This window comes from Peptoniphilus olsenii, from assembly GCF_040545475.1.
In the GTDB taxonomy this organism is placed as follows: domain Bacteria; phylum Bacillota; class Clostridia; order Tissierellales; family Peptoniphilaceae; genus Peptoniphilus_A; species Peptoniphilus_A olsenii.
This window is the reverse complement of record NZ_JBEPMA010000011.1, coordinates 1-48,726: the sequence shown is the minus strand read 5'-3', so window position 1 is coordinate 48,726 and position 48,726 is coordinate 1. Positions and strand designations below refer to the sequence as shown.

Below are 48,726 nucleotides of genomic sequence, written 5' to 3'. Positions count from 1 at the left end.
TTCCTCCTGGTTGTTTTATTTTTTGCTTAAAAACATTGTACCAGTTTTGGTTTCAAATGACCTATTCTTTTTACACAATTATATGGACTTTATCTGGGTATTGATTCTATTAATTTTAACTAACTTTTATCTAAATGGTTATCTTAGAGATTATTCTATATACAAATATGATTTTTTATACAAAACAAACTTAATAATATTTCCATGTTTGATTTTATTATATGAATATCTAAAGAAAGATTTACAGAAATTAAAAATTGTATTATATGTATTTCTGATTTTTTTGTTGGTATTTAATTTTTATCTAAATACTAAAGTAAATAAAAGCATTTCGGAATACAAAATTGGAAGTGTTAATTCAACTAATTTAATTAACATAGATAAAAATTATGTTGGTAAAATATATTTTTATAGAGATGATTGCCCAGCTTGTGAACAACTAACAGAAAAAATAAAAGATTATAATAAAAAGCGAGAAAGAAAGATATTAATGTACAATACTAATGTTAGTTCGTCAATTAAGAAAATAGTTATTGAAAAATATAATGTTAGTTATGTACCAATGGTAATTGAAATTGATGACAAAGGAAATACAAAGGATATTACTGCTGAATTTATAAAAAATAATAATCTTTGACTCGTATTCATTTTGTCAAAGGTTACATTATCTCAAATGGCTCTACAAAAAAAGGTAGAGCCGTTTCTATTTATATAATAAGAGAGACTCGAATTAAAGAGCCTACCCAATATTTGACATAGAGACTTTTATTTTATATTCCTTAAATTCCCTTAACGTTTCTAGATAGCAGGATAGATGAATCAATTTCTTGAGATTTATTATTTCATAAATATAGACAAAATATTATTATTATTTTGTATAAATAACTTATTGTGTCAAAATCTATTTACCTATAAAATTTACTGTGCTACCATAACATCGTAAAATACATTATTAGATTTTACAAAATAAATCTATTTGTAAATATTTTAAAAGGAGAAATGTTATGTTAGGCAAAACAAAGTATATCGATTTAAAAACTATGTCCGAGTACATAAAAAAAATAGGTGTTGAAAATCTTATGGAAAAGTTAATTCCATATATGGAAGAAGATTATAGCAATTGGGACTCTTTTGCTAAAATTCCCCGTCCAACTCATCACTCACCTGTTGGAGTAAATGAACTAATGCCTGTTGGAAATGATAAATTATTTACATGCAAATATGTAAATGGACACCCTGATAACCCAAAAGACAATCTATTAACTGTGGTTGCAATAGGTCTTTTGGCAGATGTTCAAAGTGGATATCCAATGATGCTTACAGAAATGACGCTTTTAACTGCAATAAGAACTGCTGCTAATTCTGTGATGGCAGCTAGATATTTAGCTAGAAAAAATTCCAAAAAAATGGCTCTCATCGGAAATGGATGTCAAAGTGAATTTCAAGCTATAGCATTCCATAAAATGTTAGGCATTGATGAAATTAATTGCTATGATGTTGACGAAAAAGCTACAGAGAAATTAATTGACAATTTAAGCTATTTAAATGATTTAAAAGTGAACAAATGCTCTAGTACAAAAGAAGCATGCAAGGGTGTAGATATTATAACAACTGTAACTGCTGACAAAAAATTTGCCGTAATACTTACTAAGGACATGATTGAAAAAGGCGTTCACATCAACTGTGTTGGTGGCGATTGTCCGGGCAAAACTGAACTTGAAAGCGACATATTATTTATGGGCGATGTATATGTAGAATTTGAACCTCAAAGTAGAATTGAAGGGGAAATTCAACACATGAGCGAAGATTTTAAAGTTACAGAAATTGCAGAAGTTATAAAAACTAAAAAACGAATTGAAAGAAAAGATGACGACATAACGATATTTGATTCAGTAGGTTTTGCATTAGAAGACTTTTCAATATTAAGACTTATTTATGATTTAGTTGAAGATGAAGAAATAGGTACAGAAGAAGTGCTTGTTCCTACTCTTGAAGATCCTAAAAATTTGTACAGTCTTTTAAAATAATTTAATAAACTTAAAATTAGACTTAGTTTTGGACATTTAAAGTTTGACTTTATCTGTTCAAAATTAAGTCTTTTTATTTGACGTATAAATTAATTTAATATATTATATTATTAATAATAACGCTTACATATAGAAGCCAATCTAAGTATGAGAATTGCTTATATACAAAGATTTAGGAGTTTTATTATGAAAAAAATTATAACTATATTTTTAGTAATAATTTTTGTAGTTGCATTGGTTAGATTTCTAACAAAAATTGACAGATAGGCAATAAAAGTTTTATTAAAATAATAACAATTTTAATAAAATTTGTAGTAAATGAATTGTTATTGTAGTTAGGAGATTATGAATTATGCTAAAAAATATTCATCCAGCAACTATTGGGGTTATTCTTTGGATTGTAGCGTATATAATAGATGGTTATAAAAATCCAAAAAAGATGATTAGGATTTCATTTTAGGAACTTTGGTCACTTTTCTGATTTTCTGCTTGATTATGGGCCTGATTTTAAAATTGATGTCACCTAATCAATTTAGTGTTAATGATGTTTTTAATATTCGAATGTTTTTTGAGTCTATGGGAATATTTTGTGCTTTATATCTTGTACGAAAAGTTTCCATAAGTCAAAAAAATAAAAAATAATATTAATAAAAGCACAGTCGCTGAAGTGATACGTTCAGCAACTGTGCTTTTTATTAATATTATCAAATTATTTTCTCAAACTTTTTAAGAATTTTATTTCTTTTCCATAACCATCAAGTTCATTTGGTGTTTCTAAATAGAAAGGAAGATGTCTAAGTTTTTCGTGATTTATTATTTTTTTCAATTGTGTCTAAACCAAGAGTTCCTTCACCAATTTTCTCGTGTCTGTCTTTTGTTGCACCTATTTTATTTTTGCTGTCGTTTAAAGGCCCCTATAATATCTGTTAGGGAGTAAATCTCTAACAGATATTATAGAGTCGTTGTTTTATTACAGTGTTTTTATTTTTTAAATTTTATTATAAGTAATAAACATCTTAAAATTGTAAGTATACCTACCAAATTATTAAGAAAATTACGAAAAGTTAACATAGGATTGATGAGTTTATTACATTTTGTTGTTAAAATTATGTTGACTTATTACAGTATTAAGTATTTAAAGGAAATGATTTTTTGAAAAGGGTTATTAGATGTTTAAATTTATTTTTAGCACTTATAATCTCATTCGTATCAATAGGAAATCCAATTGTATATGCAAATGAGATTAATTTGCAAAAACCTTCTGGGAAAAGAGAAAATTTAAAAATGATTGAAGAATCTTCATTGGAAGATAAGTATAAGGCTATTTATGAATATACTGAGGGAGATATTCAGTATAAAAGAATAGACGAAGCTGATGGCGAATTCAAAGAAACAAAAAGTCAGTTATTTAAATTAGTAAACGGTAAATATGTCAAAATTGAAACTCAGTATACTAACATTGATGATGAAGGCATAATGAATGTATGCATCGATTCAGAAAAAGGAAAAGATAAAAATTGGGATGTTAATTTAAAAGATAATCTAAAAATTGACAATAATAAAGTTGTACCCTATGTAAATAATTATGATTGGATTACAGAGGAATCCGATGGATACAAATATATAGGCAATTTAGGGAGAACGGCTTTAATATCAGCAATAGGCGCTATAGCTGGAGCAATAATAGGCGGGCCTTTAGGTGCTGGTGTTGGGGCGTCAGCAGCAGCTATAGCAGATGCTTTATTTAATGGTGGAAATAATTATGTATATTATCATAAAATATATAATTGGAAACATTGTGAAAGGGATTGGAGGATTATAGAAGAAACGGAATATACTAGATTTTATGAAGATTCATATCATAGATTTTTTATTGATTATACTTATGTAGAATGGAGATGCTAATAGAAGGAATTGTATGTATAATTTTTGAGATTATATATGCTAAAAAATTAAAAAAAGAAGAAATAGAAAATAGAAAATATTATTATTATTTAAGTTTTTTTATTATAATAATAGCTTTGTATAAATATAAATATGGGAATTCTAGTTTTTGGACTATCCAGTTGATAATTTTTTTAATAGCTATAAATGTGGGATATTTATTTGAAAAATTTACAAGTAAGTAATATAAAAATTTTTACTGACATTTGACAATATTTGTAATGTTTAATGCAAAAAACACAGTTGAGTTATATAAGATTTCCTCAACTGTGTTTTTATTAATATTATCAAATTATTTTCTCAAACTTTTTAATAATTTTATTTCTTTTCCATAACCATCAAGCTCATTTGGTGTTTCTAAATAGAAAGGAAGATGTCTAAGTTTTTCGTGATTTATTATTTTTTCAATTGTGTCTAAACCAAGAGTTCCTTCACCAATTTTCTCGTGTCTGTCTTTTGCTGCACCTATTTTATTTTTGCTGTCGTTTAAATGAATGGCATATAGATAATTAAGTCCGATTATGTTGTCAAATTCTTCTAACACTTTGTCTAAATTATTTATGATATCGTAACCGGCTTCGTGTACATGACAAGTATCCATACACACACCGATTTTATCTTTGTAATTTGTCTTTTCTATTATGGTTGCAATTTCTTCAAAAGTGCTGCCTACTTCAGTTCCTTTGCCGGACATTGTTTCCAATAGAACCATTGTATTTTGGTTTTTATCTATTACATCATTTAATTTTGCTGCTATTATATCTATAGCTTTTTCTTTGCCAAGGCCTGTGTGTGAACCAGGATGAAAGTTATAGTATGTTTTGGGAAATAACTCTAATCTTTTCAAATCTTCATTTAATACTATATTTGCAAACTCACGCACATTTTCTTTTGCTGAACATGGATTTAGAGTGTAAGGGGCATGGGCAAGTATAGGTCCAAAGTTATTTTCTTCTATAATTTCTATCATACTTTCTAAATCTTTGGTGTCTAGTTTTTTCATTTTTGAACCTCTAGGATTTCTAGAGAAAAATTGAAAAGTATTTGCAGAAATTGAGAGGGCATCTTCTGCCATTTTTTTGTATCCTTTTGACGTGCTTAGATGACTTCCTATATAAAACATATTGCTCCTTTACAATTAGTGATTTTTGTTTTCAGCCGGATCATGAAATTTTACAACTTTTGCTGGCACTCCTACTGCGGTAGAATTTGAAGGGATATCTGTAAGTACAAGGGCGCCGGCACCTATCCTTGCACCGTCGCCTATTTTTACTGGGCCAAGCACTGTTGCTCCTGTGCCTATTATAACATTATTACCCACCGTAGGATGTCTTTTGACCTCTTTTTCAAAACCTGTTCCACCAAGTGTTATATTGTGATACATATGGCAGTTGTCGCCAATCTCTGCTGTTTCGCCAATTACTACGGCCATGCCATGGTCAATAAATAAATTTTTACCAATTTTTGCACCTGGATGGATTTCTATACCTGTTTTTTTGCGAGCTTTTTGCGAAATCCATCTTGCAAGTGTTGTATGATTTTTGTTGTAAAAATAGTGTGCTATTCTGTGTCTAATCATACATTTGACTATGGGATACATAAAGATAGCCTCAAAAATGCTCTTACAGGCAGGGTCTTTTTTTAATATAAATTTGGCATAGGAGTTTAGCTCCTTAAAAAATCTCATTTGAACAATTCTGTGGACATATATCTTTCGGCTGTATCCGGTGCTACAGTTACAATATTTCCACCAACTTCTTCTAGCATTTTTAGTGCGCCAACAACATTTGCCCCTGCAGATATACCTACTGAAAGGCCTTCTTCACGTGAGAGTCTTTTTGCCATCTCAAGTGCTTCATCAGATTTTACTGTTATTACTTTATCTAAAACATTTTGGTCCAATACTTTTGGTACGAAGTTTGCACCAATTCCTTGAATTTTGTGTCCTCCAGCTTTTCCTTTTGTGAGCATTGGAGACTCTTCTGGTTCAAGTGCCCATATTTTAACATCATCAATTTTAGATTTTAGATATCTACCTACACCTGTTACTGTTCCACCAGTACCAAAGCCAGCAACAAAACCAGAAATATCGTTTAAATCTTCATATATTTCGGGACCAGTTGTTTCTTCATGAGCTAGTGCATTATATTTGTTTTCAAATTGGTTAGGCATAAAATATTCATCTGATTTTGCCATTTCAATTGCTTTGTCTACAGCTGTTTGCATGCCGCCTTCTCCAGTTAAAATAAGTTTTGCTCCATAGCTTTGCATTAAATTTCTTCTTTCAATAGACATAGATTTTGGCATTACAAGTTCGACTTCGAACCCAAGATTCTTCCCGATAAGTGCTAGAGCAATTCCAGTATTGCCACTCGTAGGCTCTACAATTTTCATTCCTTTTTTAAGTTTTCCATCTTTGATAGCGCCCTTTATCATATAAAGAGCAGCTCTATCTTTAACAGATCCGCCAGGATTTGATTTTTCTATTTTGACAAAGATTTTGCCATTTCCAATTCTTTCTAATTGTACAAGTTGTGAGTTACCTATTGTTTCTAATAATTTTGTCATCTTTAATACTCCTTTTTTAATATAAAAAAAGGACATATGATTAATCACATGTCCTTAAATAACAAACTTTTGATTAAACATTCAAACAAGTCCTATAAAATTATTTATAGAACAACAGCAGAAAGTTTGTGCAATATTTAATTTTTTAATTTCTGCGTTTAACATTTGAATCTCTCCTCAATTTATTTTTAAGTATAATATTGTTTATAAAATTTGTCAAGTTTATAATGCAATAAATATAAAATTTTAGAATATTGAATATATAAAATTTTTGATATTTTTGTGTAAAGCTTTTAATAGAAGTTTTCTCATTAATTATATCTTTTCTTAATTCAATAAATAGGTGTTTTCTGATGTTAATTTTGAGAATATTGATTATAGTATATCTACTTATTCCACAACTAAATGAATTATTAATATTATTTTTAATCTTTAAAATTATATAATTATTCAAATTATAAAATTATTTGCTTTTCATCTTGAACATATCAGCCTTTCTTCGTTATAATAGAAGAAGCAAATTAATGAAGAGGTGTTGTATGAAAGTTTCGATTATCCTGGCAGCAGGAGAGGGAACTAGAATGAAGTCCAAAGTTCCAAAAGTTCTACACGAAATTCTTGGAAGACCTATGCTTTTTTATGTTTTAAATTCTTGTAAAAAGGCAGATATTTCTAAGAACTTAGTTGTTGTAGGACATAATAAGGAAAAAGTAAAGGACAAATTCAATGATGAAGCGAATGTAGATTTTATTGAGCAACCTATTGGTGATGAGTATCCATATGGTACAGGTTTTGCAGTTTCAACTGCTATTGACTCTATAGATGATGATGATACAGTAATTATTTTAAATGGTGATACTCCACTTATTTCAGACTCTACAATAGATTGTTTTTTAAAATTTCATGAATGTAGACAAAATGCTATGACAGTGCTCACAGCGGATATGCCAAATCCTACTAATTACGGTAGAATTGTCCGTGATGAAGATGCTAATATAAAAGCTATTGTGGAAGAAAAAGATGCAAATGAAAAAGAAAAATTAATCAGAGAAATTAATTCAGGTATTTTTGCTTTTAAAGGTAGTGCGTTAAAATATGCTATCAATAATTTAGATACCGATAACGCAGCTCATGAAATGTATCTGACAGATGCACTTGAAATATTGGTTGGAGCAAGTGAAAAAGTTGGTTCATTTAAGATAAAAGATCCTAATGAAATTTGGGGCGTAAATTCTAGATATGAATTATCTAATGCGGCTAAAATTTTGAGAAGAGAAATTAATAAAAAGTACATGGTTGAAGGTGTAACTTTAATTGATCCATATTCCACTTATATTGAATTTGGTGCTAAAATTGAATCTGATGTTACAATTTTTCCGGGTACTTATATAGATAAAAATTCTGAAATTAAAAGTGGTTCTGTTATATATGATTCAAAAATTTATGACTCTATAATAGAAGAAGATGTAGAGATAAAATCATCTGAAATTGAAAGTTCAGTAGTCGGTTTTGGTACTAAAATTGGACCTTATGCTCATCTACGTCCTAATTCAAATGTGGGCAAAAATTGTAAGGTCGGTAATTTTGTTGAGATTAAAAATTCAAATATAGGTGATGGTTCTAAAATGAGTCATTTAGCTTATGTTGGAGATGCTGATATTGGAAAGAATGTAAATATTGGTTGTGGTGTTGTATTTGTAAATTATAATGGTCGTGATAAATTTAGATCGACAATTGGTGATAATGCATTTATTGGTTCAAATTCTAATATTGTTGCACCACTTGAAGTTGAAGATAATGCTTATATTGCTGCAGGTTCTACAATTACTAAAAAAGTTTTTAAAGGTCAACTTTCACTTGAAAGAGCTGATCAAAAAAATATAGATGGTTGGGTGCTTCGCAAAGGATTTATGAAATAGGGGGATATTATGAGTACTGTTAATGGAGATATTGTTGTTTTTACTGGTAATTCGAATCACAGTTTAGTTGACAAAATAACAGAAAATTTGGGTATTGAAAAAGGAGCTTGCAAAGTTTCTACTTTTTCAGATGGTGAAATTTCTATTGACATTGGGATTTCTGTAAGAGGCAAGGATGCTTTTATTATTCAATCGACTTCAGCACCTGTTAATGATAATTTAATGGAACTTTTAATTTTGATTGATGCACTTAAAAGAGCTTCTGCAGGAAGAATTAATGCTGTTATACCATATTATGGTTATGCAAGACAAGATAGAAAGACTAAAGCGAGAGAGCCTATTACTTCAAAACTTGTTGCAGATTTATTGACAAGAGCAGGAGCAGATAGAGTTGTTGCTATGGATTTACATGCTGGTCAAATACAAGGTTATTTTGATATTCCAGTAGACCATTTGACTGCAGTTCCTTATTTAGCAAGATACTTTAAAGATATAGTAAAAGAAGATGATTTTGTTGTAGTTTCTCCTGATTTAGGAGGGGTTACTAGAACTAGAAAATTTGCCAATGAACTAAATCTTCCAATAGCAATTATTGAAAAACGCCGTCCAAAGGCAAATGTAAGTGAAGTTATGAATATTATAGGCGATGTTGATGGTAAATCTGCTATACTTGTAGATGATATTGCAGATACAGCAGGAACTATAACTCAAGCTGCTGATGCTCTTAGAAAGCGTGGAGCAAAATATGTATATGGTGCAGCTACTCATGGAGTGCTTTCTGGTCCTGCAATTGAAAGAATTAAAAAGTCTTCTCTTGAAAAATTTGTGATTACAGATACTATTGAACTATCAGAAGAAAAGAAAATTGATAAAATTGACATTGTATCTGTAGCACCAATATTTGCTTCAGCAATTAAGAGAATTAACACTTCAACATCAGTTAGTGAAATGTTTGATTAAGGTGATTTTTTGTATATAATAGTTGGGCTGGGTAATCCTGGCAAGAAATATGAAGGCACAAGACATAATGTCGGATTTCAAACTATTGATACACTTGCAGATAAATTAAATATAAAAGTGAATAAAATTAAATTTAAGGGGCTTGTAGGAGAAGGTAGAATTGCCGATGAAAAGGTGACTCTCCTAAAGCCTCAAACTTTTATGAATAATTCTGGTGAATCAATAGTAGAAATTCTTAATTTTTATAAATTAGAGCCCAAAGATTTGTTAGTAGTAGCAGATGATATTGATATTGAATTTGCACAATTAAAAATCAAAAAAAATGGCTCGGCGGGCACTCATAATGGGCTTAAATCTATTGTAAATTTAACAGGTTCAAAAGAGTTTGCTAGGTTTAAAATTGGGGTTGGAAAAAAACACCCAAACGAAGACCTGGCTTCTTTTGTGCTGTCTAATTTTCCATCTAAAGATAGGAAACATATTGAAAATGCTATAGAAGCTTGTGCAGATGCAGTGATGTTGTGTATACGAGATGGCATAGAAAAAGCCATGAATAATTACAACAACAATATTTATTGAAGGTGATATTTTGAGTTTTTTATCTAAAACTGTAGACAATTTAATATCTTATAAAAATTTAAAATTGTCATTACAAAATCACGACAATGTTGCAGTTTTTGGAGCAGAGGCTCCAGTTATACCGCTATATTCTATGGCAATGGCAAATGAAACAAATATCTGTATTGTTGCACAGAATAGGATAGCTGCTAGAAAATTTTATGAGGATATACAAAATATTTCTAGTTTAAAGGGAGTTTTATATTCAGAGAAAGATTTATTTCTCTATGACAGAGATTCTAAATCTAAAGAAAATATACAAAAAAGACTCGAAGCAATAGCAACAGTTGGATTAAATAGGGCAAATATTGTTATTACTACATTAGATGCACTTACTGCGAAGATTTCTAATAGAGAAATATTTTTAAAAAGAAAAATTGATCTTGATGCTAATTCTACAATTGATTTAGAAGAATTATCTAAAAATCTAGTAGAAATGGGTTATGAGAGATACCCTTATGTAGAAGGTATTGGGCAGTTTTCTATAAAGGGCTCTATAATTGACATTGCAACAGGTGATGAAAATTATAGAATAGAGCTTTTTGATGATGAAATAGACTCAATGAGAACTTTTGAGTTGGAAACGCAAAGGTCAATAGATATTGTTGATAGTATTGAAATTTTTCCTATTATAGATTTAATACTTGACAGTGACGAAAAATTAGAAATAGCAGAAAAAATAAAGAAAGACATATCTAAGACTAAGCTTTCAGGTAAAGAAAAAGATAGATTAAATGATAAATTTTCTAAATATATTGATAAACTATCTATTGGTGAGAACGTAAACAATACTGATTTAATAATACCTTATGTTGATGAAAATAAGGTTTCTTCTATAATAGATTATATGGAAGATTTTGTATTTTTCATAGATGAACCCAATAGGTCAATCGAGAGACAAGCTGAAATAGCACTCCAAAATAGTGAAAAGATTTCAAATCTAATAACTCATGGTGAAGTTACTAAGGCTCATGAAAATGTAGTCTATAATTATAATGATATTATTGCGAATTTAAATAATAAAAAATTGGTGACTTTTAATACAATTGTAAAACCACCAAAAGAATTCAGACCGCAGGATATAATTAATTTAAAATTGAAGACGGTAACTTCGTATGGTTCAAGGATTAAATTATTTAAAGAAGATTTAGATTATTATTTAAAAAATAATTTTAATATTATACTTCTGGGCTCTACTGAAAAGAGGACAAAGAGGTTATTTGAACATCTAATAGAAATAGGTTATTCGCCATACTTTGCTAAAAAAATTGATGATAACAAAAAAAATACTAATTTAATAGTGACTGAAGGCTCTTTAAATAGTGGCGTTGAGTTTTCTGATTCTAAAACAGTTTTTATCAATTATTCCGAAATTTATGGGACTTATGCTAAGAAGAAAAAGAAAAAGTCTAAAAAAGGGAAAAAATTAAATTTTGAAGATTTGAAAGTTGGCGACTATGTAGTTCACGAAGATCACGGTATTGGAAAGTATGTGGGTACTTCTAGGCTAACTGTTCAAAATATTCAAAGAGATTATATTGTAATCAAGTACTCTGGAGATGACAAACTCTTTTTACCAATAGAAAGTTTAGACTCTATCTATAAATATATACATGATGGAGCTACTCAACCGAAAGTCAATAAATTAAATTCAATCGAGTGGAAAAAGAAAAAGTCAAAAGCTAAGAAATCTATTGATGAAATGGCTGACGAACTTATTGAACTTTATGCAAAAAGAGAAAGTACACCTGGATATTCTTTTAGTGGTGACAACGAGTATCAAAGAGAGTTTGAAGATGCGTTTATTTATGAAGAAACGGAAGGTCAATTAGAAAGTTCTGAAGAAATTAAAGAGGATATGCAAAAACATAGACCAATGGATAGACTCCTTTGTGCTGATGTGGGGTATGGAAAAACAGAAGTGGCACTTAGAGCTGCATTTAAAGCAATACTTGACGGTAAACAAGTAGCATTTTTAGTTCCCACTACTATACTTGCACAGCAACATTATAATACTATGATTGACAGATTTAAAAATTTTCCTGTGGGAGTAGGTTTACTCAGTAGATTTAGATCAAAAAAAGAGCAAAAGCAAGATATCGAAGGTTTAAAGAATGGAAATATTGATATAATAGTCGGCACTCATAGATTGTTGTCAAAAGATGTAAAATTTAAAGATTTGGGGCTTCTAATTATAGATGAAGAACAGCGATTTGGGGTTCGTCACAAGGAAAAGCTCAAAATGTTAAAAGAAAATGTAGATACACTAACTTTAACTGCGACACCAATTCCTCGTACATTGCAAATGTCTATGATTGGAATAAGAGATATGTCTGTTATTGAAGATCCTCCAGAAGAGAGATTTCCTGTGGAAACTTATGTAATGGAATACAATGAACTTTTAGTTAGAGAAGCAATACTTAGAGAAGTTGACAGAGGTGGACAAGTATATTTTGTATACAATAAAGTTTCAAATATGGAAAGTAAAATTGGAGAACTAAGAAAATTAGTGCCAGAGGTGAGTTTTGCCATGGCAAATGGGCAAATGAGTGAAAAATTATTAGAAGATACTATGATTGATTTTATCAATGGAGAAACTGATGTATTAGTATGTTCAACAATTATTGAAACGGGAATGGATGTGTCAAATGCCAATACAATGATAATAACAGATGCCAATAAACTTGGTTTATCTCAACTTTATCAACTTCGTGGTAGAATTGGACGCTCTTCTCGAATTGCCTATGCTTATTTCACTTACGAAAAAGGTTCTGCAATATCAGAAGTAGCCGAGAAAAGACTTACTGCAATTAAAGAATTTACCGAATTTGGTTCAGGTCATAAAATAGCTCTTCGTGATTTGGAAATAAGAGGTTCGGGTTCAATATTAGGTTCAAGGCAATCTGGTCATATTGATCAAATTGGTTACGACTTATATATGAAGTATTTAAAAGATGCAATTTCGAAACTTAAAGGAATTGAACCAGAAGAAGAGTTTAATACAACGATCGATTTAAAAATCGATTCATTTATACCAAAGTCTTATATTGAAGATGATGCACAAAGACTTGAAATATATAAAAAGATTTCAGTTCTAAATTCTGAAGAGGCGTATTCTGATTTAATAGATGAGTTGATAGATAGATTTTCGGATTTGCCAGAAGAAGTAACTAATTTGATGGATATAGCACTTCTAAAATCTAAAGCAGAAGAGGCTAAAATTGATTCCATTATTCAAAAAAATGATAGTTATGAAATAAAAATAACAAGGGAAATATCTCTTGAAGTAGTTATGGAATTAAATAATGAATTTGAAAATATTGAATATTCACTTGGAGAAACAAATATCATAACAATTAGCAAATTGAAATATCCAATAGAATCTCTTAAAAAATTAATAGCAATAGTAAATTTACACAAAAAGGACACAAAAGCATCCTAAATATAGTGTATAATGAATAAATATAATGAGAAAATAGGAAGTAAAGGAGAGAATTATGTTTTTAAAAAAATTATCGGCTGTTTCTTTGGCAGCTGTTTTAGCATTATCACTTGCTGCGTGTGGCAAGAAAGAAGGAGTTGCAGCTGAAGTTGGTGGGGTCGAAATACCAATGGAAGATTATTATAAATCTTATGCTGCAAGAACAAACCAATTGAAATCTCAATATGGAGAAGATATATTAAATCAAGAAGATCCAGAGAGTAAAAAATCCACTGATGAGCTTCTTAGAGAACAAACAATGCAGGACTTAACTGAAACTGAAATGATTAGGCAAGATGCCGAAAAATTAGGAATTAAAGTTACTGAAGAAGATGCCAATAAAGAAATTGAAAATGTGAAGGCTCAAATTGGTGGCGAAGAAGCATATCAAGCATTTTTGAAACAAAATAATATGCCAGAAGATTTCTTAAAAGAAAATCTAATGAAACAAAAAATGGCTAGTCAATACACAGAAAAAAAATTAGCAGAGCTAAAACCAACTGATGAAGAAATGAAAAAATATTATGAAGATAATAAAAATTCATTTTACAAAGCAAAAGCATCTCATATTTTAGTTTCTGATTTAAAAGAGGCAAATGTAATTAGAAAAGAAATACTTAAAGGTGGAGATTTTGCTAAAATAGCAAAAGAAAAATCACTTGACACTGCTAGTGGGAAAAATGGCGGAGAATTAGGAGAATTCACAAATGGACAAATGGTTCCACAATTTGATGATGCAATTGCTAAAATGAAAGTTGGCGATATATCTGAACCTATTCAATCTAATTATGGTTACCATGTTATAAAACTTGAGGAAAAAAAGGGTATAGATTTTGATAAAGCAAAACCTCAAATTGAAACTACAATGCAACAAAATAAATTCAAAGATTATTTAGAAAAACTTAGAAAAGATTCAAAAATTAAACTTTATGTAAATACAAAAGAGGAAGTAAACTTACCTGAAGAATATAAAAATTATGGTGTAATTGAAGCTCCAAAATCTTCACAAGAGACAAAAGAAACTAATGCAAAGAATAATTCTGCAAATAATTCTAAAAAAGTAGAAAATGCGAAGAATAATTCTAATAAAGAGCAAACTAATACAAAAGAAAAATAAATAATTATAAAAAGTCTGGTAAAAGTTTTCCAGGCTTTTTATATTCTAAATTTTTCATAATTTGATATGAAGACCACAATGAGAAATAATAATTAAAAATACATTATTTTTCTATAAAGAATTGATAAAATTTAGTGAAAAGATTTAAAAATCTGTTATAATAGATATGATTGTTTTCGTAACTAATTATCTTTAAATTAATATTAAGAAAATTAGTTGCAGGAATTTTGGGGTGATTTTAATGAGCTTTTCTTCTCAAGTAAAAGACGAAGTTGCCAAAATAAAAGTTGAAAGCTTTAATTTAATACTAGCTGAACTTTCTGGACTAACGCCAATGTGTGCTACGCTTTATTATGGCAAAGAAGGCATAAAGGTTGAATATGTCACAGAAAATGCACCAACTGCCAGACGAGTCTTCACTTTTTTGAGGAGAACTTTTGGATTTGATGTCGAAGTTAAAAATGTAAGAGCTACACAATTAAATAAAAATTTATACATTATTAATCTTGATGACAATGAGTCTTGCAGAGTGCTCTTAGATGAGTTAAAATATACAAGAGGTGAAAACGTATTTATTAAAAATTATTCGCCACATGAACTTGTGCGAACTTCTGTAGAAAAAAAGGCCTACATAAGAGGAGCATTTTTGGGTTCGGGTTCTGTTACTAACCCAGAGAAAAACTATCACCTTGAGTTTGTATCTGAAAATGAAGAGAATGCAATATTTTTGCAGCAGATGATAAATTATTTTAATCTTCATTCAAAAGTTACCACTAGAAAGGGAAAATATATAGTATATCTCAAAGAGGCAGAACAAATTAGTGATCTTCTTTCGATAGTAGGGGCATATAAGTCAATGCTCGATTTTGAAAATATTCGAGTATTAAAAGATATGAGGAATAATGTCAATCGGATAGTAAATTGCGAAACTGCCAACCTATCTAAGACTGTCAAATCTTCCTATGATCAGATAGAAGACATTAGAGTGATAGAAGAAAAATTGGGGCTAGATAAATTAGATGAAAATTTGAAAGAATTAGCGGAAATCAGGCTTGCTGATAGATATCTTAGCTTAAAGGATATAGCGAATTCTCTCAATCCACAAGTATCAAAGTCCACAGTAAATTATAGATTTAAAAAGTTAAAGAAAATTGCAGACAATTTAAGAGGTGTTGATAATGAAAAGTAAGACGGTAGTACTAAGTAATGAAGATGGGCTTCACGCAAGAGCAGCAGCTTTATTTGTACGAGAAGCAAACAAATTTGCAAGTGATATCAATTTAGAAGCACATGGTGAAAAAGTAAATGGTAAATCAATAATTGGAATAATGAGTTTGGGAGCATTTATCGGTGAAGAAATCACGATATATGCTGAAGGTGTAGATGAAGAACAAGCTGTAGAAAAGCTTGGAGAAATCGTAGAAAAAGAATTTTTAAATATTTAAATTTAGAGAGTTTTGACTTTTGTTGAAACTCTTTTTATTTTACTTTATTTAATAATATTTTGTTCTAGCATCTATTTAAAAATAGATTTATCATAACTCAATTTCAAACGGGTTTTAGTATTAGTTTTTATTGTTAATTATAAGATTTATATTGCTCGTTTAAAAAAATGTATGCTCTATTTTGTGCGGAATTATTTCTATAAATATTTTTTTATAATGCATACAATAGACTAATACAAAAATGTATTTTCTAGATTTTAATATAATTTACAATTTATTTACTTTTCATTAATTTGAAATCAATAGTCTTTTTGTATATTAACTGACGAGAAAAATTGTATTTTATAGGGGATATATGAGAAATTATGCAAACCAAATATTGAAATCTGTAATTGCAACGATTTTAATATTTGTATTATTTATTGGTTTAATGCCAATGAAATTAATAGCTGCTGAAGTGAGTAAAGATGATGTAGCAGCACAATGGAAATTTAGTAGAGAAAACGCAAGTGGAGAAATTCCAGATGGAACTCTTCAAATTAAAGATGTTTCTAATAATGGAAATGATTTAGTGATGCAAACTTATCAAAATGGACATTTGACTGAAAATAAAAGTGCCGAAAAATGGGACAATTATCTAAATTTCTCCAATGAAAGCATTATGGGTAATGGAAGTATAGAGTTTTCAGGTATTGCTAAAGATAAAGGAGCAGATTTTATAACAAATAATAATGCTCCTATAAACAAAGAAACTTTTGAAAATGGTTATACTATTGAAGTTATTTATTTCTTGCCAAACGATTGGACAAATAATGACAAGTGGATGGGGCTATTAGCTAGACAACTTTCTGATGTCAGCAGCATAAAATCTATGGATGAACCTGAGCTTGGTTCGACTTCTCTTGCTGTATCTAATTGTAAAGAATTTCAATATTTAACTGCAAATATGGAAGATAGCTATGAGATGAAATCAGCAGCTTGGTCTATAGCTATGGACAAGGGAGGTCAATGGTATCATCTAGCGATAACTTGTGATGAAGAAGGAAATATTAAATCATATTTAAATGGAGCAGAAAGTTTTAGAAATTTTGAATCTACTTCTGATTCTAAAATGATTGGCATGTATGCCGACCCTAATGATGGAAGATTTAGAATTGGTTCATCTTGGTGGAAAGAAGGCAATCAAACTTTAGATAAATTTTTAAATGGAAATATTGAAGAGATTAGAATTTCAAAAAGAGCATTGCCAAAGAGTGAATGGCTAATTGAAAATCCAGAAAGTTTAGCCAAAGATTTTGGTAGAAATGATTCTTTTAGTTTGAATAATAGAGATAACTACAATTTTGTATTCATACCTGATACTCAAAATACAGTTAAATTCAAAAGAGATGTTATGGATATAGGAATTGATGAATTAATTGGCTTAAAAGATATTGGCAACATAAAAGCTGTAGCACATTTAGGAGATGTAGTTGAAAATTTTGACGATGAAGTGCAATTTATGACTTCAAGAGATGTATTTTATAAATTACCTAAAAATAATATAAAAACATTAGTTGTTCCTGGAAATCATGACTATGAACCTGAAGAAAGTGGATATAATGATGAAAAATTTTACATGAATCCGAATAATAATCCAGGAGATTTATATTATTCCAATTATTTTGGCAAAGATTCTGAATTTCATAATATGCAACAAGAGTTAATAAATGATTCTCCTTCTGGCAGATCTTCTTATATGAAAATTAAAGCAGGCTCCTATAAGTATTTGATGATAGGATTGTCTTGGTATGATTTTGGGAGAGACAGTGAATGGTTCGAAGATATTTTAAAATCTAATCCAGATAATCCTACAATTATTGTAGCACATAATATTGCTGATTGTTCTGACACTGAACCTAGTTCTGTGCAAATTTCTGAAGTGGGGGAAAAAGTCTGGAATGTTATAAAAGATTATAATCAAGTATTTATGACTTTTTCTGGGCATTTCCATGGGGCTGGTAATAAAAAGTATGAAAATAGTTATGGTAATTCTGTTCATGTAATACTTGCCGATTATCAATTTTCATATAATGGAGGAAATTCATTTTTCAAATTTGCAGAATTTGATGAAGATGATAATAGAATTTATTTAAAAACTTTTTCGCCTTATGCTGCAAGTCTAGGATTAAATGAAAAAACATTTTTTGATGTTAATTATATGAATGGTGCTGGAAATGATGATGTCTTAAATTTAGATTTCAACAAAAGATTTGATTTTGCTAAAAAAATAGAAAATAATAACAGTCAAGATAATATTATAAACGATAGTCACGATAGGGCAGATAGAAAAAATAGCCATGACAGTTTAAACAGAGATAATAGAATAAAATTATTGCCAACTAATGAAGAAGCTAAAGAAAATAAAAAAATTAGTAAAATTCCTAATGATATAAAAGGGCATTGGGCTTACAATTATATCAACCAAGTAGTTGAAAGAGGACTTATGGATGTATATGACAATAACTTTTATCCTAACAAAAACTCTACAAGACTTGATATTGTAAAGGCAATGGCTAAACTTGAAAATATAAATATTGAGAAATATAAAGGTCAGAGTTTTAAAGATATAGATAAAAATTCAGAAGAGTCAGCTTATATTAATTGGGCTAGAGAAAATAATATTATAGCAGGGTATGAAGACAATACTTTTAAAAAAGACAAAAGTATATCGAGGGAAGAAATAGCTGCTATTTTAAACAGATATGTGGATAATTTAGACAAAAAATTTGATACTGTTTCTGATAAAAATTATATTGATAATTCAGAGATTTCGGATTGGGCAAAAGATGATGTAAATAAAGCCACTCAAAGGAATTTGTTAGAAGGAAGAGACAATAACAAATTCGATCCAAAAAGCAATATCTCTCGTGGTGAGGTGGCTGTTGCTATAACTAAGTTATTTGATAAATAATATTTAAATTTCATCAGAAAAATAAGTGTATGAAAATCGGATTTAGAATCTAATTTAAATAGAACTCTAAATTCGATTTTTTAATTAAATAGTATTAATTTTAAAATATAAATATAAAAATATTTTAACGTAATTAAATAATCAGTAAAATACAGTGCTTTAGCAGTTTTAATAAATTAGAGTAGAACTAATATTATTTATTTGAAAATATTACGGGTAATAAATTTAAAGTAAAAACTATAACTTAAATTCAAATATTTGCTTTAATAGCAAAATATAATTATATTTTATTGAACACTTAGGAAGGAGAAAAAATGGCTGATAATAAAAAGAAAAATGATAAATTAAGTCAATTGGAAAACTTCTATGTAGATGAAAAAGGTAAATTTATGTCTACTAACGAAGGTGTGAGAGTAAGTAATGATACTGAAACATTAAAAGCAGGCCAAAGAGGTCCTTCTCTATTGCAAGATTTTCATCACCAAGAAAAAATGCAACATTTCGATAGAGAAAGAATTCCTGAAAGAGTTGTTCATGCTCGTGGAGTAGGGGCTCATGGTACTTTTACTGTTACAAATGATATGAGCAAGTATACCTCAGCTGATTTTCTGAGGGGTAAAGGAAAAGAAACTCCAGTATTTTTAAGATTTTCTACAGTTCAAGGATCCAAAGGTTCTGCTGATACTGTGCGTGATCCTCATGGATTTGCTGTTAAATTTTATACTCAAGAAGGAAATTTTGATATTCCTGGATTAACTCATGCTGTGTTCTTTATACAGGATGCAATAAAATTCCCTGATTTAATCCATTCTGTTAAGCCTGAACCAAAAACTGAAGTGCCACAAGGTCAATCTGCTCATACAAATTTTTGGGATTTTGTAGCGAATAACCCTGAAACTATACACAATGTATTTTGGCAAATGAGCGACCGTGCAATTCCCCGTTCTATGAGAATGGTTGAAGGTTTTGGAATACACACTTATCGTTTAGTAAATGAAGATGGAGTAGCATATTTTGTGAGATTCCATTTCAAACCTGAACTTGGAGCACATTCATTAATTTGGGATGAAGCTCAAAAATTACAAGGTAGAGATCCAGACTTTCATAGAAAAGATTTAACTGAAGCAATAGATAAAGGCGATTACCCACGATGGACTTTTGGTGCACAAATTATTGAAGAAGATGAAGAATTTATGTTTGATTTTGATATCTTAGATCCAACTAAGTTGTGGCCGGAAGAAATTGTGCCAGTAACCGAATTTGGAACTTTAGAGTTAAATAGAAATGTAGAAAACTTTTTTGCAGAAACAGAACAAGCTGCGTTTCACCCAGGTAATTTTGTACCAGGCATTGAACCAAGTAATGATCCATTATTACAAGGCAGAATATTTTCATACACTGATACACAAATGCACAGATTAGGTGGGCCTAATTTTCAGCATTTACCAATAAATAGACCTTTAGTTGATGTTCGTAATAATCAAAGAGATGGACAACATCAAACAAAAATTCACACTTCACAGACAAACTATTCTCATAATTCATTGTCTGATAATGATCCAAAAGTTGCAGCTACTTCTGATGGTGGATATGAAGTGTTGCGTCAAACAGTGGGTGGATTTAAAACTAGGTCCAAGCCTAAAAAATTCTTGGATTTTTATACTCAAGCCAAGCTCTATTTTGATTCTCTAACTGATTGGGAAAAAGAACACACTTTGGCAGGATTTAAATTTGAACTTACGAAAGTTACAAAACCAGAAGTACGCCAACAAGTTATCAATTTGTTGATGCGTGTAGATGAAGATGCAGCAAAAGAAGTGGGAGAATATTTAGGTTTAACACCAGAAAAACAAAAGAATCCGTATGAAGATGATACAACAGGTTCAGACGATGGCGAAGATATAAAATATGGTGGTAAATCTGTAGATAAATCACCGGCATTGTCTTTAGCTAAACAACCTAAAAAACCAAACACTTTAAAAGTGGGAGTGTTGATTAGAGATACTTTTGATAAAACACTAGTTGAGCCAGCAATAGAAGCAATGGAAAAATCTGGAATGTATGTAGATATTATTTCTGATAAGTTGGGATATATGAATATTGGCGGTAAAAAACATGAAATAAAAGAAACATTCATCTCCACTGATACTGTACTGTATGATGCGATTTATGTTGCTGGATTAGAAGGTTTAGAACCAAAATATAAAGGAGAAATTAATCAATTTGTAGAAGATGCTTATAAATATTTCATACCTTTAATTGTTGCAAAAGATTCTGTCGAATATTTAACAGAAGATAGAAGAGAAGAACCAGGAATCTTAGTTCTAGATAAAGAAAATAGCGATAAAGTAGTAGAACTAGTAACAGAGATGAGATATTGGGAACGTGATTTGACCAAGTAATCTCAAAAAATAATATAATAACTTGATATAAAAACCTCCAAAGAAAAATTTGGAGGTTTTTTTGGTTGATATATTTTTTATAAACAAAGTTTACATTGAAATTTATTAATGCAAAAATACTTGCACTTTCCAAGTCATGCTAAACGAAAGAAATCTTCTCAGATTCAGAAGTCGAAAGATCTGCATGTGATGCAGAGATTTGGTTAGGTAAAAAAGAAGTGTAATGGAAAAGATAAGAAAAAGATTTTTATTAATAATTACAGAACTACCCCTAAAGAGGCAGATTCCTCGATTCCAGAAAATGCTTACGAATTTTCTTTCACTCGGAATGACAGTTGCAGGGGTTGTAATCGTCTATAGTCTTCAATTCTTGCGAATTTTCTTTTGCGTACTCTAATGACAATAGTAAATCTTAAATGAAATCCTCTTTTAGTGTCATCTCGACTAAGTGAGCAAAGCGAACGCATGGAGAGATCTACATGTGATGGAGAGTATCTGCATAGTTTTAAATAGAAAAGTATTCAAGCACCCAAACAACGACCAATTATAGAAAAAAGTCGAAAAAGATTTTTAACTGTTCGAGTGTAAGCGAGTTTTAAAAATCCGACTTTTTGCGAGGGAAATGAAAAACTAAAGAGGTAAAAACTTTGTCTAAAAAAAGGCGTGGGGGTTTGGTTGCTCGAAGGAAAGGAAAAGGGGCTTCGCAGCGAAAGCGGAATGCCCACTTTCCTTCCTTCGAAAGAAGAATAGAAGTGTTAGTATAGAAAATATTTTAAAAAAGACTTTTTATTTATCCATACAGAACTACTCCAGTACAGGCAGATTCCTCGATTCCAGAAAATGCTTACGAATTCACTTCCGCTCGGAATGACAGTTGCAAAGGTTGTAGTAGTCTTTTCCAAATGTCATCTCGACTAAGTGAGCAGAGCGAACGCATTAAGAGTCTTGCATGTGATGGAGAGTATCTGCATAGTTTTAAATAAAAAAGTATTCAAGCACTCAAACAACGACCAATTATAGCAAAAAGCCGAAAATGATTTTTAACTGTTCGAGTACACGGCGCCCCACTCTGCTTTTTAGGAATGACAATTATATAGCTTTTACTCGTATTATATTTTACTTTTCTTAATAATTTTTCTTAATATTTTCATATAAAAAACACTGTAATCTTAAAACAAAAATATAAATATAAATTGAGAATTGTTTTCAAAAACATAAAATTGTGGTATAATATTAATAGTTGATAATAAATATCAAACAAAATATTTTACAAATTTCAGGAGGTATTATGTCACAAATAGGAAAACACATTCCAGAATTTAAGACAAATGGTTATAATCCAAAGAAAGAAGAATTTATTGAAGTAACAAATAAAGATTTTGAAGGAAAGTGGACTGTTTTAATGTTCTATCCTGCAGATTTTACTTTTGTATGTCCAACTGAATTGGAAGATATGCAAGAACAATATGAAAAACTTCAAAGTTTAGGTGCTGAAGTATATTCTATGTCTACGGATTCACATTTTGTGCACAAGGCTTGGCACGACAATTCTGAAGCTATTAAAAAGCTAGAATTTACAATGCTTGCTGATACACATAAATCTATCACTCGTGATTTTGATGTGCTAGATGAAGAAGGAGGAGTAGCTCAAAGAGCAACTTTCATTATTGACCCTGATGGAATAATCCAAACTGTTGAAATCAATGCTGATGGTATTGGTAGAGATGCAAGTCAAGTTTATGACAAGATTAGAGCAGCTCAATATGTACGTGAAAATCCTGGTCAAGTATGCCCAGCTAAATGGAAAGAATCAGGAGAAGTGCTAACACCAGGTCTTGACCTAGTTGGTAAAATCTAATGCTTGACAAAAATTTAATAAATCAAGTTAAAGAGTATTTACAACTTCTTGAAAGGGAAGTTGTAATTTCTCTATGTAAGGGAAATGACGAGAACTCAAAAAAATTAGCTGAATTTGTAGAGGAAGTCTCAAGTCTATCAGATAAAATAATAGTGAGAGAAGAAAAACTAAAATATACACCTAGTTTTAAACTTTCGTCTAAAGATGCTGATGGAATAACTTTTGCAGGTATTCCTCTAGGTCATGAATTTGAATCTTTTATTTTGGCGCTTCTACAAGTGGGTGGAAGAATTCCAAAAATTGATGAAGAGCAAATTGATAGAATTAAAAATATTGATAGAGAATATAATTTTGAAACAATTGTTAGCCTTAGTTGCCACAATTGTCCAGAAGTGGTTCAATCTCTAAATATATTGTCAGTTTTAAATCCTAAAATTTCCCATACAATGATAGATGGAAGCTTTTTTACTGATTATGTAGAAAAATTAGGTGTGATGGCAGTTCCTACAAGTTTTATAAATGGAGAAATTTTCTATAATGGTAAAATTGGCTTAAATGAAATTTTAGATAAATTAACTGGTGAAAAGACAGATTACAAGTTTGATGAATTAGAAACACTAGATATGCTTGTTGTCGGTGGAGGAGTTGCAGGAGCAACTGCTGCAATTTATGCTGCTAGAAAGGGTTTGAGCACCGCGATTTTAGCAAAAGATTATGGAGGACAAGTAAAAGATACTCTAGGGATAGAAAATATTACTGGAACTGTATACACTGAAGGCCCAAAATATATGGATGAGGTCAAAAAACATTTAAGCGAATATGAAGTTAAAGTCTATGATGGAGTTGAAGCAGAAGATATAGTTGAAGACTTTCCATTAAAACTTAAGACGAGTCATGGGGAAATTAAAGCCAAAACTATAGTTATTGCTACAGGTGCAAGATGGAGACTTATTGGTATACCAGGTGAGGTAGAATTCAAAAATAATGGCGTGGCATATTGTACTCATTGTGATGGACCACTATTTAAAAATAAAAAAGTAGCAGTGATTGGCGGTGGCAACTCTGGTGTTGAGTCTGCCATTGATTTATCTAGCATTGCAAGTGAGGTGTTATTGCTTGAATTCTTACCAGAATTAAAAGCGGATAATGTACTGCAAGACAAGCTCAAAGATATTAAAAATATTAGAGTTGTAACAAATGCTGAAACCAAAGCCTTAAAAGGCGATAATAAATTAAAGAGCATAGAGTATAAAAATCTTGAGACTGGTGAAAAAATCGTTGAGGATATAGAAGGTTGTTTCATTCAGGTGGGTCTTGTGCCAACTACAGAATGGATAGAAAATATAGATAAAAATGAACGTGGCGAGATTTTAGTTGACAATAATGGTGCAACTAATTTAAATGGAGTTTTTGCAGCTGGAGACTGCACAAATTCTGCGTTTAAACAAATAGTAATCGCCGAGGGAAGTGGTGCAACAGCCGCACTTTCTGCTTACAATTATTTAATTAGATTGTGATTAAAAGGAGGAGCTTTTCAGCTCTTCCTTTTTTGTATTTTTACAAAAAATCACTAATCGTACCCAATATTAATTTAAAAGAACTAATAGAATTAATTAATTAAAATATTCACACGATAAGTAAAAGCATACTTGAATTTTATTAATTTTGATTTTATAATAAAAATAGACTAGTCGAAATAATATTTTATAAAATAGCGGTGTTTTTCATTTCAAAAAAAGCTAGATGAATTTTAAAACAAAGCTACGCAGCAAAAGGAAATGGATGGAAGTAAATGTGGAAATGAATTATGAAACAAATAAAAAATTGCGAATCTAATAGTATAAAATTTTCTTTATTTTATATATTAAATTATTCTTTGCCAATATTTGTTATAAATCTTTTGTTTTACAAATCTAAAGGCTTAAATTTTAAAGAGATAATGTTTTTGGAAGCTATAACTTCTTTTGTAACTATTTTTTGTGAGATACCATCAGGAATGTTAGTTGATACATATGGTAGGAAAAATATTTTGAATACTGCAGCTCCTCTCTAAGTGAGAGGAGTTTTTTACAGGGTCAATTCACAGAAAATGAGACTTTTAATAAATTGTCTTATTGTTAATATCATTATAAATTTTAATTAAATCTAGCCTTTGATATAATATATCTAGATAGTAATTTTTGTTTTTATATAGAGGATGGTTATATGGGAGAATTTGTTCATCTCCATTTGCATAGTGAATATTCACTATTAGATGGGTCAACTAGAGTTAATGAACTTGCTACTAGAGTAAAAGAACTGGGTATGGATGCTGTTGCACTTACTGATCATGGAAATATGTATGGTGCAATTGCTTTTTATAAAGAATGCCAAAAAGTTGGCGTGAAGCCCATAATGGGTTGCGAAATTTATGTTTCTGAAAAAAGTATGACTTTGAAAGACAAGTCAAATAGAAGATATCATTTAATTTTATTGGCTGAGAATAATATTGGTTATAAAAATATAATGAAAATTGTGTCAGAAGGCTTCGTAAATGGATATTATTATAAACCGAGAGTTGATAAAGATATACTTAAAAAGTATGCTGAGGGTATAATTGCAACTTCTGCTTGTTTAGGTGGAGAGGTGCAAAGACTTCTCATTGATAGAAATTATGAAGGTGCAGAAAAAGCGGCTGCAGAATATTTAGAAATATTTGGCAAAAATAATTTCTTTTTGGAATTGCAAGATCATGGAATACCAGAGCAGCAAAGAGTTAATAGAGCACTCATAGATTTATCTAATAATTTAGGGATAGATCTTGTGGCTACAAATGATGTGCATTATTTAAATAGAGAAGATGCTAAAAGTCACGATGTGCTTCTTTGTATTCAAACTGGTAAAACTGTAAATGATGAACACAGAATGAAATTTCCGACAAATGAATTTTATTTGAAATCACCAGATGAGATGAAGGCTTTATTCCCAGAAAATTTAGATGCTATTAATAATACTGTGAAAATTGCTAATAGATGTAATGTAGATATTACATTTCATGACTTACATTTGCCTGAATTTATAGTGCCAGAGGGTTTTACTCATGCAGATTATCTACAAAAACTTGCCATGGATGGAATTAAAGAAAAATATGATAAAATTGACGATGAAATTCTAGATAGGTTTAATTATGAGTTTGAAACTATAAAAAACATGGGTTATGTGGATTATTTTTTAATTGTGTGGGATTTTATAAATTATGCCAAAAAACATAATATTGAAGTGGGGCCTGGTCGTGGTTCTGCTGCTGGTTCAATTGTATCTTATGGCCTGGGAATAATAGATGTTGACCCATTGAAGTTTGATTTGCTTTTTGAAAGATTTTTAAATCCTGAGAGAGTTTCTATGCCTGATATTGACATTGACTTTTGTTATGAAAGGCGAGAAGAGGTAATTGACTATGTTACCGAAAAATACGGGGCAAGTCATGTTGCACAGATTGCGACTTTTGGTACTATGGCAGCTAGAAATGCAATTAGAGATGTGGGCAGAGCTTTGGATATAAGCTATGCCAAGGTAGATTATATTGCAAAACAGGTACCTCAAGCTTTAAATATTACTATTGATAAGGCACTTGAGATATCAGATTCTTTTAAAACAATTTACAATGAAGAAGATGAGAGTAAACTCCTGATAGATATGGCAAGAAAAGTAGAAGGACTGCCTCGTCATACTTCTACCCACGCTGCAGGTGTTGTAATCTCCAAAGATGAGCTAACTGAATATGTACCTTTAACTAGAAATGATAATATAATAGCAACACAATTTAATATGATTGAGCTTGAAGAGCTGGGTCTATTGAAGATGGACTTTTTGGGACTACGTACGCTGACTGTAATTAGAGATACGATTCGCCTCATTAAAGAAAACTACGGCAAGGTCATCAATTTTGATGATTTTGATTATAATGACAAAGATGTGCTTGCTATGTTTGCCAGAGCCGAGACTCTGGGAGTTTTCCAATTTGAATCAGGTGGCATGAGACTATTTTTAAAAGAATTAAAACCTGATGAATTTTCCGATTTATATGCTGCAAATGCACTTTTTAGGCCTGGTCCTATGAAGCAGATTCCTAAATTTGTTGAGTCAAAGCATGATCCTAGCAAAATTTCATATTTACATCCTAAGCTTGAACCAATACTTAAAACAACTTATGGATGTATTGTTTATCAAGAACAAGTCATGCAAATTGTGCAACAAATTGGCGGTTATTCTCTTGGAAGAGCAGATATAGTTAGACGTGCTATATCCAAAAAGAAAATGAAAATAATGGAAGAGGAAAGGCGAAACTTTATTTATGGCAACACAGAAGAGGGAGTTTGTGGTGCCATTCAAAATGGTGTCGATGAAAAAATTGCCAATGCGATTTATGATTTAATTATAGATTTTGCAGATTATGCCTTTAATAAATCTCATTCTGTTGCTTATTCTGTGGTTGCATATAGAACGGCTTGGCTAAAGTATTATTATCCAAAAGAATTTATGGCGGCACAAATTTCTACTTATACTCAAGATATTAAACAGGTGAGTCTGTATATAGAAGAAATAAAAAGACTTGGAATCGAACTATTGCCGCCAAATATAAATTACTCTTATAAAAAGTTCACTGTAGAAGATGGAAAGATACGCTTTGGTATGAAAGCTGTTAAAAATGTAGGAAATAATTTAATAGATACTTTAGTAAAAGTAAGAGAGCGTGATGGAGCATTTAAATCTCTAACTGATTTTGTCACGAGAATTAATAAAGAAGATTCTTCTGTTTTAAATAAAAGGGCTGTAGAAAGTTTAATACGCTGTGGAGCTATGGATGATTTTGAAGGGAACAGGGCACAGTATTTGGCAATTTATGAAAAAACTCTTGCTTCTTCATCAAATAGGGTAAAAAATAATGTAGCAGGACAATTTTCTATCTTTGAGTCTGCTGAGATAAAAGAAGATTTGCCGCGTTTAAAAGATTTTTCTCAAAAAGATAAGCTCGATATGGAAAGAGAGGTAATTGGTATTTATGTATCAGGACATCCTCTAGATCCATATCGTGAAATGATAGAGAAGTCTACAACAATGAACACGAACGAAATTTTTGAAAAATATAGAGAAAACTTACTAGGTACACGTAAAGTAAAAATTGGCGGTATAATCAAGTCAAAAAGAACAATGATTACTAAAAATAAGAAACTTATGGCCTTTGCTGTCCTTGAAGATTTATTCGGAGTCATTGAGTTAGTAATATTTCCAAATGTTTTTTCAAAATATAAAGAAATAATAGAAGATGGTAATGTAGTATTTGTGGATGGCCATTTTTCAGCTTCTGAAGTTGAAGAACCAAAGATACTTGTAGATTCCATTTCTAATATAAAAATGCCTAGTGAAAGAAAATTATACATCAGTGTTTCATCTATTAATAGTAATAATATAAATAATATAAGGAGAACATTAGGTGATTTTAGTGGTAATACTCCTGTAGTATTTTATGCCGAAGATGAGAAAAAAGCTTTTGGAACAGAGAGCGAATTTTGGATAAACGAAAACTCTTATAAAGATTTGAAACAAGTCTTACTAGAATATATCGACGATTCGCAGAAAATTATTTTGAAATAGGTGATGAAATGAGAATTGCAATACTCACAAGTGGAGGAGATGCTCCAGGCATGAATGCCTGTATAAGAGCGGTAGTTAGAACTGCTATATATAAAAATATAGAAGTATATGGAATTTATGAGGGTTACGAAGGCTTAATTGATGCCAAATTTGAGAAGATGATTGAGTCTTCTGTAGCAGATATAATACACAGAGGAGGAACTTTTTTAAGAACTTCTCGCAGTGAAAGATTTATGACAGATGAAGGATTTGAAAAAGCTATCAACTCACTTAAAATTTTTGAGATTGATGCATTGATTGTCTGTGGAGGAGATGGGACACTTAAAGGTGCAAAAAAATTGAAAGATGCAGGAATTAATGTAATTGGAATTCCGTGTTCTATAGATAATGACCTTCCTTACACTGATTATACTATAGGATTTATGACTGCTGTTGAAACTGTTACAGAGGCAGTATCAAATATCCGTGATACAACCGAATCTCATGGCAGGGCAAATGTAGTAGAAGTTATGGGTAGAAGTTGTGGAGATATCGCATTATTTTCTGGAGTTTCTTCGGGTGCTGAGTCTATAATTATTCCTGAAATGGAGATGAATATAAACGAGATTGCAGAAAAAGCTCTCATGGGTAAAAATAGAGGTAAAAGGCATCATATCATAATCATGGCAGAAGGTCGTGGTTCAGCATTTGATTTTGCTCGTGATTTTGAAAAATTAACAGGAATTGACACAAAGGTGACAGTCTTAGGTTATTTGCAAAGAGGTGGGGCTCCAAGTATATTTGACAGAATACTCGCATCTGAAATGGGGTTTAAAGCAGTAGAGGAAGCTGAAAACATGAATTCGTGTGCTATTGGTACAACTGACGGACATATTAGGGCACGCTCCTTTGATGATATTTTTGATGTAAAAAAAGAATTCCGTAAAGATTTATTAGAAATATTGAAAGTAATTTCAATATAGGAGGTAATATGAAAAGAACAAAAATTGTCGCAACAATTGGACCTGCAAGTGAAGATGAACAAATACTTAGAGAATTAATTCTATCGGGAGTAAATGTTTGTAGACTTAATTTTTCTCATGGGAATCATGAAGAACATAAAAAGCGAATAGATATTATTAAAAAATTAAGACGTGAATTAAATATTCCAGTTGCAATAATGCTTGATACAAAAGGGCCAGAGATAAGACTTGGTGATTTCAAAAAAGAAGTTGACTTAAAATTGGGTGACACATATACTTTGACTCCAGATGAATACCTTGGTGACGAAAAAAAGGCGGAAATTTCTTACAAAGAACTGTATAAAGATGTAGCTGTTGGCGACAGGATTTTAATAGACGATGGTCTGGTCGAACTTTGCATTACAGAAATTAAAGATAGAGATATAATAACAGAAGTTAGAAATTATGGAACAATATCTGCCCATAAAGGCATAAATGTCCCTAGTGCTAATTTAAATTTACCCATTTTGACGGATAGAGATGTTTCTGATTTACTATTTGGAGTAAAAGAAGATATAGATTTTGTGGCAGTATCTTTTGTCAGAAGTGCAGAAGATGTACTTGCAATTAGAAAAGTGTTAGAAGATGCAGGTGATTTTTCTACAAAAATCATATCTAAAATTGAATCAAAAAAAGCAGTGGAACTTATAGATGAGATAATAGAAGTCTCTGATGGTATTATGGTAGCTAGAGGAGATTTGGGAGTTGAAATTGAAACCGAAAAAGTGCCAATGGTTCAAAAAAATATTATCAAAAAATGTAATGATAATGGTAAAGCAGTAATAACTGCAACTCAAATGCTCGATTCTATGATAAGAAATCCACGCCCTACTAGAGCAGAAACAAATGATGTAGCTAATGCAGTCTTAGATGGTTCAAGTGCGGTTATGTTATCAGGGGAAACAGCCAGTGGAAAATATCCAGTGGACGCTGTAAAAACTATGAATAAAATTTTGGAATACACAGAAATTAGTTTAAATCATGATGACTTTTTTAAATTTAGAGTGCAAAATATGGATAAAACAATGACAAATTCCATTGGTAAATCAGCATGCGAAATAGCTGAAGAACTTGATGCCAAGGCAATAATTGCTGCTACAACTTCAGGCAACACATCAAGAGCAATATCAAAATTTAGACCTAAGGTTGCGATTATTGCATCTACACCTTTTGAAAAAATTAAAAACCAACTTAGTCTTGAATGGGGTGTGACTCCAATTAAAATTGGAAATCACAAAAATACAGATACTATTCTTGAAGCTTCTATAGAAGCAGCATTATCACAAAAATTAGTTAATACTGGAGATACTGTAATACTTACAGCAGGCATACCAGTGGGGATAGCAGGCTCTACTAACCTTTTAAAAGTAGAAGCAGTATCAGAAATAATAGGAAGAGGAACTGCAATAGGCAAAGAAAAAATAACAGCTAGAGCAGTTGTCATAAACAGTGAATCTGATTACGAAAACTTTAGAGATGGAGATATAATCATTGCAAATTCAACAGATAAAGAAATGATTACTATGATGAAAAACTCCCAAGGATTTGTCACAGAAGAGGCAGGATTTACATCACATGGAGCAATAACTGCAATTTCATTAGAAAAAACTGCGATAGTGGGACTAGAAAATGCAACTATTAAAATAGAAACGGGAGATATAATTACGATAGATCCAGCAGATGGAACTGTAAGAAGATGAGAGTATAATTAAATATATAATTGGTAAGTTTTGGTTTTAATTAGAAAATGTCGAAAGAAAACTTTTATATAGTTAGTAATGGAGGAACAGAAAAAATTCTACACTCTGTCATGCGGAGTGAAAAACCCGAAGGGTTTGAAGTCGCCGTGTACTCGAAGAGTGAGGAATCTGCCTGTATAGGGGTCGCTCTGTAGAAATAAATATAAGTCTTTTTCTTATTATTCGACTACATTTTCTATTTAATCTACAAATTCTCCTCATTACAGACAGATCTCTCCATGCGTTTGCTGTCGCTTACTTAGTCGAGATGACATTGGAAAGGGCAACGACAACTCCTACAACTGTCATTCCGAGCGGAAAACCCAAAGGGTTTGAAGTCGAGGAATCTGCCTGTATAGGGGTCGCTCTGTAGAAATAAATATAAGTCTTTTTCTTATTATTCGACTACATTTTCTATTTAATCTACAAATTCTCCTCATTACAGACAGATCTCTCCACGCGTTCGCTGACGCTCACTTGGTCGAGATGACATTGGAAAGGGCAACGACAACTCCTACAACTGTCATTCCGAGCGGAAAACCCAAAGGGTTTGGAGTCGAGGAATCTGCCTGTACGGGGGTAGTTCTGTATGAATAAATATAAGTCTTTTTTAAAATACTTTCTATACTAACATCTTCTAGTCTTCTTTCGAAGGAAGGAAAGGGGGGCATTCCGCTTTCGCTGCGAGGCCCCCTTTCCTTTCCCTCGAGCAACCAACCAAACCCCCACGCCTTTTTTAGACAAAGTTTTAACCACTCTAGTTTTTATTTTTACTCGCAAAAAGTCGGATTTTTAAAACTCGCTTACGCTCAAACAGTTAAAAATCATTTTCGACTTTTGCTATAATTTTTCGTGGTTTAGGTGCTTGAATACTTTTTTATTTAAAACTCTACAGATTCTCTCCGCCGCATGCAGATCCTTCGACTACAGAAATCTTGACAGATTTCTTTCGCTCAGGATGACATGGGAGGGGAAATATTCTCTCCACTACATGCAAGACTCTTTATGCGTTCGCGGACGCTTTTTAGTCGAGATGACATTGGAAAGGACAACAACCTCTACAACTGTCATTCCGAGCGGAAAATCCAAAGGGTTTGGAGTCGCCGTGTACTCGAAGAGTGAGGAATCTACCTGTATAGGAGCCGCTCTATTTTACAAAATAAAGAATCTCTTCAACATTTATATATAATTGTCGAAGAGATTTTTTATTTTCAAAATTTTTTTATTTTTATATTTTTTAATTTTTTTCTCTTTATATTTCAAATTATCATTTAATTCTTCTAGTTTTTCTTTTACGATTCCTGATTCTTTTAAATATTCTAATTTAGCAAGTTTATCAGATTTATTAAGTGAAATAAAATAGTCATCATTTCTCTCTACTAAAAATGTATAAATTTCTTCTAGCATATCTGAAGAACCTTTAAGATGATTAATTGTAAGCAATAAATCAAATAAAAGAATAAATGTAAATACTGATGCTATGCTTCTTAATACTGTTTCTGTTGCTAGAGATAAAAATATCAAGAAAGCTGGAGTTAAATATTTTACAATTGCTATATTAGCACTTCCAAAAATTATAAGTCCATATAAACACACTCTGCCATTTATGTGGAATGGATAGTTTTCATAATTCCACCATTTTTGATTGAAGAACTTTTCTAAACCAAAACCAATAATATATTCTATTGTACAAGAAGTAATAGCTGATATTAAAAAGATATGAAAAAGAGAGTTCATATTGCCTAGCATTAGATATGATACACTGGCTCCAATGCCATATATAGGACAATAAGGACCAAGAAGAAAACCTCTATTAAAAATTTTGTTAAGTTCTACAGAAGAACATAAGAAGCTTTCCCATAACCAACCTATAAACGAATAAATAAAAAACACCAAAATAAGTTCTATACCTTTCATAGATCAACACCTACCCTTAATTGTTTTTTTGAATTTCGACTAAAAGTTTCAGTTACTGCCACAATTTTATCTGCCAGAGTTACCACCCAAGCTTCTTTATATCTTGGAGGAAAAACAGTTAGAGGGAACATATGCTTTAGAATAATATCTTCTTCAATTTTAGTCAGTTTGAGTTCTTTCTTTGCATTTTCTAAAGCAATTCTGGGATGAAAAAACCCATGTAAATAATGTCTAGCATCATGATTATGCCAATCGTATAAAAAATAATCGTGTAGGAGTGCACCTCTGATTAAAGAGTCATAATCGACATCGAGTTTTAGTATTTGTGCGATTTCAATAGACTTTAAACAGACTCCAATTACATGTTCATAAATGGAAGTTTGACCATGCTGTATAAAGTTTTTGTTCTCAAGAAATCTTGTGTTTGTATTTAAGTCATTGATGATAAATTCTAATTTTTCTAAAACATTATTTCTATTATTCATAACTCACCACTTTCTATTGATATTTTACATCAATTGAGTAAAAAAAGTGTTAAGAAATAATTAAAATTTATTAAATTTTTCATTAAATTTTATGTATAAAAAAAGCCACAGATTGGTATTATCTGTGACTTTAATGTCGTTTAAAATTTATTTATAAAGTGAAAAGCAATATCATCATTGGAAATTTTATCTGTAAATGACAAGATTTTTCCATTTTCTTTATCGATTTCAAAAAGTGAATTTATTTTATCAAAATTTTGATTTGCTAAATTATATCTTTCTAGAATAGCATGAATATCATGTTCTTCTTCTGAGAAGAATTGGTATACTTTTTTATATTTTTTATTTAATACTGTTGGTATTGAGCTAGTATTTTTGAAAAATTGTATTATATTTTCTGATGAAAGTTCAATTTTATCCAATTGCACGGGTAAATCTTGTATTTCTTTTTCTGGAAATACTTTGTAAACTTTGTGATTTTTTACATCTTCATATTTTACAATACTATTAATTTGAGAAAAGTCGTATACTCCATTTTTCAGTGGTTTTATTAGAAAATCATAATCTGAATTTATAATTTTTTGTAAATCATCTAGTGCAATAGATGCAGGTTCACCTTTTTCTTGAGCGTTTTTAAGAGCATCTTGTTTTGCTTTTTTATCAGCTTCTAAATTTTTTTGTTTTTCGGTATCCAAAGTTTTTATTTCAGCTTCTGTAATTTTTTGGTTTTCTAATTCTTGTTCATTTTTTATTCTTTCGGCCTTGTTTTTCTCGGCTTTCAAACGCTCTTCTGCTGGACTTTTTGTAGATGTATTTTTAGGCTTATTTTTGTTTTTTATTATTCTTTCTACAGAATTTTGTCTGGCTTCGCTTTTAGCTATTTCTTTTGCATCCCTTTCGTCGCTATTAATATAAGAAATATCACTTTCTTTATTGGTCTTCTTATCATCCTCTGTTTTTTTGAATTTCTTTTTCGAATGGCGACTGTTCTTCTCATTATGTTTATTTTTTGTCATAATAAGAAGGATTATAATCAACAAAATTAAAATATATTGCATTACGCACCTCCTAAGTATATATATCTTATACCAAAAAAATATATTTTAAAATACTTTAATTTAATAATTGTTTAAAAAGATAAGTTATTATATACATATTTTATATTTTCGAATTTTATTGGTTTAAATATAATCAAATTATGTAAATATACATTCAAATTTATCATCTTTTATTGATAATATGTCACCTTGGGTTTAATTTATTATAGTTTTAGTAGTATATAATATATACAAAAAAGCATAAATTCTATTACAGAATCTATGCTTTTGATGCTTTTTTAAGTTCTATTTTTCTTTTCATAATTCCAACAACATCTCTTATTTCTCGAACACCTAAGTAGTATAGACAAATTACATAAATGACAGCTGCTATTGCTACAACTATCATAAGTGCTATTAATTTTAACAATGTAGCCAATCCACCACTTGCAAATGTGAGTATAAGCTTTTCGTATGGGAAGTAGGAAAGTGCTACAATACCCATGGCAATTGAGGCCATTGCTGTTTTAATTAGAGCTTTCACGAAAGATTTTGTACCCAGATTTCCTATTTTCTTTCTCAATAATATAAAAGATATTATGACTGCAACAGTAGTTGCGATTGAAACAGAGGCTGCAAGTCCATTTGTGCCATAATGTTTAGCTACGGCGAGATTTAGCCCAACATTTAAAAGTACATTTACAACACCTATATAAAAAGGTGTTTTGGTGTCTTCAATTGAATAAAATATACGGTTTAGCACATTTGAAAGAGATATAGATATAAGCGACAACGAATAAAATCTAAGTGTTGATGTCGCTGCTATTCCATCTGCCTGTGTAAATGAACCACGCACAAATGCAATTTCAATTATAGGTCTTGCTAAAATAATCATTCCTATAGTGGCTGGAACTGTCAAAAATAATACAGATTTTATAGAGGCATTCATAACTTTTTTACCTCTATCCATGTCACCGCTTCCAAGTGTCCTTGTAAGTATTGGAAATACTATAGCTGTTATTGCAGTGATAAACACGCCAATAATCATGGTATTCATTTTATTGGCAAAGTATAAAATTGAGGCAGCACCTTGTCCCATTCCTGATGCTAAGTTTCTATTTACAATTGTGTTTACGTCATTTACTGAGACTGATATAAATACTGGAAGGGCCAGTACAATCGCATCTCTTACATATTTATCATGAAAATCCAAAATAAATTGTGGCCTATAACCTATTTTAAAAGCACTAGGAAGTAAGAATATAAATTGAACTAAAATACCTAGTACCGATGCTATTGTAAGTCCTATTATTCCAATATGATGCGAGAATAAGGCTAGATATACTATATATGTTAGGTTTAATGGTATAGCAATTGCCCCTGCTGCTGCAAATTTTCCACCATGCTGCAAATATCCTGTAAGCACTCCCACCCAAGATGAGAATAACACGACAGGCATTCCAACTTGAATAAGTTTTGCAACAATTGCATAAGTTTTGGGATCAGCTTGTGATGCGGATAAAAGTGCTATTTGCTCTGGAAAAAGTATCCCTAAGCCAATAATTATAAAGGAAACTAAAGATGAAATCATAAGCAAATTATTAGTGAAATAATTTTTTCGCTCATGACCAAGTTCAGTTTCTGCTTTTTGCACTGATGGGATATATGTCGTTGCTATTGCTTGAGTTACAAAGCCTGCAATCATTGCAGTTGCAGCTTGTGCAAGCGAAAAAGCATCCATTTCTATAGATGTACCAAAAACATATGCAGTCAAGGATTCTCTGGCAAAACCAAATATTTTTCCTATAAGAGAAAATACTACTATTGCCAGTGTAGATTTTGCAATTTTACTACCGGTTGTACTTTTATTTTCCAATGTTTAAATCTCCTTTTATTTCTTAATAGATTATAAATTGTATAAAAATTTATGTCAAGAATTAGCGACAAGAGTATACCAACTGACTGTAATTTATTTGGAGTTTATGTTATTATTGATAGACTATATCATATACAAGGAGGAAAAATGAACAATATAAAATTAATAAAAAAGATAATACCATATTTTCATAAATATAGGTTTACTTTATTTTTAGATTTACTATGTGCAGCACTAACAACTGCAAGTGAAATGATACTTCCGTTAATACTTCGTAAATTGACAAGCGTTGGAATGGAGGATATAACTGAGATTACAATTGAATTTGTATCAAAACTTGCATTAATTTATTTAGCTATAAAAATTATTGAAGTTATTGCTCAATATTTTATGACAAATATTGGTCATATTATGGGTGCAAAAATTGAAACTGATATGAGACGTGATTTGTACTCACATCTTCAATCTCTATCTTATTCTTTCTACAACGAAACAAAAGTTGGAGTTATTATGTCGAGAATAACCAACGACCTTTTTGACATAACAGAATTTGCTCATCACTGTCCAGAGGAATATTTTATCGGTGCAATAAAAATTTTAGTCTCAATGTTTATACTCTTATCTATTAATGTAAAGATGACAATTTTTATCTATCTAATGATACCCCTTATGATTTATTTTGCAGGTCACTTTAGAGAAAAAATGAGAGAGGCACAAAAAGCACAAAAAGTTCACGTTGGAAATTTAAACTCAGCAATAGAAGATTCACTTTTGGGAATTCGTGTAGTTAAATCTTTTGCTAATGAAGATATTGAAAATGAAAAATTCATGTATGAAAACAACAAATTTTTGGGAATTAAGAAATCTTTCTACAAATCTATGGCAGGTTTTAATACAGTTACTAGAATATTTGACGGATTAATGTATTTAATTCTCATAATAACAGGCGGATATTTCATGATGAATAAAGAAATTAAACCACAGGATTTAATAGTATATGTAATGTATGTGCAGTCTCTTCTTGTAACAGTAAAAAGAATTGTAGAATTTACAGAGCAGTTCCAAAAAGGAATGACTGGTATAGAAAGATTTACTGAAATTATGGGGATAAAATCAGATATAGTTGATAAAGTATATGCTATATCATATGAGGATGCTAAAGGAAATATTGAGTTTAAAAATGTTACATTTGCTTATGAACGTGGTGACAGAAATGTATTAGAAAATTTTAATTGTACTATTAAAGCTGGACAAAAGCTTGCAATTGTTGGACCAAGTGGTGCTGGTAAAACGACCATCTGCAATCTAATACCTCGTTTTTATGATGTAAATGAAGGAAGTATATTAGTAGATGGACATGATGTACGAGATATAAAATTAAAATCATTGAGAGAAAATATTGGCATAGTACAACAAGATGTATATTTATTTTCTGGAACTGTAAAAGATAATATTGCCTATGGAAAACCAGGTGCAACAGATGAAGAAGTATATAAAGCGGCCAAACTTGCTGGAGCTTATGATTTTATAATGCATTTGCCAATGGGTTTTGATACTTATGTTGGGGAACGTGGTGTCAAATTGTCAGGCGGACAAAAACAAAGAATATCTATAGCTAGAGTATTTTTAAAAAATCCACCAATTCTAATACTTGATGAAGCTACATCTGCTCTTGATAACAAAAGTGAAATGATTGTCCAAGATTCTATAGAAAAGCTATCAAAAGGCAGAACGACAATTACAATAGCTCATAGACTAACTACAGTCCAAAACGCAGATTTAATTTTAGTGATGACAAAAGATGGAATTATTGAAAGAGGAACTCATGAACAGCTGATGGACAAAAAAGACTACTACTATAATCTATATACTAAAGGCGGTCGTCTTGAATAGAGTTTTTAAATAAAGGGTATATTCTTAAAAGCAGGTAAGTAGAAATCTAATTTTAAGAGGTGAATTATGCAAGAATATTTAGAAACAATAAAAAAAAGAAGATCTTATTATAATTTGTCAGAGGATATTCATCATTCAAATGAAGAAGTTAAATATATTTTTGAAGATGTCTTAAATACTACTCCATCTGCGATGAATTCACAACCAACACGTGTTGTATTGTTATTTGATGATAAATCTAAAGAATTCTGGAATAAAGTTAACGAAACTTACGACAATAGTATCGACAAAGAAAAATTTAAAGGGTTTTATCATGCTAAAGGTACAGCATTATTTTTCATTGAAGAAGAAGTAGTAGAAGGACTAAAAAAAGAAATCCCAAGCTACGCAGAAAGAATGGATCAGTGGGCAGAGCATGGTTGTGCCATGATACAATTGAATGCTTGGCAAGGTTTGAGAGATGAAGGAATAGGAGCGAGTTTGCAACATTATAATCCACACATTGACAATTGGTGTAGAGATTTATATCATGTGCCAAAAACTTGGAGATTAGTTGCTCAAATGCCTTTTGGTAAGATTGAACAAGAGCCTGAAGAAAAAGAAAAAGCGCCTATCGAAAGTATCATGAAAGTGTTTGAATAAATTTAAAAAAGATTATATAATTGATGTTGAAACTTATTTATAATTAGATTGTTTATGGACAATTATATTTCATTCAAATATTAAGTTGATTTTGAATTAATTTAAGTATTGAACATGAAAACAATATAAAAAATTAAAAATTTAAAGTATAATATAAATAATTTTATTCTCTTTATTACGCTTGTTTAACGAATTTGTTTAGGAAAACGTAAAATTGTATTATAAAATTTATTTTCTGATAGTGCTTTAATCGATTGAATTTCGATTAGATTTTTATTATAATAGTGTTGTGGTATAAAAATTCATTTATACCAAGCACTATTTTTTATTATATTAAGGAGGAAAAGTAATGGGATATTTTGTTGACTTAAACAGTGACATTGGAGAATCATTTGGTTCATACAAAATGGGTATGGATGAAGAAATCGTTAAACATGTTACAAGTATTAACTGTGCTTGCGGTTATCATGCTGGTGATCCTTTAATCATGGATAAAACTGTTAAGGCTGCAGTTGAAAACGATGTACAAATAGGAGCTCATCCAGGTTATCCTGATTTAATGGGATTTGGTAGAAGAAAAATGGCAATCTCGCCTGAGGAAGCAAGAGCATATATGTTATATCAAGTAGGTGCACTTGATGCTTTTGCAAAAGCACATGGTACAAAACTTCAACATATGAAGCTTCATGGTGGATTTTATAACACTGCTTGCAACGATGAAAAACTTGCAAACGCAATCTTAGATGCAATTGAAGAGTATGACAAAAATTTAATTCTTATGGTTTTAAGTGGATCATACATAGCAAAAGAAGGAAAGAGAAGAGGACTTAAAGTTGCTCAAGAAGTTTTTGCAGATAGAGGATATAACGAAGATGGCACTCTCGTTAATAGATCTCTACCGGGAGCATTCGTAAAAGATCCTGCAGAAGCTATTCCTAGAGTTGTTAAAATGATTAAAGAAAATAAAGTTGTTACAGCTGATGGAAAAGAAATTGATATAGTTGCTGATTCAATTTGTGTTCATGGTGATAATCCAGAAGCTTTAGAGTTTGTTAAAAATATTAGAGCTGGTTTAGAAAAAGAAGGTATCGAAGTTAAACCACTTATAAGTTTCTTGAAATAAGGAGAATAAAAATGTCTGAAAAGAAAACTAATTTATCCGTACTTTTAGGTGCGGCATTCCTAATGGCAACTTCTGCTATTGGACCAGGATTTATGACTCAAACTGCGACTTTTACTACAAGTTTAGGTGCAGATTTTGCAGCGGTAATTTTAATTTCAATTATTATGTCTTATGTAGCACAACTTAATGTGTGGAGAGTAATTGCAGTATCAAGAATGAGAGGTCAAGATATTGCTAATAAAGTTTTGCCGGGACTTGGCTATGTGGTAGCTCTTTTAGTAGCTTTGGGCGGACTTGCATTCAATATTGGTAATGTTGGTGGAGCAGGACAAGGGCTTAATGTAATATTTGGCATTGATATAAGAATTGGTGCGGCAATTGGTGGATTAATTGGTATTATAATTTTCTCTTCTAAATCTGCTAGTTCAGCAATGGATAAGTTAACACAAATTCTTGGAGCTGCCATGATAGTTCTTATTGCTTTTGTTGCTATTAAAACAAAACCGCCTGTTGGAGAGGCAGTTTCATCTGCTGTAATGCCAAAAGGTGGGTTCAATTCAATTATACCTGCAACACTTACTTTAATCGGTGGTACTGTAGGTGGATATATAGTCTTCTCAGGTGGTCACAGACTTATAGATGCTGGTATCGTTGGAGAAGATGCACTTCCAGATGTTAATAGATCTGCTACTCTTGGTATTGTAGTAGCATTTATAGTTAGAGTTTTATTATTTTTAGCTATTCTTGGAGTTACAAAAATGGCAGGTGCACAAATTGACCCTGATAATATTGCGGCATCATCATTTAGAGCAGCTTCTGGCGTTGTTGGTTATAAAATATTTGGTATAGTTTTTGCAGCAGCAGCTTTTACTTCTGTTGTAGGTGCAGCTTATACTTCAGTATCTTTCTTGAAGACATTATTTAAACCTATAGCTGAGAGAGAAAATTTAGTTACTATTTTATTTATAGTAATTTCTACAATAGTGTTTATATTTATAGGACAACCTCAAACTTTACTTGTAGTTGTAGGAACACTTAATGGATTTATATTGCCAATAACTTTAGCTGTTATACTTGTAGCATCTAAGAAGAAGAGTATTGTTGGAGAATATAAGCATTCTAACTTACTTTTCATATTAGGTTGGTTAGTAGTAGCTATTACTGCTTTTATGGGAATAAAAACATTGTTAGCAAACCTTGGTCTATAATAGAAAAAGGAGAATAAAATGTATGATAAAATAAAATTTCTACCAGCAGGAGATTCAGCTCTTGTAATGGAATTTGGAAATACTATTGAAAAAGAAATAAACGCTAGTATTGCCAATGTGGTAGAAAATTTGAAGGAACAAAAATTAGATGGTGTAGTTGACATTTTACCCACATACAGATCAATTTTAATTAATTATGATCCAGTAAAAATAACTTTTAGCGAATTAGTAGATGTTTTAAATGGACTAAAAACTAAAGATGCTAAAGGTGTGGGAGAATTTGTAAGATTAGTAGAAATTCCAACTCTATATGGTGGAGAATATGGTCCAGATATTGATTTTGTTGCAAGTCATGCTAATATGACTGTAGATGAAGTTATAAAAATTCATTCAGGGACAGATTATCTAGTATATATGATGGGATTTATACCAGGATTTACTTATCTAGGTGGACTTGATGAAAGAATAGCAACTCCAAGACTTAAAAGTCCTAGGTTAAAAATAGAACCGGGTTCAGTAGGAATTGCATCAAATCAAACTGGTATGTACCCATTAGAATCACCTGGCGGTTGGCAATTAATAGGAAGAACTCCACTTAAACTTTATGATGACACAATAGATCCGCCTGTATTTATTCAAGCAGGTGATTATATAAGATATGTACCAATCACTAAAGAAGAATATGACAAGATAAAACAACAGGTCGACAATAAAACTTATTCAGTTAATATCAAGAAGGTAAAAAGGAGTGAGCTAAATGAGTAGTATTGATGTAATAAATGGTGGTATATTAACAACTATTCAAGATAGTGGTAGATATGGATATCAAGAGCTCGGCATTCCTACTTCTGGAGTTATGGACGACTATAATTATAAACTTGCCAATATTCTTGTGGGGAATGATTTAGATGAAGCAGTTCTTGAAATGATTTATTTTGGACCAGCTCTTAAATTCAATGAAGATATGGTTGTAGCAATTACAGGTGCTAATATGAGTCCGAAAATAAATGGAAAAGAAGTTCCTATGTTTGAGTCCATAGAAGTTAAAGCTGGAGATAGTTTACAATTTGGAAAAATGATTGAAGGTCTTCGTGGATATATAGCTTTTTCTGGTTCAATTGATGTGCCAGTTGTAAATGGATCTAAATCTACACATACAAAAACAAAAATGGGTGGATTAGATGGCAGAGCATTAAAAGCTAAAGATGAATTAAATATAATCAGACCTAAAGAACTTCCAAAACACAGGAGAATACCTGAACAATATCTTCCTAAATTTTCAAAATTTAATGTTTTAAGAGTAGTACTTGGACCTCAAGATGATTACTTTACGGAAAAAGGAATTCACGATTTATTTAGATCAGGTGGTTATCAAGTAACAAAAGAATTTGACAGAATGGGTATCAGATTAAAAGGTGAAAAAATTGAACATAAAGAGACAGCTGATATAATATCAGACGGAACAGCTTTTGGTTCAATTCAAGTACCTGCAAATGGACAGCCAATTATATTAGTAGCAGATAGACAAACAACAGGCGGTTATACAAAGATAGGAACTGTAATTAGTGCCGATTTGCACAAATTAGCACATATGAATTTCCTTGACAAAGTAGTATTTGACAGAGTAAGTGTCGATGAGGCAAACAAAATAGCACGTGAATACAATGAAACTTTCAATAAAATCATTGAGGAGTCGATTTTATGAAATTAAATGAACTTGCAAAGATGAGCCCTAAAGAAGTTAGAGAATTAATTAGAGAAGGCGAAGTTAATATGCCGACTTCTGGAATGAGCGAGGGATATTTACAAGCAAATTTAGCCATACTTCCTAAAAAATATGCATATGACTTTTTGTTATTTGCACAAAGAAACCCAAAACCTTGTCCAATACTTGAAGTTTTAGATGAGGGCTCATCTCTAACTAAAATAATGGCAGATGGAGCAGATATAAAAACTGATGTACCTAAGTATAGAATATATAGGAATGGAGAATTCGAAAAAGAAGTCACAGACCTTAAAGATGTTTGGCAAGATGATTTTGTGACATTCGTTATCGGTTGCTCATTTTCATTTGAAAAAGCTATGCTTGAGGCAGATGTACCTGTAAGACATATTGAGGACGAACACAATGTGCCAATGTATATTACAAATATTGAATGTGAAAGTGCAGGAGTATTTCATGGCAACACTGTAGTTTCAATGCGTCCGATACCTTATAAGGATATAGTTAAAGCTACAACAGTGACAGCAAGATTTCCTGCAACACATGGAGCACCAATCCATATTGGAGACCCTTCAGTTATAGGAATAAAAAATATTGACGAACCAGACTTTGGTGAAAGAAGTGAAATAAAAGAAGGCGAAGTGCCAGTATTTTGGGCTTGTGGGGTTACACCTCAGGCAGTAGCAATGGCATCAAAGCCGGATATTATGATAACACATGCACCAGGTCATATGCTTATTCTGGATAAAAAAGACGCATACGTTTCAGTATTTTGATAATTTTTTATAATTTAAATATGAATTTATGCATTGCATATAGTGAAAAAGTAATTTTACCAGAGACAATTAATGAATGTCTCTGGTTTTTAAATGTACTTATTTTTTGAAGTAAGATGAATTTAAAAAATATATCTAATTTTAACAGATTACTACCTTGTTTAAGAAAGCTTATAAAAAAATCATAATACAATTTCTTGCTCTTTAGAGGATGTCTTTGATTTAATTATTTATGAAGTGGTAAATATTAATACAAGTATCATATTATTTTCAAATATTCTTGATAAATAATTCATTTATTTTTCACAAAAGAGTTCTAAAATTTTGCATATAAGAGGAGGTATTTCTATGTATGATAATTTCAAAGATAGCGGCAATAATTATATATATTCAAATGGAGAAAATAAATACACAAAGCCCGCTAAAAAACAAAAAGGTAAAGGGGCTATACTTGTAATAATGGCAATCGTGTTCTCATTAATAGGTGGTGTGATAGGTTCCATGCTTACATCTATGAAAATGGGCAAGCCAAATAGTACCTCACCTAATAACAATATAACTATTTCTGCACAAGACGATATGACAATAGCATCGGCAGTGGCGAAAAAGTCTATGTCATCGGTTGTTGGAATAACTACCAAGGGTGTTCAGCAATCATTTTTTGGACCAGTTCAAGTGCAAGGCGTTGGTAGCGGTGTAATAGTTGATGAAAAGGGTTATATACTAACGAATGCTCATGTTGTAAAACTAAATAATCAAATTGTCGACAAAGTAACAGTAAGATTAAATAACGAGACTGACTTGGAAGGAAAGACAATTTGGGCAGATGAAATGATTGACCTTGCAATAGTAAAAATAAATTCACAAGAGAAGTTAAATGCAGCTGTTCTTGGAGATTCAGACGCATTACAAATAGGTCAAGCGGCAGTTGCCATAGGAAATCCAATTTCATTACAATTTTCACAATCGGTTACACAAGGCATCATATCAGGTCTAGATAGATATGTAGGTGCAGTAAGTGGTGGAGGTTACATGACTGGTCTTATCCAAACAGACGCTTCGATTAATGGAGGAAACTCTGGGGGACCACTTCTAAATGCAAAAGGTGAAGTTGTAGGAATAAATACTATTAAGGTACAATCTGCTGAGGGACTTGGGTTTTCAATTCCAATTAATTTTATTAAGCCAATTATTAAACAGGTAATAGAAACAGGCAGCTATAAGGAGCTTTCATTGGGAATACTTTCAATGGATGTCAATGCAGCAAGACAGTTTTTTGGAGAAAATATAAAATCAGAAGAAGGTATATTTGTCTATAAACTCTATGATAAATCTCCAGCAGTTGAAGCCGGACTACAACCAGGCGATGTAATAACTAAAATTGGAAAAGATAAGACAAATGATAATAATGATTTAAAATCAATATTATATAAATATCAATCTGGAGATAAAGTTAATATAACATTTATTAGAGATGGAAAAGAACAAAATACCGAGTTGACATTTACAGATTATTCAGTAGAAAAAGATAAAAATGCGAGAGCAGATTTGCAAGAACAAGAACTTAGGAATAGAAATCAAATGCAAGATAGTCAAAGTAGTGAACGTGAATTGATGGAAGAATTTATGAGAAGATTTGGAAAATAAAATTCGGATGATTTTTTTAAAGAAGTTTTCTTTTTATAGAAAACTTCTTTTTTGAATTTAAAACTAAATGGTTATGTTTGAATAAAATTTACTCCCCATGTCATCTCGGCCAAGTGAGCGTTAACGAACGCATAGAATGGAACTGCATGTAATGAAGTAAATTTGTTAATCTGATTTAGAAAGAATGCGTTAAATTCATGCAATAACATAAATACACAAAAAGAAAAAGACCACTAAACGCACTGTGGTCTTTTTCTTTTTGAATGTTGATTGGTATAATTTTATTATTAATCTTAGGAGCTAAGGCTTTCGCCTTAATATGGTCTACTTTTGCAGACATATAATATTATGTGTTAATGATAAGTTCTATCAATAACTTATCTATATTCTACAACATAATTTTTAATTTGTAAAGCCTTTTTGATAAAAATTATCAATTATTTTTTATATATTTTATAATTGTCCAAATATGGATTTTTTTAATAATTTAAAAGGATATTTATATTATTTTTAAGGGTTATTTAAAACATTAAAAATATTGAAAAAATTTTAAATCCCAGTTTTTAAAAAAATTATTATATTTAAATGATAAAAAATTACTCATTCTTAAATCATTTTGTTTTTCAAACGATAATTAAGTTTAGGAATGTAAATTTTATTAAAAATATTAAGTTTTTATTTACAAAAGTTTTACTTTTTATAAAATTATTATATAATATTATGCAATGAAATTGGGTGATTTAAATGAAAGGTTTAGTAAATAGAGAAAAAAATAAAATAACCAGGAGTTTTAAATATGCAGACATTTTTGGTCAATTAATTTTTGCTTTATGCATTACTGTTGTGATGTTTGTCTTGACGCCGTCAGATGACATCATTATAAAAGAAGTATTCAAAAACCCTCTTACGATATTACTTAATATTATACCAGTGTTTTTGTTGGGGATATTATTTCAAAGTATTTTTGGCAGATTTAGACTTGCCGTTATTTTGAATTCATGTTTGTATTTTGTAATTTATATTATTCACAGGACTAAAGTGCTTTATAGGAATGCTCCTCTTGTTTTTAGTGATTTTAAGCTAGGTTTTGAAGCGGCTAATATGGTAAAACAATCTTATTTTCCAGACAAACTGGCAATTGTTGTTCCAATAATTGCTTTGATAATTATATTATTTGCGACAAAACGAATAGATAAATCTAAAATTGTTGTTAAACAAAGATTCATAGGTACATTTTCTGTAATTGTAGCGGCTTTTTGTTTGTATAATTTTGTATATGCAAAGGACAATATTTATTATTCTCTACCACAAAAAGGTAATCCCTATAATCTTTTAAATCATTTTAATTCAAAGGGATTTAATTATACTTTTATCCACAATTTAAAAGATTCTTTTGTAAGACCTCCAGTTGGGTATAATCGAGATGAAATAAAAAATTATGAAAGTATAGATAAATCAGAAGAACTTTCGGTGATTCAGTACAATCAAAAACCAAATATAATTTGGATAATGGGAGAGGCTTTTACTGATATTTCCCAAAATCCAGCTTTTTCTTTTGACAAAGGATACGACCCTAACGAAAACTTTAAGAGGTTACAATCAGAAGCAGTGCTAAGTGGGAGGATAGTTACACCTTCTTTTGGGGGAGGTACTGGAGATACTGAATTTGATGTATTGACTGGGACTTTAACTACAGATGTTTCTGCAAATGGCTCCATCTCATTTAATTCAATTAAAAGAAATATTAATTCTTTGCCGAGATTTTTGAATTTAATTGGTTATGAAACACGTGCTTTTCATCCTGGTTATGAGTGGTTTTATAGGAGAAACGAAGTATATCCAAAAATTGGTTTTAAGGAATCTTTCTTCTTAGAAAATATTGAAAATCCAGATATTAAAGGAGAGTATGTATCTGAAAAACAATTTACTCAAATTTTAATTGATAGATTTGAACAAGCAATTGACGAAAACGAAGCACCAATCTTTGATTATGCAGTAGATATTCAAAATCATGGCCCGTATTATTATGATAAATATAAAGAAAACTATCCCTATTATTGTGATTATGAATTATCAAACGAGGCAGCCAACGCTTTTGGAGCATATTTTTTGGGAGTTAAAGATATGGATATTATGCTAGGCGAAGTTTATGATATGATTAATACTAAAGATGAGCCGATTATAATGGTATTTTATGGTGATCATCTGCCTAGTTTAGGAAGTGATCCAAGTGCTTATGATGAAATTGGTAAAACTCTAAATTGGGATAATTTGGAAAAAGAAATTGAATATTATTCAACTCCTTATTTAATTTTAGCTAATTCCAAAGGAAGAGAATTTTTGAATAAAGAAAATATTGAGATTGATTACGGAGATATTATTTCGACTAATTATTTGGCCAGTACAGTGCTAGATCTGTTAGATTATTCAAAGGCAGATAATTTTTTCGCTTATAATTCGGAACTTAGAAAAAAACTTCCTATAATATCTAGACATTTTATATTTAACGGAGAAAAGTCTTATCCTCGTGATAAAGTAGGTTCAGATGCAGCTGAATTTTATTCTTATTATAAAAAGTATGAATATTATAGAATTAATGATTAATATATTTAAGTTAATTATAGTTATAATTTTTTTGTGTCAAGTCCATAATATTGTGTAAATTAATCTAGTACAATATTTAATCTATCATTTGCCTTAGCTATCAAATAAATACTTAAAAGGTTCTGTCAA

At 30.7% G+C, this 48,726-nt stretch carries 36 protein-coding genes; 28 read left to right on the top strand and 8 right to left on the bottom strand.

Annotation, left to right across the window (positions count from 1 at the left end; all coding sequences use genetic code 11):
- From ABID14_RS07900 to ABID14_RS07885, 4 genes are all read left to right on the top strand, one after another.
- A partial coding sequence (locus ABID14_RS07900; RefSeq protein ID WP_354368883.1) for a thioredoxin fold domain-containing protein occupies positions 1-637 on the top strand: 637 nt, incomplete at its 5' end.
- Between the two features lie 367 nt (positions 638-1,004).
- Positions 1,005-2,027, top strand: coding sequence for an ornithine cyclodeaminase (ocd, locus tag ABID14_RS07895; RefSeq protein ID WP_354368882.1), 1,023 nt, complete (start codon positions 1,005-1,007; stop codon positions 2,025-2,027).
- A gap of 1,152 nt (positions 2,028-3,179) precedes the next feature.
- Positions 3,180-3,932: a hypothetical protein gene (locus tag ABID14_RS07890; protein WP_354368881.1), complete on the top strand. Its 753-nt coding sequence runs from the start codon at positions 3,180-3,182 to the stop codon at positions 3,930-3,932.
- Entirely contained in the window at positions 3,920-4,156 is a 237-nt protein-coding gene (locus ABID14_RS07885; protein ID WP_354368879.1) for a hypothetical protein, read from the top strand. The genes ABID14_RS07890 and ABID14_RS07885 overlap by 13 nt, the downstream gene beginning before the upstream one ends.
- Before the next feature lie 107 nt (positions 4,157-4,263).
- Here the strand turns inward: ABID14_RS07885 and ABID14_RS07880 are convergent, their stop codons facing one another.
- From ABID14_RS07880 to cysK, 3 genes are read right to left on the bottom strand one after another with little or no spacing between them, the layout of a single operon-like run.
- Positions 4,264-5,094: a deoxyribonuclease IV gene (locus ABID14_RS07880; protein ID WP_354368877.1), complete on the bottom strand. Its 831-nt coding sequence runs from the start codon at positions 5,092-5,094 to the stop codon at positions 4,264-4,266.
- Positions 5,095-5,109: 15 nt separating this feature from the next.
- Positions 5,110-5,658: a serine O-acetyltransferase EpsC gene (gene epsC / locus ABID14_RS07875; protein ID WP_354368875.1), complete on the bottom strand. Its 549-nt coding sequence runs from the start codon at positions 5,656-5,658 to the stop codon at positions 5,110-5,112.
- Positions 5,655-6,539, bottom strand: coding sequence for a cysteine synthase A (gene cysK / locus ABID14_RS07870; protein ID WP_354368873.1), 885 nt, complete (start codon positions 6,537-6,539; stop codon positions 5,655-5,657). The genes epsC and cysK overlap by 4 nt, the downstream gene beginning before the upstream one ends.
- 539 nt (positions 6,540-7,078) lie before the next feature.
- Between cysK and glmU the strand changes: the two genes are divergently transcribed.
- The 15 genes from glmU (at position 7,079) to pyk (ending at position 31,627) form a co-directional block, all read left to right on the top strand.
- Positions 7,079-8,458 carry a bifunctional UDP-N-acetylglucosamine diphosphorylase/glucosamine-1-phosphate N-acetyltransferase GlmU gene (glmU, locus tag ABID14_RS07865; protein WP_354368871.1) on the top strand — a complete coding sequence of 460 codons (1,380 nt, stop codon included), beginning with the start codon at positions 7,079-7,081 and terminating at the stop codon, positions 8,456-8,458.
- Positions 8,459-8,467: 9 nt separating this feature from the next.
- Positions 8,468-9,418 carry a ribose-phosphate diphosphokinase gene (locus ABID14_RS07860; RefSeq protein WP_354368869.1) on the top strand — a complete coding sequence of 317 codons (951 nt, stop codon included), beginning with the start codon at positions 8,468-8,470 and terminating at the stop codon, positions 9,416-9,418.
- 9 nt (positions 9,419-9,427) lie between these two features.
- On the top strand, positions 9,428-9,997 hold the full coding sequence (pth, locus tag ABID14_RS07855) for an aminoacyl-tRNA hydrolase (protein WP_354368867.1): 570 nt from the start codon (positions 9,428-9,430) through the stop codon (positions 9,995-9,997).
- A 10-nt stretch (positions 9,998-10,007) separates the two neighbouring features.
- A complete protein-coding gene (gene mfd, locus ABID14_RS07850) occupies positions 10,008-13,478 on the top strand; it encodes a transcription-repair coupling factor (protein WP_354368865.1) in 3,471 nt (1,156 codons plus the stop codon).
- Between the two features lie 55 nt (positions 13,479-13,533).
- On the top strand, positions 13,534-14,634 hold the full coding sequence (locus ABID14_RS07845) for a peptidylprolyl isomerase (RefSeq protein ID WP_354368863.1): 1,101 nt from the start codon (positions 13,534-13,536) through the stop codon (positions 14,632-14,634).
- A gap of 241 nt (positions 14,635-14,875) precedes the next feature.
- A complete protein-coding gene (whiA, locus tag ABID14_RS07840) occupies positions 14,876-15,823 on the top strand; it encodes a DNA-binding protein WhiA (RefSeq protein ID WP_354368861.1) in 948 nt (315 codons plus the stop codon).
- A complete protein-coding gene (locus tag ABID14_RS07835; RefSeq protein WP_354368859.1) occupies positions 15,813-16,079 on the top strand; it encodes an HPr family phosphocarrier protein in 267 nt (88 codons plus the stop codon). Before whiA ends, ABID14_RS07835 begins: the two co-directional genes overlap by 11 nt.
- A 355-nt stretch (positions 16,080-16,434) precedes the next feature.
- Complete coding sequence (locus ABID14_RS07830) at positions 16,435-19,032, top strand: S-layer homology domain-containing protein (RefSeq protein WP_354368857.1); 2,598 nt, start codon at positions 16,435-16,437, stop codon at positions 19,030-19,032.
- A 314-nt stretch (positions 19,033-19,346) separates the two neighbouring features.
- Positions 19,347-21,434 (top strand): catalase, encoded by a 2,088-nt coding sequence (locus tag ABID14_RS07825; RefSeq protein WP_354368855.1) that lies wholly within the window; start codon positions 19,347-19,349, stop codon positions 21,432-21,434.
- A gap of 1,288 nt (positions 21,435-22,722) precedes the next feature.
- Entirely contained in the window at positions 22,723-23,292 is a 570-nt protein-coding gene (gene ahpC, locus ABID14_RS07820; RefSeq protein ID WP_354368853.1) for an alkyl hydroperoxide reductase subunit C, read from the top strand.
- Positions 23,292-24,809 carry an alkyl hydroperoxide reductase subunit F gene (gene ahpF, locus ABID14_RS07815; protein ID WP_354368851.1) on the top strand — a complete coding sequence of 506 codons (1,518 nt, stop codon included), beginning with the start codon at positions 23,292-23,294 and terminating at the stop codon, positions 24,807-24,809. The genes ahpC and ahpF overlap by 1 nt, the downstream gene beginning before the upstream one ends.
- Before the next feature lie 290 nt (positions 24,810-25,099).
- On the top strand, positions 25,100-25,345 hold the full coding sequence (locus ABID14_RS07810) for a hypothetical protein (protein ID WP_354368849.1): 246 nt from the start codon (positions 25,100-25,102) through the stop codon (positions 25,343-25,345).
- Between the two features lie 152 nt (positions 25,346-25,497).
- Positions 25,498-28,926, top strand: a complete 3,429-nt coding sequence (locus tag ABID14_RS07805; RefSeq protein WP_354368847.1) for a DNA polymerase III subunit alpha — start codon at positions 25,498-25,500, stop codon at positions 28,924-28,926.
- 8 nt (positions 28,927-28,934) lie between these two features.
- Positions 28,935-29,888 (top strand): ATP-dependent 6-phosphofructokinase, encoded by a 954-nt coding sequence (locus tag ABID14_RS07800; RefSeq protein WP_354368845.1) that lies wholly within the window; start codon positions 28,935-28,937, stop codon positions 29,886-29,888.
- Between the two features lie 8 nt (positions 29,889-29,896).
- The gene (pyk, locus tag ABID14_RS07795) at positions 29,897-31,627 is read left to right on the top strand and encodes a pyruvate kinase (RefSeq protein WP_354368843.1); all 1,731 of its coding nucleotides are present in this window, start codon (positions 29,897-29,899) and stop codon (positions 31,625-31,627) included.
- Between the two features lie 512 nt (positions 31,628-32,139).
- On the opposite strand, the gene ABID14_RS07790 is transcribed toward pyk, so the two are convergent.
- The 5 genes from ABID14_RS07790 to murJ form a co-directional block, all read right to left on the bottom strand.
- Positions 32,140-32,337: a hypothetical protein gene (locus tag ABID14_RS07790; protein WP_354368842.1), complete on the bottom strand. Its 198-nt coding sequence runs from the start codon at positions 32,335-32,337 to the stop codon at positions 32,140-32,142.
- Positions 32,338-32,845: 508 nt separating this feature from the next.
- Positions 32,846-33,583, bottom strand: a complete 738-nt coding sequence (locus ABID14_RS07785) for a putative ABC transporter permease (RefSeq protein WP_354368840.1) — start codon at positions 33,581-33,583, stop codon at positions 32,846-32,848.
- Positions 33,580-34,068 (bottom strand): HD domain-containing protein, encoded by a 489-nt coding sequence (locus ABID14_RS07780; protein ID WP_354368838.1) that lies wholly within the window; start codon positions 34,066-34,068, stop codon positions 33,580-33,582. The genes ABID14_RS07785 and ABID14_RS07780 overlap by 4 nt, the downstream gene beginning before the upstream one ends.
- A gap of 140 nt (positions 34,069-34,208) precedes the next feature.
- Positions 34,209-35,126, bottom strand: coding sequence for a hypothetical protein (locus ABID14_RS07775; protein WP_354368836.1), 918 nt, complete (start codon positions 35,124-35,126; stop codon positions 34,209-34,211).
- Between the two features lie 259 nt (positions 35,127-35,385).
- Entirely contained in the window at positions 35,386-36,981 is a 1,596-nt protein-coding gene (murJ, locus tag ABID14_RS07770) for a murein biosynthesis integral membrane protein MurJ (RefSeq protein ID WP_354368834.1), read from the bottom strand.
- Positions 36,982-37,128: 147 nt separating this feature from the next.
- Here murJ and ABID14_RS07765 point away from each other — a divergent pair, with 147 nt between their 5' ends.
- The 9 genes from ABID14_RS07765 (at position 37,129) to ABID14_RS07725 (ending at position 48,597) form a co-directional block, all read left to right on the top strand.
- The gene (locus ABID14_RS07765; protein WP_354368832.1) at positions 37,129-38,874 is read left to right on the top strand and encodes an ABC transporter ATP-binding protein; all 1,746 of its coding nucleotides are present in this window, start codon (positions 37,129-37,131) and stop codon (positions 38,872-38,874) included.
- Between the two features lie 66 nt (positions 38,875-38,940).
- On the top strand, positions 38,941-39,516 hold the full coding sequence (locus ABID14_RS07760) for a nitroreductase family protein (protein WP_354368830.1): 576 nt from the start codon (positions 38,941-38,943) through the stop codon (positions 39,514-39,516).
- 349 nt (positions 39,517-39,865) lie between these two features.
- A complete protein-coding gene (locus ABID14_RS07755) occupies positions 39,866-40,639 on the top strand; it encodes a LamB/YcsF family protein (RefSeq protein WP_354368828.1) in 774 nt (257 codons plus the stop codon).
- Between the two features lie 11 nt (positions 40,640-40,650).
- Positions 40,651-41,847, top strand: coding sequence for an NRAMP family divalent metal transporter (locus ABID14_RS07750; protein ID WP_354368826.1), 1,197 nt, complete (start codon positions 40,651-40,653; stop codon positions 41,845-41,847).
- Positions 41,848-41,865: 18 nt separating this feature from the next.
- Positions 41,866-42,612, top strand: a complete 747-nt coding sequence (pxpB, locus tag ABID14_RS07745; RefSeq protein ID WP_354368824.1) for a 5-oxoprolinase subunit PxpB — start codon at positions 41,866-41,868, stop codon at positions 42,610-42,612.
- Positions 42,605-43,552, top strand: coding sequence for a 5-oxoprolinase subunit C family protein (locus ABID14_RS07740; protein ID WP_354368822.1), 948 nt, complete (start codon positions 42,605-42,607; stop codon positions 43,550-43,552). Before pxpB ends, ABID14_RS07740 begins: the two co-directional genes overlap by 8 nt.
- The gene (locus tag ABID14_RS07735) at positions 43,549-44,346 is read left to right on the top strand and encodes a putative hydro-lyase (RefSeq protein WP_354368820.1); all 798 of its coding nucleotides are present in this window, start codon (positions 43,549-43,551) and stop codon (positions 44,344-44,346) included. The genes ABID14_RS07740 and ABID14_RS07735 overlap by 4 nt, the downstream gene beginning before the upstream one ends.
- Positions 44,347-44,694: 348 nt before the next feature.
- Complete coding sequence (locus ABID14_RS07730; protein WP_354368819.1) at positions 44,695-45,993, top strand: S1C family serine protease; 1,299 nt, start codon at positions 44,695-44,697, stop codon at positions 45,991-45,993.
- A gap of 744 nt (positions 45,994-46,737) precedes the next feature.
- On the top strand, positions 46,738-48,597 hold the full coding sequence (locus ABID14_RS07725) for an LTA synthase family protein (protein ID WP_354368817.1): 1,860 nt from the start codon (positions 46,738-46,740) through the stop codon (positions 48,595-48,597).
- Positions 48,598-48,726: the final 129 nt, after the last annotated feature.

Excerpts from the sequence above, each read along its gene's own strand:
- ocd (WP_354368882.1), top strand. The coding sequence starts at position 1,005 with ATGTTAGGCAAAACAAAGTATATCGATTTAAAAACTATGTCCGAGTAC.
- ABID14_RS07885 (WP_354368879.1), top strand. The coding sequence starts at position 3,920 with ATGGAGATGCTAATAGAAGGAATTGTATGTATAATTTTTGAGATTATA.
- ABID14_RS07880 (WP_354368877.1), bottom strand. The coding sequence starts at position 5,094 with ATGTTTTATATAGGAAGTCATCTAAGCACGTCAAAAGGATACAAAAAA.
- epsC (WP_354368875.1), bottom strand. The coding sequence starts at position 5,658 with ATGAGATTTTTTAAGGAGCTAAACTCCTATGCCAAATTTATATTAAAA.
- cysK (WP_354368873.1), bottom strand. The coding sequence starts at position 6,539 with ATGACAAAATTATTAGAAACAATAGGTAACTCACAACTTGTACAATTA.
- glmU (WP_354368871.1), top strand. The coding sequence starts at position 7,079 with ATGAAAGTTTCGATTATCCTGGCAGCAGGAGAGGGAACTAGAATGAAG.
- ABID14_RS07860 (WP_354368869.1), top strand. The coding sequence starts at position 8,468 with ATGAGTACTGTTAATGGAGATATTGTTGTTTTTACTGGTAATTCGAAT.
- ABID14_RS07845 (WP_354368863.1), top strand. The coding sequence starts at position 13,534 with ATGTTTTTAAAAAAATTATCGGCTGTTTCTTTGGCAGCTGTTTTAGCA.
- whiA (WP_354368861.1), top strand. The coding sequence starts at position 14,876 with ATGAGCTTTTCTTCTCAAGTAAAAGACGAAGTTGCCAAAATAAAAGTT.
- ABID14_RS07835 (WP_354368859.1), top strand. The coding sequence starts at position 15,813 with ATGAAAAGTAAGACGGTAGTACTAAGTAATGAAGATGGGCTTCACGCA.
- ABID14_RS07830 (WP_354368857.1), top strand. The coding sequence starts at position 16,435 with ATGAGAAATTATGCAAACCAAATATTGAAATCTGTAATTGCAACGATT.
- ABID14_RS07825 (WP_354368855.1), top strand. The coding sequence starts at position 19,347 with ATGGCTGATAATAAAAAGAAAAATGATAAATTAAGTCAATTGGAAAAC.
- ahpC (WP_354368853.1), top strand. The coding sequence starts at position 22,723 with ATGTCACAAATAGGAAAACACATTCCAGAATTTAAGACAAATGGTTAT.
- ahpF (WP_354368851.1), top strand. The coding sequence starts at position 23,292 with ATGCTTGACAAAAATTTAATAAATCAAGTTAAAGAGTATTTACAACTT.
- ABID14_RS07810 (WP_354368849.1), top strand. The coding sequence starts at position 25,100 with ATGAAACAAATAAAAAATTGCGAATCTAATAGTATAAAATTTTCTTTA.
- ABID14_RS07805 (WP_354368847.1), top strand. The coding sequence starts at position 25,498 with ATGGGAGAATTTGTTCATCTCCATTTGCATAGTGAATATTCACTATTA.
- ABID14_RS07800 (WP_354368845.1), top strand. The coding sequence starts at position 28,935 with ATGAGAATTGCAATACTCACAAGTGGAGGAGATGCTCCAGGCATGAAT.
- pyk (WP_354368843.1), top strand. The coding sequence starts at position 29,897 with ATGAAAAGAACAAAAATTGTCGCAACAATTGGACCTGCAAGTGAAGAT.
- ABID14_RS07790 (WP_354368842.1), bottom strand. The coding sequence starts at position 32,337 with ATGCCCCCCTTTCCTTCCTTCGAAAGAAGACTAGAAGATGTTAGTATA.
- ABID14_RS07785 (WP_354368840.1), bottom strand. The coding sequence starts at position 33,583 with ATGAAAGGTATAGAACTTATTTTGGTGTTTTTTATTTATTCGTTTATA.
- ABID14_RS07780 (WP_354368838.1), bottom strand. The coding sequence starts at position 34,068 with ATGAATAATAGAAATAATGTTTTAGAAAAATTAGAATTTATCATCAAT.
- ABID14_RS07775 (WP_354368836.1), bottom strand. The coding sequence starts at position 35,126 with ATGCAATATATTTTAATTTTGTTGATTATAATCCTTCTTATTATGACA.
- ABID14_RS07765 (WP_354368832.1), top strand. The coding sequence starts at position 37,129 with ATGAACAATATAAAATTAATAAAAAAGATAATACCATATTTTCATAAA.
- ABID14_RS07760 (WP_354368830.1), top strand. The coding sequence starts at position 38,941 with ATGCAAGAATATTTAGAAACAATAAAAAAAAGAAGATCTTATTATAAT.
- ABID14_RS07755 (WP_354368828.1), top strand. The coding sequence starts at position 39,866 with ATGGGATATTTTGTTGACTTAAACAGTGACATTGGAGAATCATTTGGT.
- ABID14_RS07750 (WP_354368826.1), top strand. The coding sequence starts at position 40,651 with ATGTCTGAAAAGAAAACTAATTTATCCGTACTTTTAGGTGCGGCATTC.
- pxpB (WP_354368824.1), top strand. The coding sequence starts at position 41,866 with ATGTATGATAAAATAAAATTTCTACCAGCAGGAGATTCAGCTCTTGTA.
- ABID14_RS07740 (WP_354368822.1), top strand. The coding sequence starts at position 42,605 with ATGAGTAGTATTGATGTAATAAATGGTGGTATATTAACAACTATTCAA.
- ABID14_RS07735 (WP_354368820.1), top strand. The coding sequence starts at position 43,549 with ATGAAATTAAATGAACTTGCAAAGATGAGCCCTAAAGAAGTTAGAGAA.
- ABID14_RS07730 (WP_354368819.1), top strand. The coding sequence starts at position 44,695 with ATGTATGATAATTTCAAAGATAGCGGCAATAATTATATATATTCAAAT.
- ABID14_RS07725 (WP_354368817.1), top strand. The coding sequence starts at position 46,738 with ATGAAAGGTTTAGTAAATAGAGAAAAAAATAAAATAACCAGGAGTTTT.